General features: G+C 68.0%; 54 protein-coding genes (2 of these 54 running past the window's edge). 30 read left to right on the top strand and 24 right to left on the bottom strand.

All coding sequences use genetic code 11. The features are described 5' to 3' along the window. Nucleotides 1–167: the 3' end of a hotdog fold thioesterase gene (locus tag AC1DBE_RS01035; RefSeq protein WP_476969348.1), read on the top strand. It extends 298 nt beyond the left edge of the window; 167 of the gene's 465 nt are visible here — the last part of the coding sequence; the start codon falls outside the window, past its left edge; its stop codon occupies nt 165–167. A gap of 12 nt (nt 168–179) precedes the next feature. Here AC1DBE_RS01035 and AC1DBE_RS01030 read toward each other — a convergent pair whose 3' ends face one another. The 10 genes from AC1DBE_RS01030 to AC1DBE_RS00985 all read right to left on the bottom strand — a co-directional run bounded on the left by AC1DBE_RS01030 (nt 180) and on the right by AC1DBE_RS00985 (nt 15,251). Continuing rightward, complete coding sequence (locus tag AC1DBE_RS01030) at nt 180–728, bottom strand: dihydrofolate reductase family protein (protein WP_476969347.1); 549 nt, start codon at nt 726–728, stop codon at nt 180–182. Between the two features lie 48 nt (nt 729–776). Next, nucleotides 777–998 (bottom strand): hypothetical protein, encoded by a 222-nt coding sequence (locus AC1DBE_RS01025; protein ID WP_476878368.1) that lies wholly within the window; start codon nt 996–998, stop codon nt 777–779. Next, complete coding sequence (locus AC1DBE_RS01020; RefSeq protein ID WP_476878367.1) at nt 995–2,206, bottom strand: inorganic phosphate transporter; 1,212 nt, start codon at nt 2,204–2,206, stop codon at nt 995–997. The genes AC1DBE_RS01025 and AC1DBE_RS01020 overlap by 4 nt, the downstream gene beginning before the upstream one ends. A gap of 162 nt (nt 2,207–2,368) precedes the next feature. Next, nucleotides 2,369–3,052 carry a hypothetical protein gene (locus AC1DBE_RS01015; protein ID WP_476969346.1) on the bottom strand — a complete coding sequence of 228 codons (684 nt, stop codon included), beginning with the start codon at nt 3,050–3,052 and terminating at the stop codon, nt 2,369–2,371. Between the two features lie 79 nt (nt 3,053–3,131). Continuing rightward, nucleotides 3,132–4,001: a universal stress protein gene (locus AC1DBE_RS01010; RefSeq protein ID WP_476969345.1), complete on the bottom strand. Its 870-nt coding sequence runs from the start codon at nt 3,999–4,001 to the stop codon at nt 3,132–3,134. Between the two features lie 223 nt (nt 4,002–4,224). Next, nucleotides 4,225–5,535, bottom strand: a complete 1,311-nt coding sequence (locus AC1DBE_RS01005) for an erythromycin esterase family protein (protein WP_476969660.1) — start codon at nt 5,533–5,535, stop codon at nt 4,225–4,227. Between the two features lie 2 nt (nt 5,536–5,537). Continuing rightward, the gene (locus AC1DBE_RS01000; RefSeq protein ID WP_476969344.1) at nt 5,538–6,920 is read right to left on the bottom strand and encodes an MBL fold metallo-hydrolase RNA specificity domain-containing protein; all 1,383 of its coding nucleotides are present in this window, start codon (nt 6,918–6,920) and stop codon (nt 5,538–5,540) included. Nucleotides 6,921–7,077: 157 nt separating this feature from the next. Then, nucleotides 7,078–7,974: a hypothetical protein gene (locus AC1DBE_RS00995; RefSeq protein ID WP_476969343.1), complete on the bottom strand. Its 897-nt coding sequence runs from the start codon at nt 7,972–7,974 to the stop codon at nt 7,078–7,080. 1 nt (nt 7,975) lies between these two features. Beyond that, nucleotides 7,976–9,679: a multicopper oxidase family protein gene (locus tag AC1DBE_RS00990; protein WP_476969342.1), complete on the bottom strand. Its 1,704-nt coding sequence runs from the start codon at nt 9,677–9,679 to the stop codon at nt 7,976–7,978. A gap of 112 nt (nt 9,680–9,791) precedes the next feature. Further along, nucleotides 9,792–15,251 (bottom strand): peroxidase family protein, encoded by a 5,460-nt coding sequence (locus AC1DBE_RS00985; protein ID WP_476969341.1) that lies wholly within the window; start codon nt 15,249–15,251, stop codon nt 9,792–9,794. A gap of 353 nt (nt 15,252–15,604) precedes the next feature. On the opposite strand from AC1DBE_RS00985, the gene AC1DBE_RS00980 reads away from it, so the two are divergent. Then, nucleotides 15,605–17,956: an FdhF/YdeP family oxidoreductase gene (locus AC1DBE_RS00980; RefSeq protein WP_476969340.1), complete on the top strand. Its 2,352-nt coding sequence runs from the start codon at nt 15,605–15,607 to the stop codon at nt 17,954–17,956. Between the two features lie 102 nt (nt 17,957–18,058). On the opposite strand, the gene AC1DBE_RS00975 is transcribed toward AC1DBE_RS00980, so the two are convergent. Beyond that, entirely contained in the window at nt 18,059–18,376 is a 318-nt protein-coding gene (locus tag AC1DBE_RS00975; RefSeq protein ID WP_476880613.1) for a DUF6457 domain-containing protein, read from the bottom strand. A 108-nt stretch (nt 18,377–18,484) separates the two neighbouring features. On the opposite strand from AC1DBE_RS00975, the gene AC1DBE_RS00970 reads away from it, so the two are divergent. Continuing rightward, nucleotides 18,485–19,105, top strand: a complete 621-nt coding sequence (locus tag AC1DBE_RS00970; RefSeq protein ID WP_476969339.1) for an L-threonylcarbamoyladenylate synthase — start codon at nt 18,485–18,487, stop codon at nt 19,103–19,105. Between the two features lie 29 nt (nt 19,106–19,134). Here the strand turns inward: AC1DBE_RS00970 and AC1DBE_RS00965 are convergent, their stop codons facing one another. From AC1DBE_RS00965 to AC1DBE_RS00955, 3 genes are all read right to left on the bottom strand, one after another. Continuing rightward, a complete protein-coding gene (locus tag AC1DBE_RS00965; protein ID WP_476969338.1) occupies nt 19,135–20,013 on the bottom strand; it encodes a hypothetical protein in 879 nt (292 codons plus the stop codon). A gap of 89 nt (nt 20,014–20,102) precedes the next feature. Continuing rightward, nucleotides 20,103–20,759: a response regulator gene (locus AC1DBE_RS00960; RefSeq protein WP_476969337.1), complete on the bottom strand. Its 657-nt coding sequence runs from the start codon at nt 20,757–20,759 to the stop codon at nt 20,103–20,105. Next, nucleotides 20,756–22,015 carry a sensor histidine kinase gene (locus tag AC1DBE_RS00955; RefSeq protein WP_476969336.1) on the bottom strand — a complete coding sequence of 420 codons (1,260 nt, stop codon included), beginning with the start codon at nt 22,013–22,015 and terminating at the stop codon, nt 20,756–20,758. The genes AC1DBE_RS00960 and AC1DBE_RS00955 overlap by 4 nt, the downstream gene beginning before the upstream one ends. A gap of 283 nt (nt 22,016–22,298) precedes the next feature. On the opposite strand from AC1DBE_RS00955, the gene AC1DBE_RS00950 reads away from it, so the two are divergent. Next, the gene (locus AC1DBE_RS00950; RefSeq protein ID WP_476880611.1) at nt 22,299–22,730 is read left to right on the top strand and encodes a LexA family protein; all 432 of its coding nucleotides are present in this window, start codon (nt 22,299–22,301) and stop codon (nt 22,728–22,730) included. A 36-nt stretch (nt 22,731–22,766) separates the two neighbouring features. After that, nucleotides 22,767–24,056, top strand: coding sequence for a Y-family DNA polymerase (locus AC1DBE_RS00945; protein WP_476969335.1), 1,290 nt, complete (start codon nt 22,767–22,769; stop codon nt 24,054–24,056). 39 nt (nt 24,057–24,095) lie between these two features. Here AC1DBE_RS00945 and AC1DBE_RS00940 read toward each other — a convergent pair whose 3' ends face one another. Beyond that, entirely contained in the window at nt 24,096–25,028 is a 933-nt protein-coding gene (locus tag AC1DBE_RS00940) for an AfsR/SARP family transcriptional regulator (protein ID WP_476969334.1), read from the bottom strand. A 497-nt stretch (nt 25,029–25,525) separates the two neighbouring features. On the opposite strand from AC1DBE_RS00940, the gene AC1DBE_RS00935 reads away from it, so the two are divergent. The 3 genes from AC1DBE_RS00935 to AC1DBE_RS00925 are packed head-to-tail and all read left to right on the top strand — an operon-like array spanning nt 25,526 to nt 27,234. Then, nucleotides 25,526–25,966, top strand: a complete 441-nt coding sequence (locus AC1DBE_RS00935) for a cupredoxin domain-containing protein (RefSeq protein ID WP_476878670.1) — start codon at nt 25,526–25,528, stop codon at nt 25,964–25,966. Then, entirely contained in the window at nt 25,963–26,424 is a 462-nt protein-coding gene (locus tag AC1DBE_RS00930; RefSeq protein WP_476969333.1) for a hypothetical protein, read from the top strand. Before AC1DBE_RS00935 ends, AC1DBE_RS00930 begins: the two co-directional genes overlap by 4 nt. Before the next feature lie 54 nt (nt 26,425–26,478). After that, nucleotides 26,479–27,234, top strand: coding sequence for a CDP-alcohol phosphatidyltransferase family protein (locus AC1DBE_RS00925; protein WP_476969332.1), 756 nt, complete (start codon nt 26,479–26,481; stop codon nt 27,232–27,234). On the opposite strand, the gene ligD is transcribed toward AC1DBE_RS00925, so the two are convergent. Beyond that, a complete protein-coding gene (gene ligD / locus AC1DBE_RS00920) occupies nt 27,231–28,253 on the bottom strand; it encodes a non-homologous end-joining DNA ligase (RefSeq protein ID WP_476969331.1) in 1,023 nt (340 codons plus the stop codon). The genes AC1DBE_RS00925 and ligD overlap by 4 nt on opposite strands. A gap of 53 nt (nt 28,254–28,306) precedes the next feature. Then, entirely contained in the window at nt 28,307–29,590 is a 1,284-nt protein-coding gene (locus tag AC1DBE_RS00915; protein ID WP_476969330.1) for a class I SAM-dependent methyltransferase, read from the bottom strand. A gap of 149 nt (nt 29,591–29,739) precedes the next feature. Between AC1DBE_RS00915 and AC1DBE_RS00910 the strand changes: the two genes are divergently transcribed. The 5 genes from AC1DBE_RS00910 to AC1DBE_RS00890 are packed head-to-tail and all read left to right on the top strand — an operon-like array spanning nt 29,740 to nt 31,932. After that, nucleotides 29,740–30,090 (top strand): hypothetical protein, encoded by a 351-nt coding sequence (locus tag AC1DBE_RS00910; protein WP_476878675.1) that lies wholly within the window; start codon nt 29,740–29,742, stop codon nt 30,088–30,090. Continuing rightward, nucleotides 30,077–30,802 (top strand): alpha/beta hydrolase family protein, encoded by a 726-nt coding sequence (locus AC1DBE_RS00905; protein WP_476969329.1) that lies wholly within the window; start codon nt 30,077–30,079, stop codon nt 30,800–30,802. The genes AC1DBE_RS00910 and AC1DBE_RS00905 overlap by 14 nt, the downstream gene beginning before the upstream one ends. Beyond that, a complete protein-coding gene (locus AC1DBE_RS00900) occupies nt 30,786–31,007 on the top strand; it encodes a hypothetical protein (RefSeq protein ID WP_476878677.1) in 222 nt (73 codons plus the stop codon). The genes AC1DBE_RS00905 and AC1DBE_RS00900 overlap by 17 nt, the downstream gene beginning before the upstream one ends. Before the next feature lie 10 nt (nt 31,008–31,017). Then, on the top strand, nt 31,018–31,758 hold the full coding sequence (locus AC1DBE_RS00895) for a class I SAM-dependent methyltransferase (RefSeq protein ID WP_476969328.1): 741 nt from the start codon (nt 31,018–31,020) through the stop codon (nt 31,756–31,758). A 36-nt stretch (nt 31,759–31,794) separates the two neighbouring features. Next, nucleotides 31,795–31,932 carry a hypothetical protein gene (locus AC1DBE_RS00890; RefSeq protein ID WP_476969327.1) on the top strand — a complete coding sequence of 46 codons (138 nt, stop codon included), beginning with the start codon at nt 31,795–31,797 and terminating at the stop codon, nt 31,930–31,932. Between the two features lie 31 nt (nt 31,933–31,963). On the opposite strand, the gene hrpB is transcribed toward AC1DBE_RS00890, so the two are convergent. Further along, on the bottom strand, nt 31,964–34,591 hold the full coding sequence (gene hrpB, locus AC1DBE_RS00885; RefSeq protein ID WP_476969326.1) for an ATP-dependent helicase HrpB: 2,628 nt from the start codon (nt 34,589–34,591) through the stop codon (nt 31,964–31,966). Between the two features lie 114 nt (nt 34,592–34,705). Between hrpB and AC1DBE_RS00880 the strand changes: the two genes are divergently transcribed. From AC1DBE_RS00880 to AC1DBE_RS00860, 5 genes are all read left to right on the top strand, one after another. Continuing rightward, a complete protein-coding gene (locus AC1DBE_RS00880; RefSeq protein ID WP_476969325.1) occupies nt 34,706–34,975 on the top strand; it encodes a hypothetical protein in 270 nt (89 codons plus the stop codon). A 381-nt stretch (nt 34,976–35,356) separates the two neighbouring features. Further along, nucleotides 35,357–36,400 (top strand): NAD(P)-dependent alcohol dehydrogenase, encoded by a 1,044-nt coding sequence (locus tag AC1DBE_RS00875; RefSeq protein ID WP_476903419.1) that lies wholly within the window; start codon nt 35,357–35,359, stop codon nt 36,398–36,400. 244 nt (nt 36,401–36,644) lie between these two features. Continuing rightward, nucleotides 36,645–37,145, top strand: coding sequence for an N-acetyltransferase family protein (locus AC1DBE_RS00870; RefSeq protein WP_476878683.1), 501 nt, complete (start codon nt 36,645–36,647; stop codon nt 37,143–37,145). 48 nt (nt 37,146–37,193) lie between these two features. Next, nucleotides 37,194–38,129, top strand: a complete 936-nt coding sequence (locus AC1DBE_RS00865; RefSeq protein ID WP_476878684.1) for a hypothetical protein — start codon at nt 37,194–37,196, stop codon at nt 38,127–38,129. Nucleotides 38,130–38,213: 84 nt separating this feature from the next. Then, a complete protein-coding gene (locus tag AC1DBE_RS00860) occupies nt 38,214–38,390 on the top strand; it encodes a DUF7340 domain-containing protein (protein ID WP_476969324.1) in 177 nt (58 codons plus the stop codon). A gap of 15 nt (nt 38,391–38,405) precedes the next feature. Here AC1DBE_RS00860 and AC1DBE_RS00855 read toward each other — a convergent pair whose 3' ends face one another. Next, entirely contained in the window at nt 38,406–38,780 is a 375-nt protein-coding gene (locus AC1DBE_RS00855; protein ID WP_476878685.1) for a winged helix-turn-helix transcriptional regulator, read from the bottom strand. Nucleotides 38,781–38,881: 101 nt separating this feature from the next. Between AC1DBE_RS00855 and AC1DBE_RS00850 the strand changes: the two genes are divergently transcribed. From AC1DBE_RS00850 to ggt, 3 genes are all read left to right on the top strand, one after another. Beyond that, the gene (locus tag AC1DBE_RS00850) at nt 38,882–39,745 is read left to right on the top strand and encodes an NAD(P)H-binding protein (RefSeq protein WP_476969323.1); all 864 of its coding nucleotides are present in this window, start codon (nt 38,882–38,884) and stop codon (nt 39,743–39,745) included. Nucleotides 39,746–39,853: 108 nt separating this feature from the next. Continuing rightward, nucleotides 39,854–40,339 (top strand): NUDIX hydrolase, encoded by a 486-nt coding sequence (locus tag AC1DBE_RS00845; protein ID WP_476878687.1) that lies wholly within the window; start codon nt 39,854–39,856, stop codon nt 40,337–40,339. 82 nt (nt 40,340–40,421) lie between these two features. Further along, nucleotides 40,422–42,248: a gamma-glutamyltransferase gene (ggt, locus tag AC1DBE_RS00840; RefSeq protein ID WP_476969322.1), complete on the top strand. Its 1,827-nt coding sequence runs from the start codon at nt 40,422–40,424 to the stop codon at nt 42,246–42,248. A gap of 40 nt (nt 42,249–42,288) precedes the next feature. On the opposite strand, the gene AC1DBE_RS00835 is transcribed toward ggt, so the two are convergent. Then, entirely contained in the window at nt 42,289–42,804 is a 516-nt protein-coding gene (locus tag AC1DBE_RS00835) for a mycothiol transferase (RefSeq protein ID WP_476880447.1), read from the bottom strand. 234 nt (nt 42,805–43,038) lie between these two features. Between AC1DBE_RS00835 and AC1DBE_RS00830 the strand changes: the two genes are divergently transcribed. The 3 genes from AC1DBE_RS00830 to AC1DBE_RS00820 are packed head-to-tail and all read left to right on the top strand — an operon-like array spanning nt 43,039 to nt 44,331. Next, nucleotides 43,039–43,458: an arsenate reductase ArsC gene (locus AC1DBE_RS00830; protein WP_476880446.1), complete on the top strand. Its 420-nt coding sequence runs from the start codon at nt 43,039–43,041 to the stop codon at nt 43,456–43,458. A 44-nt stretch (nt 43,459–43,502) separates the two neighbouring features. Beyond that, the gene (locus AC1DBE_RS00825) at nt 43,503–43,859 is read left to right on the top strand and encodes a hypothetical protein (protein WP_476969321.1); all 357 of its coding nucleotides are present in this window, start codon (nt 43,503–43,505) and stop codon (nt 43,857–43,859) included. Nucleotides 43,860–43,896: 37 nt separating this feature from the next. Continuing rightward, entirely contained in the window at nt 43,897–44,331 is a 435-nt protein-coding gene (locus AC1DBE_RS00820; protein ID WP_476969320.1) for an SRPBCC family protein, read from the top strand. A gap of 129 nt (nt 44,332–44,460) precedes the next feature. On the opposite strand, the gene AC1DBE_RS00815 is transcribed toward AC1DBE_RS00820, so the two are convergent. Beyond that, nucleotides 44,461–45,441, bottom strand: coding sequence for a TIGR03086 family metal-binding protein (locus AC1DBE_RS00815; RefSeq protein WP_476969319.1), 981 nt, complete (start codon nt 45,439–45,441; stop codon nt 44,461–44,463). Continuing rightward, the gene (locus AC1DBE_RS00810) at nt 45,431–45,832 is read right to left on the bottom strand and encodes an ArsR/SmtB family transcription factor (protein WP_476969318.1); all 402 of its coding nucleotides are present in this window, start codon (nt 45,830–45,832) and stop codon (nt 45,431–45,433) included. The genes AC1DBE_RS00815 and AC1DBE_RS00810 overlap by 11 nt, the downstream gene beginning before the upstream one ends. Before the next feature lie 226 nt (nt 45,833–46,058). On the opposite strand from AC1DBE_RS00810, the gene AC1DBE_RS00805 reads away from it, so the two are divergent. The 4 genes from AC1DBE_RS00805 to AC1DBE_RS00790 all read left to right on the top strand — a co-directional run bounded on the left by AC1DBE_RS00805 (nt 46,059) and on the right by AC1DBE_RS00790 (nt 51,012). Then, a complete protein-coding gene (locus AC1DBE_RS00805; protein ID WP_476969317.1) occupies nt 46,059–47,702 on the top strand; it encodes a metallophosphoesterase in 1,644 nt (547 codons plus the stop codon). A gap of 134 nt (nt 47,703–47,836) precedes the next feature. Then, a complete protein-coding gene (locus AC1DBE_RS00800) occupies nt 47,837–49,507 on the top strand; it encodes a phosphodiester glycosidase family protein (RefSeq protein WP_476969316.1) in 1,671 nt (556 codons plus the stop codon). 59 nt (nt 49,508–49,566) lie between these two features. Then, nucleotides 49,567–49,992 carry an alternative ribosome rescue aminoacyl-tRNA hydrolase ArfB gene (gene arfB, locus AC1DBE_RS00795; protein ID WP_476969315.1) on the top strand — a complete coding sequence of 142 codons (426 nt, stop codon included), beginning with the start codon at nt 49,567–49,569 and terminating at the stop codon, nt 49,990–49,992. Between the two features lie 99 nt (nt 49,993–50,091). Continuing rightward, entirely contained in the window at nt 50,092–51,012 is a 921-nt protein-coding gene (locus AC1DBE_RS00790; RefSeq protein ID WP_476969314.1) for an NmrA family NAD(P)-binding protein, read from the top strand. Between the two features lie 4 nt (nt 51,013–51,016). On the opposite strand, the gene AC1DBE_RS00785 is transcribed toward AC1DBE_RS00790, so the two are convergent. Together AC1DBE_RS00785 and AC1DBE_RS00780 are read right to left on the bottom strand one after the other, a co-directional pair. After that, a complete protein-coding gene (locus AC1DBE_RS00785; protein ID WP_476969313.1) occupies nt 51,017–51,817 on the bottom strand; it encodes a chitosanase in 801 nt (266 codons plus the stop codon). Between the two features lie 94 nt (nt 51,818–51,911). Continuing rightward, nucleotides 51,912–52,655, bottom strand: coding sequence for an SGNH/GDSL hydrolase family protein (locus AC1DBE_RS00780; protein ID WP_476903425.1), 744 nt, complete (start codon nt 52,653–52,655; stop codon nt 51,912–51,914). 246 nt (nt 52,656–52,901) lie between these two features. Here AC1DBE_RS00780 and AC1DBE_RS00775 point away from each other — a divergent pair, with 246 nt between their 5' ends. Together AC1DBE_RS00775 and AC1DBE_RS00770 are read left to right on the top strand one after the other, a co-directional pair. After that, nucleotides 52,902–53,939, top strand: coding sequence for a LacI family DNA-binding transcriptional regulator (locus AC1DBE_RS00775; protein ID WP_476879283.1), 1,038 nt, complete (start codon nt 52,902–52,904; stop codon nt 53,937–53,939). A 69-nt stretch (nt 53,940–54,008) separates the two neighbouring features. Continuing rightward, nucleotides 54,009–55,140 carry the 5' portion of an ABC transporter substrate-binding protein gene (locus AC1DBE_RS00770; protein WP_476969312.1) on the top strand. The gene runs 170 nt beyond the window's last position, so only the first 1,132 of its 1,302 coding nucleotides appear in the window; it begins with the start codon at nt 54,009–54,011; the stop codon falls past the right edge of the window.

Raw genomic sequence — 55,140 nt, 5'->3', positions numbered from 1 at the left:
GCGCGACCCATCACCGGTCCATCGCGTCCGGGACAGTCACGGGAACGTGCACGGCCATCCACCTCGGCCGGACCCTGACGACGCACGAAATCGTGATGACCGATGAGCAGGGCCGCCGGCTCTCCACTGCACGGATCACGAACCTGCTCCGCGACGTCGACGCCTAGGAACTCCTCCCCTCAGGTACCGGCCGGGAGGCGGTAGCGGAGCTCGACGATGCCGCGGCCCATGGCCCGCGAGGCAGTCAACTCAAGCGGCGCCGTCGGCCGGGCCAGCGGGAGCAGCGGTTTCCCGGCGCCCAGGATCACGGGAATAACGGAGATGATCAGTTCCTGGAGGAGCCCGGCGGCGGCGAACTGGGCGGCCAGGACTCCCCCGCCGACCACCCAGACGTTCTGTCCGGCCGCGGCGTCCGTCAGGTCCTCGGCGAACTCGCCCACCGGTCCGCGGACGAAGGTGATGTTGGCGCCTTTCGGGGCGGCCAGTTCGTGGTGGGTGAAGACCCAGCAGGGTACGCCCGGGTAGGGCCAGTGGTCCGGTTCGTGCTCCTGGAGCCAGCTGTAGGTCCCGCCGCCCATAACGATGCACCCGACGTCGGCCATAAAGGCGTCGTAACTGTCCTGGCCGCCGTCGAATCCGTCGAACTGCAGGAGCCAGTCGAGGTTGTCATCCGTGGTGGCGATGAAGCCGTCCACGGATGTGGCGACGAAGTACTGGAACAGCGGCATGGGCCCAGCGTAGCCAGTCCCGGCCGCTAAGCCCAGTGGGCCGTCAGGCTACTTGCTGAAGTACGGAATGATCAGGTACAGCCCGAAAAGCACGGCCACGCCGCACAGGCCGAAGCAGATGTAGGACAGCGGCCTGATCCAGGCGGGCTGGGTGTTCCGCACGTCCCCGGCGATCGCGGTGAGCCGCACGCCGAGGGCGTACAGGACGACGACGGTCACGGCGGCGACGAGGGTTGCCCCGGCGACCATCACGAGTTCAAGCCATTTCATTTACGGCCACCCTTGGAGTTGTTGGTACGGCTGACCGCAGCCGCCTTCTTCTTCGCGAACCGGATGGCCTGGCCGGCCTCTTCGACCTCGACGGCGTTGTGGTGGCCGACGTGGGACTTCCGGGAGGCGACGAACATGTAGACGACGGCGCCCGTGCCGGCGATGGCGGCAATCACGAATCCGACCGGTCCGGTGTGCACCAGCAGCGCGGTGAGGGCACCGACGATCCCGGCGGCGGGGAGGGTAAAGAGCCAGCCGACAACGATTTTGCCGGCGGTTCCCCAGCGAACGGTGGTGCCGCGGCGGCCCATACCCGAGCCGATGACCGAGCCGGACGCGACGTGGGTGGTGGAGAGCGCGAAGCCGAGGTGGGAGGAGGCGAGGATCGCGGCGGCGGTGCTGGTTTCCGCGGCGAAGCCCTGGGCGGGCTTGACGTCGGTGAGGCCGGAGCCCATGGTGCGGATGATCCGCCAACCGCCGGAGTAGGTGCCGATCGCGATGGCGAGGGCACAGGCCGCGATGACCCAGAACTGCGGGCCGGAGCCCGGGGCCTGGCTGCCGGCCGAGATCAGGACCAGGGTGATGATGCCCATGGTCTTCTGCGCGTCATTGGTGCCGTGGGCCAGGGCGACCAGGCTGGAGGTGAAGATCTGCCCGGTGCGGAACCCGCCGCGCTTCTGGGTGAGCTTGCTGCCGGTCTCCGGGTCGTGCCGGGAGGTCAGTGCGTAGGCGAGCCTGGTGCACACATACGCCACGAGGGCTGCGATGACCGGGGCGAAGACGGCCGGCAGAAGGACCTTCTGCAGCACCGAGGTGAAGTTGACGGAATTCAGGCCGATGCCGGCGATCGCCGCACCGATCAGGCCGCCAAAGAGTGCGTGCGAGGAACTGGAGGGCAGGCCCTTGAGCCAGGTGATCATGTTCCACAGGATCGCGCCCATCAGCCCGGCGAAGATGATGTCCGGGGTGATCTGGACGCCGTCGGACCCTTCCCGGATGATGCCGCCGGAGACCGTCTTGGCCACTTCGGTGGAGAGAAACGCGCCGACGAGGTTCAGCACCGCGGCGAGGGCGACGGCCGTCCGGGGCTTGATGGCACCGGTGGCGATGGGCGTGGCCATCGCGTTGGCGGTGTCGTGAAATCCATTGGTGAAGTCAAAGAACAGAGCCAGCGCTATAACCAGCGCCACCATTATGGTGATTTCCACCTGTTGCCCAATCTGCAGAGTCGACGGTCAGCAGTTTCATTCCCCGTGGCGGCCTTGTTTTCTCATGTTCATCCGCTGGTTGGCGGCATGACGTGTGCGGTTCACCAAAGCTCTCCTGAAACCCTATAGATCGTACGTGCCAATCAGTGCAGGGCAAAACGCCTAGCCGTGCGCCGGCCGCGGTGCCGGTCCGGTATCGAGCATGCCGGCGATTTTCTCCTCCAGCGCCGCCAGCGTCGCTTCGGGCAGGACGATCAGGCCGTCGAGTTCCCGGCGCGCCCGTTTGTATGCCGTCTGCCGCTCGGCCGGTGTGGCTGCGGCGTCGGATGCGATCCTCAGCAGCTTCCGGGCGGTGGCGAGCCGTTCGCGTTCCGGGCCGGTGAAATTGCTGTCCTTGATCCGCCGGGCCTCGCGTTCGGCAACGTCAAAGGCCAGTTCGAAGCCGCGGACGGCGGCCCGGTACTCCGAGAGCCGGGCGGCCGTGCTGATCTGCCCCGGGCTGGCGGGCCGCAACCCGTCGGCTTCGCGTTTGGCCCGCAGGAACGCCACGGTCAGCGGTTCCCGGACATCGGTCATCACGGGGAAGTCAATGAGCTTGCCGATGTTCAGTTCGTAGTCCAGCCAGCGCCGGTTGACGTCGTCATGGGCATCGACCAGGGCCTGCACCTCGCCGACGCCGGCCTTCTCCACCTCGGCCTGGTGGTTCTTGAGCCGGTAGAGCTCCACCTTGCGGCGGTGCCGGCGTTCGGCCGCTTTGCTCCAGGACCGAGCCCAGCTGCCCAGCAGCGCGCTCATGGGGAACACGAGCCACCAGTTATGGCCGATGAAGTTGATAAATGGATCCACGGAATCATCCTCCCACCGGGCCCGGGCAGCGGAAAGCCCCCTGCGGGAGGGGGCTCTCCGCCCAGCGGCGCCGGGGCGCCTAGTCCGTGTGCTTGACCTTGTGGACGCGCGTGACCACGGTGGGGCACGGCACGTTGAGCAGGACTGCGTGGGCCGTGGACCCGAGGACCAGGCGCGAGAAGCCGCCCCGCCCGCGGCTGCCCACCACCAGGAGCCGGGCTTCCCGGGCGAGATCCACCAGCGCTTTGGCCGGTTCGGTGTCCGTTTCCAGCCGCTGGTGGATGACGAGATCGGGGTATTTGTCGCCGAGTCCGGCCACCGATTCGGCCAGGACAATCTGGTCCTCCTCGACGATCGACTCGGCGAGTCCGCTCTCGGGCAGCTGGCGTTCCACCCAGCGGGCCGGGCTCCGGAAGGCCATGACCACGGTCAGCTCGTCACCGCCGCGGTCGGCTTCGGCGGCGGCGAAGGCCACGGCCTGGAGCGACTCTTCGGACCCGTCCACCCCAACCACGACGCCGCGTGCCCCCGCTGCGGGCTCGCGCGGTACAACCGCGACGGGACCATCGGATGCGGTGACGATCTGCAGGGCGCGGTCCGTCAGGGGGCCGCCGTCCATCCAGTGTTTGTCGTGGCCGCCGACCACCACCATGGTGGCTTCCTGGGACGCCTCCCGCAGCGCCGAGCCGGGGCTTCCGTGCCGCAGTTGGACGTCGACGTCGACGTCGGGCGCCTTGCTCTTCGCGGCCGTCTTCGCTTTTTCCAGGAGTTCCAGGCCCGATTCACGAATGAGCTCGTGGTACTGGAAATCCGGTGACATCCACCGGTCGTCCACGGCGTGGACGCAGACCACCGGCAGCTTTTGCCGGGCAGCGCGGTCCAGCGCCCAGGCCAGCGCGGCTTCGCTGCCCGCTGAACCGTTGATGCCGACGACGATTGGTTTACTCATGCTTAATCCTGCTCGTTTCCTGTGCGTGAACGTGTACGTGACCTCCACGGTGGTCCCTGCAGCGCACCATTCTGTGACCACTGCTGGAACCGCGGAAGGGACTGATCCCGGCGGCGGCCGTCAGGCGGCACCGGCGCCGGGGTCCCTGCCGACAATTCAGTGTGCCCCGCCCCCGGGAGCCAAGTTAGGGCCTTAAGCCCCGCCACGCGGCGGCCCGGAGGGCCTAGAAACCTGTCGGCTCCGTCTCGAATTCCGGCTCCCGCGGAGGTCCCTCGTGGTGCACGGGGCGCAGCGCGGCGGAGCCCTCCAGCCAGATGAGGGCGTCGTACCGCTCCCCCATCCGGGTGGGGACATAGTTCCCCTGTTCCCGGTCCGGCCGGTAGACCACGCCGATAGCCCGGTGACCCAGCCAGCGCGAGAGCCACGGACCGCTCCGGTCCGCGCCGAAGTCCAATACCGCCGGGACGCCGAGGGCCTCGTGCAGTAAGTCTTCGTGGCTGCCGGGACGGGCGGCAGGGACGGCCATGATCCGTTCCGTGGTTCCCCAGGAGTCGGCCGCGATCACGGTGCCCCGGTGGGCGGCGAAACCCACCAGGAGCACACCGTCCACGGCATGGCGTTCGCGCAGGAGTTGGCCCACGTTGACCAGGCCGTCCTGCGCCATGTCGGTGGCACGGGCGTCCCCCACATGGGTGTTGTGCTCCCAGATGAGGCCTTTGGAGTCCGGACCCAGGTGCCGGCTCAGGCGGTCGATGGTGTCTGCCATGTGGTGGTCCCGGACGTTCCAGGACTGCCGGTCCCCGCGGACCATGATCCGGTAGTAGTGCTCGGCGTTGGCCGCCACTTCCGCGTTCTGGACGGCGTCGAAGGTTCCTTCGTCCTGCTCCCCCGGGCTGAACGCGCGGTTCCTGACCTCGCTGAGCAGGGCGACGACGTCGGCCTCGCAGGAATTCGGGACCAGCCGTGTACTCCACGCGTACTCGTGCGGATCCTCATGGTGCGGCAGGAAACACTGCCAGGCCCGCATGGCTGCCGGTACCGCGTCGGGCAGGTTTCCCTGGAGCCACGCGATGATCTCGCGCAGGGAGTCCCAGAGCGAGTAGACGTCAAGGCCGTAGAACCCCACCCGGGCCTGAGGCGGCCTGCGGGCGTTCCAGCTGCGCAGCCAATCCAGGAAGCCGGCCACTTCCTCGTTCGCCCACATCCAGGTGGGCCAGCGCTGGAATCCGGAGAGGAGCGCGTGCACGCCCTGGTCCTGTCCGCTGTGGCCGCGGACCCATTGGTTGATCCGCCAGCAGTCGGGCCAGTCGCCTTCAACGCCTATCCACGTGTACTGCTGTTCCTCGATCAGCCGGCGGCTGAGCGTGGCGCGCCAGGAATAGAACTCGTGGGTACCGTGCGAGGCTTCCCCGACGGCGGTAAAACGGCAGTCCGCCGCCCGCCGGACCAGTCCGTCAAGGTCCCGGTCACTGCGGAGCCGCCGCGCGAGTGCATGGATCTCGCCCAGTACAGCTGACCTGGTGGCGCTGTCCATGGTCACCGCGGGTTCCCGATCTCGATCCGCTCCAGGTGTTCGGGCACCCGGCTCCGCCAGCCCAGTTCGTGCTTGATCCGGGCCCGCAGGGCGTCCGAGGAATCGGGCTCGCCGTGGGTGATATAGGTCATCCGTGGCGCCTGCGGGGCGGCCTTCATCCACTCGATGAGTCCATCGGCGTCGGCGTGGGCCGAGAGGTTTTCCATCTGGATGACTTCGGCGCGGACAGTAATGTCCTCGCCGTAGACCCGGATGTCGCGTTGGCCGGCGGCCAGGGCGGCGCCCCGGGTGCCGCCCGCCTGGTAGCCGCTCAGGATGATGGCGTTCTTCGGGTCGGGGCCGTAGGCGGCCAGGTGGTGCAGGATCCTGCCGCCGGTGAGCATGCCGCTGGCGGAAATAATGATCATCGGGCCGCCGCGCAGGTTCAGCAGCTTCGACTCGTCCATGCTGCGGGTGAGTTTGGCGAGGTTGTACATGTTCGCGTATTCGTCCCGCGCCAGCCGGTGTTCCTCCGGGTGCCGCTGGTACATGGCGGACGCGTCTATGGCCATGGGGCTGTTGAGGTACACGGGGATGTCCGGAATGGCATGCTTACGGCGGAGCCTGGAGAGGTACAGCATCAGCGTCTCGGCCCGTCCGACGGCGAACGCGGCGAACATCACCACGCCGCCGCGTTTGGCGACGCGCGTGATAATCTCCCCCAGCTGCTGTTCGGGATCCTGGCTGGAGTGCGTCCGGTTGCCGTAGGTGGATTCGGTGACGAGGACGTCCACGGCGCCCAGCGGCCGCGGCGGAAACATCAGCGGATCATCGGACCGGCCCAGGTCGCCGGTGAAGTGCACCGACTGCGAGCCGAACCGGACATGGACCTGCGCGGCTCCCAGGATGTGTCCGGCGGGCACGAAGGTCAGTTCCATGCCGCCGCCCAGGTCCACCGGGCTGTCGAACTCCCGGATCTTGAAGCTGTTCAACGACTTGACGGCGTCCGCGGCGGTGTAGAGCGGCAGGGCGGGGCTGTGCCGGGAGGAGCCGCGGTGGGTCGCGTACCGTGCCTCTTCCTCCTGCAGGTAGCCGCTGTCCGGCAGGATCAGTTTGCACAGTTCGGTGGTCCCGTCCGTGGCGTAGACCGGACCCGCGAACCCGTCGCGGACCAGCGCCGGGACGTATCCGGTGTGGTCCAGGTGCGCATGAGTAAGGACGACGGCGTCGATGGAGCCGGGCGGGACGGGAAACGGGGTGCGGTTGCGCTCGCGGCTGCGTTTGTACCCCTGGAACAATCCGCAGTCCACGAGGACCCGGCGGCCGCCGGCTTCGAGGAGATAGCGTGATCCGGTGACGGTGTCCGTGGCACCAAAAAACCGGAGGGTCGGCTGCTCGTGTCTCATGGTGCTTCCGTTCCCGAATCCTTAAGCCCACCATCCGCCCTCCCCGGGCCCTCCCCAAGGGCCGAAAGTCACAGCCGCAGGCCCGGCGGAAGGCCGGCAGACAGCAGGCCCGGTGGAACGAATCCCGCCGGGCCCGCCGTTCAATGCCTATCCCCGCCTAATGGTCGGAACCGTCGTCGCCGCCGGTGTTGTGGCCGGTGTTGTGGCCGGAATCCTCCGTTCCCGCGTCGTGGTGGCCGGAATCGTCCTCCCCGGCCTCCGCTGGCGCGGGTGGCGGCTCCTTGGACAGGTCCACACCGGTGCCCGCCGCGGAGCGCGCCCGGAGCTGCACGGCGGCCGGGCGGACACCGGCGCCGCGCGCCATCCCGGCCCGGACGGACTCCACCAGTGCGTCGCTGAGCAGCGGGCCGGTGTAGCCGATGGTGAGGTCCCGGGCCCCGAACGACTCCTGATAATTGCCGAGCGCGTCCGCGAGGATGCCTTCGGTGGCGATGGCGGCCGCGAGCGCCTTCGGGTTGGCCGTCGCGATCCTGAACGCCAGGTCATGCACCAGGACCGACCCGACGTGGACATGTTCCACTCCCGCGAAGGAGCCCTCCTTGCCAAAGGCACGCTCGGCCAGCCGCTCGCCGTCGTCCTTGGTGCGTCCGGCCGGGAGCGCGGCGATGAGTTCGGGAACCAGGTGGTCCAGGACCGCGGCGTCAAGGACTGTCGGGGAGATGCTGGACAGTGCCATCCCGCCCGCCGAGGCCGTCTGGTAGAGCCGCTGCCGGAGCGCCGCGACGTCGGCGTTGGGGGAGGGATGGATGGCGACGACGATCCGGCGCTGCACCATCAGGCCGTCGTGGGTGCTCGCCGGCCGGCCGTTTCCGACGTCGGTTCCGGCTTCCAGGTCCGCGGAGGGCGCAGCGGCCGCGGTCAGGCTCGGTTCGGCGGTGGCAGCGGCCCCGGCGGGGGCGGTGCTGCCCCCGGACGGTTCCTGGCCTCCCCCTGTGCAGGAGCTCAGTGCCAGGACCAGGAGGGCGGTTGCCGAGGCCTGTGCGAGGCGGCCCATCTCAGGTCCCCGGCGGGAGGCCGGGCCGGTAGACCGGCGGGAACGCGTCCGGGGGTGTGGTGTCCAGCACTGGCGGGTCGGTGCTGATGGGATCGTTGGTCCGGTAGTCACCCACCGAGAACTGCACCATCATGTCGTGGTCCTCGTGCACCAGGTTGTGGCAGTGGACCATGTAGCGCCCTCCCTGGGACGCTCCCGTGTCGAACTGCATGAGGGCGGTGACGGACTCGTTCTCGCCTGCGTAGAAGACGTCCTTGGGGCCGGTTTCCCAGGCGAAGGGCTTGCCGCCGTTGGTGTTCCGGCCAATGACCTTGGCATCGATCAGGTGGATATGCACCGGGTGGAACCAGCCGCCGGAGGCGTTGGTGATGGTCCATTGCTCCACGTCGAAGGGTTTGGGATTGCCGAACAGTTTGGAGAACCCGGATTTCTCGACGTCCGCCCAGGTCACCCCGTTGATGGTCCACTGGCCGTTGGCCCGCAGCACCTTGAGCTCACGCTTGGCCACGGCCATCTCCGGCGTGAGCGTCATGGCGGCGATTCCTCCCCGGGATGCGTTCGGCGAGCCGCCGTCCTCCAGCGTCGTGGGGATCGCCGGAATGGACCCGGCCCCGGACCCGGAGTCCGCGACCACCTTGAACCGCATGATCTTGCCGGTGTTCGCGAAGTCGATGTTGTTTTTATTGCCGAGGTTTAAAAGGTCGACGGTTTGCCCCGGCCTGTAGCGGCGGAAGTCAATGAGGACTTCGTAGCGTTCGGCCGTACCCTGCCGCCAGGACTTGAGCGTCTGGACCTTTGGCACCATACCGGCGTCGGTCGCCACGAGGTAGACAGGATCCCCGGTAGAGAGGGTGGGGCGGTACGAGCGGGAGATCGAGGCGATCAGGACCCGGAAGCGGTAAATCCGCGGCTTGACCTGCATGGTGGGCCAAGGAACGCCGTTGACCATAATGATGTCCCCCCACAGCCCCTTGTGTCCGTTGTCGTTGTAGGCCAGGGAGCCGTCGGCGTTGAACATCGCATCCGAAATCATCAGCGGCACGTCGAATTGGCCCTGCGGCAGCTGGGCCCGTTCGTACTGGTCGCTCAGGGGGTAGAAACCGGCGAGGCCGGAGTAGACATTTTGCGCCGTGATGTGGTGTTTGTGGTCGTGGTACCAGAGCGTCCGCGCCGTCTGGAAGTTGGGGTAGTGGTAGTTCTTGACGTTGCCGGGCTGGGTGAAATCGTTGGCGTAGCCGTCGTACTGGGGCAACGACGCGGAGCCGTGCAGGTGGGTGACGGTGTTGAAACCGTCCGGGGTCAGCAGGCCGGTGGCGGGAAGGCCGTTGCGCATCCTCACCTCGATCCTGGTCCCCTGCAGCGCCCGGATCGTGGGGCCGGGGAAGATCCCGTTATAGCCGGCCACGGTGGTGGACAGCCCGGGAACGAAACTGGCCTGGCCAAGCTTCTGGGTGAGGGCGTAGCGGGCAAAGGGACGGGCCGGGTCGCCGTCGTCGAAGCCTGTGTCGAACGGCAGCAGCTCCGGCGGCCGGCGGAATACGCCGGCATAGGGGACGGGCATGTTCTGCGGGGCCAGCAGGCTGGCAACCGGCGGCAGGGTGGTGGTTGTGGTGGGTGGCGGTGCGTCGTCGCTTCCGCCTTTCATGCCGGCCAGGCCGAGCGCGCTGATCGCGCCCAGCTTCAGTACTTCGCGTCGTGTGGTCATGGCCCCTCCAAGGTGGGGAATTGAGCCTAAAAACAAGGTGTGAATGAAGTCCGGAGGCGCCGGCTGGCGGGTCGCTGGGAACCCGCCAGCCGGCAGTCTCATCGTCCTGGCCCTAAAGCCCGGTGCCCGTCGTGAACGTCCACGTGCGGGTGGTCAGCGGGTTGCCGGCGAGATCCCGGACCGCTGTTGTTCCTCCGGTGATGGTGACCCGGTACTGCGTCCGTGCCGCCAGTGAGGTGGTCGGGTTGAGCGTCAAGACCCGGCTGCCCGAGCTGACCCCGACTGTCGACTGGACCACCGCGCCGTTGGACACCCGGGTGATCCGGACCGTGGCCGTGGAGTACCCGGTGATCGCTTCACTGAAGGTCGCCGTCACGTTCCGGTTCCGTCCCACGCCGGTGGCTCCGGAGCCCGGAGTCGTCGAGGTGATCTGCGGGGCCGGGCCGGTTGTGAACGACCAGGTGCTGGTGGCCATCACATTGCCGGCCGCGTCCCTGACCCCCGAGAGGGTCACCGTGTAGACCTGGTCGTTCAGCAGCGTGGCGTTCGGGTTGAGCGTCGCGGTCCGGGTGGCGGCGTTGTACGTCACCACGGCGTTGACTCCCGCGGTCCCGCGCCGCAACACGAAGTTGCTGCCCGTGAACCCCGTGACGGGTTCGCTGAACGTCGCAGTCAGGTTCGCCGTGGTGCTCACCGCGCGGGTATTCGCCGCCGGCGTCCGTGACGTGACGGTGGGGGCGGCCGTGTCAGGGGCTACCGGCGTGGCCGCAGCCGACCTGGCCGAGGTGGCACCGGTTCCCGCGGTGTTGATGGCGGCCACGTCGAACGTGTACGCCGTCCCGTTGGTGAGTCCGGTGATGACCGCCGAGCCGACGTTGCCGGTCACGGCCTGGGTGCGGGCCAGGACGGTTCCGGCGAAGGCCCTGACCGAGTACCCGGTGATCGCCGCTCCGCCGTTGTTGGCCGGCGCGGTCCAGGTCAGCGTCGCCGAGGCGTTGCCGGCCGTTGCGGTACCGATCGTCGGAGCCCCCGGCGCCGTGGCGGCCGGCGGTAGCGCCGGCGTCACAGTGTTGGACGCCGCGGAGAACAGGCTGTCCCCGAGGGCGTTGGACGCCTGGACCTGGAACCGGTAGGAGGATCCGTTGGTCAGGCCGGTGACAACGAGGCTCCGGGCACCTGCGGCAGCGCTGCGGAGCGCTCCCACCTGCACCCCTGCGGGGTCCGTCGTGACGTCCAGGACCTTTACCGAGAAGCTGTCCGCCAGGCCGGTGGCCGGTGCCGTCCAGTTGACCGTGGCCCGGGCATCGCCAGCCGTGGCGGTGCCGATCCCCGGTGCGCTCAGTGCGACGGTGTCGGAGAACTGCAGGAACTCGATGTTGCGGAGCGTGTCCGTTCCGTCGATGCCTGCGCCGTTGTGCGTCACCGTGGTAACGGACCCGGGCGAACCGAGGGTGCCGTCGCCGCCGGTGGTCAGGACCGTGTAGTTGGCCCGCACATCGGAGAAGATCGCGACGTCGCGGTTGCCTGCGGTCTCTGCAGCGGTCGGGGTGATGATTTCCCTAACAGCCACGAGGTTGCCCGGATCGATGGTGCCGGCCGCGACAGCAGCCGCCAGGGTCTGCGGGTTACCCGGCTGGTACGGGCGCTCCATCATGTCGGCCGAACCGATTTCGGTGCCCGCGTTGTCCCGGACGCTGATCCGGATCTTCAGGTACCGGTCACCGTCGATCACGTCGTTGCCGCCGCGTCCTTCGATCTTGTCGCTGCCGAGGCCGCCGATGAGGATGTTACCGTCACCCCAGACCGGACCGGTCAGGGGGCAGACGCCCATCGGGGACAGCGCCGCCACCGGTCCGAGCGGCGTGCTCGGGGCGGGGAGGAGGGCGCCCAGGCCGGCGATCCGGTCGATGCCGGTCTGGTCGAGGACGTCGCAGCCGCTGAAGCCGGCACCGCCTACGGTGCTGGGCACTACGTCGTCACCCCGGATCACGTCGTCAAACTTGGATCCGGAGTTGGCCTCGACTTCCTGCCAGCGGTCGCGGTTGACGATTACGGGCAACGGCAGTCCGACCAGGTTGTTGTTGATCTTCATGTCGTCGTCCGCCGCCACCGTGTCGTGCTGGTGCGTGGCCCAGTCGAAGCCGGCAGCGCCGGCGTACCGGTCGACGGCCGCGTTGCTGGTCATGATGTCGTCGCCGCCTTCGGCGTCGTAGTCGTTTTCACCGACCTGCCCGACGAAGATGTCGTTGCCGGGCTTGGTCTGCGCCGGATCGTCGAAGAACGGGGCGCCGTGGTCGCCGATGAGCAGGTCCTGGCCGGATCCGCCCTGGATCCAGTCGTCGCCGCCGTCACCGAACGTCGCGTCAGCACCGTCACCGGACTGCACGAAGTCGTTGCCGGGGCCGGCGAACGTCTCGTTGTCGTTGGCTCCGCCGTTGATGAAGTCCTGCCCGTCGCCGCCCATGTTGATGTCGTCACCGATGCCGGAGTTCAGGTAGTCATTGCCCGGTCCGCCCTTGAGGACGTCGGCGCCGGACAGGTCAGTGATCCTGTCGTTGCCTTCGCCGCCGAGCGCGATGTCGTCGCCGCCGTTGCCTTCGATGACGTCGGCGCCGGCGTTGCCGAGGAACGTGTCGTTGTCATTGCCGCCCGTGACGCGGTCGGCGTTGGCCGTGCCGTTGTACACGGACTGGCCGTTGATCCCGCTCGGATCGACCGTGTTCTTCTCCATGTACTGGATGGTGCCGTCCGGCTTGCGCAGGAGCAGCAGGTTTTCCTTGCACTCGGTGGTCCCGTCGTCGGCGACCGTGGGCCCCGACGCGGTGTATCCGTCCGCGGTCCCCGCCAGATTGCCCAGCTGGAACTTGCAGTCGGCGGTGCCGAACGCGTCCGCCTTCAGTGAGTGCGCGTTGGTGTTGCGCATGATCATCTCCGCGAACGAGTTACTCTCCAGCTGGGTACGAAGGTTCATGCCCGGGGTGCGCGCCAGGTAATACAGGCGGTCGCCATTCTGGAGGTCGGTGAGCTGGTTCTCGAACACGTAGTTGAACGTGCTGCCGAGCAGGCCGCCAAAGAGGTTGGTCTTCTCGGCGAGGCCGCCCACCCAGAGGTCAACCTTGTTCAGGCCGGTCTCTTTCGCTCCCCACGCCCCTGCACTGTTCATGAAGTCCAGCGCTTCGGCCGAGGGTGAGATGCCGATGCCCGGATCAACGATCGCCTTGGCCGCTGCCCGCTTGCCCGCCAGCGTGGATTCGCTGGTGATCGTCGGGAATGTGCCGTAAGCGGCCACAAAGTTGATCAGGGATTCGGGGTGCTTCAGGTTCTGTCCGAAGTCCGCCCAGCTCGTGTACGGGGTCAGCTGGCCGTCACCGGTGGCGTCGTGGATCTGGGTCCGCAGGACGTTCAGCGGCGGGACACCCTCGGAACGGGCGCGGGTCATGTTGATCGTGGCCAGGTCCAGGGGCAGGCCGAGGAGGTTGTTCCGCAGCGTGCCGGTCACGAACTCGTCGAGCTCGTTGCCGACCTGGTCGCTCATGCCCATCACAATGCTGCCGGCCGCCGATTCTGAACTCAGTTGTCCGGCCGACCCGCCGTTGGCGTATTCGGGCGGGTTCAGGAAGCCGTGCAGCAGCGAGATGGAGTTGTCGCTGCCGTCCGCGTTCGTGCGGGCGATGGTCTCGGTCAGCATGGAGTGGCCGAAGCGGTAGACCGCGTGGGCGAACTCCGCCCGGACGGCCGCGTTGATGTCCGTGTGGTAGACGTGGAAGGGCTGGACCGCGGGCTGGACCTTGCGGGCAAACTCCTCGAACACCAGGTGCTGGTATTCCATCTCCGTGACGAACCGGGCCGCCTGGAACAGGCGCTCGCCGTTCCAGCCGCTGGCACCGTCCGCAAGCTTCCATTCGGCGAGCGCTGCCACACCGGTGAGGGAGGTGTCCTCGGTGAGGGTTTTCTCGATGTCCGCCACAAGACGGTCGTGCTCCGAGTGGAATACCTGGTGGATGGTGGTCAGCCCGATGTTCTCGTTGACCCTGCCGTCACCGGCGCAGAAGTGCGCGTTGAGCATCTCGTCGTCGTAGGTGCCGGCCTGCTGGTTCGCGAAGTCCGCCGACGCGACAGTGTCGTCGTCCGGACGCGGAGCAACCGGCGGGGTTCCCGGGTTGTGGTCGGTGTCCTGAGGCGACGGGTCCGCGTTGTGGGCGATGTCGGTCAGGAACGGGGTGTCGAAGTACAGCACGTCTGCGGGCACCGGAACGGGGCTCGCCGTGTCGCCTTCCACTAGGCCGGAACGGGTGACGTACTGCGGCAATCCTCGGGCGGGGCCCGGGATGAACTTGCCGTACGGGTCAGCCGCCATCATGGGAATGTTGGTGACGTCCTTGTCCTCGAGCTTGAGGCCCAGTAGGCCTGCCGCCTGGGTCTTGACGTCCGCCCAGGTGGCCATGCCGCCGGCGTTGAGTTCGGTGCTTCCACCCAGCAGCTTGCCGGTGGAAACCGGCTTGCCGCCGGTGTTGTTGGCGTATTCGCGCAGGAAGACCTGGTGCGAGGGGTGCGAGGTGTAGGTCTGCGACTGGTCCACATAGGGCGAGTCGGTGTTGGCCGCTTCCTGGATGTCGTCGCCGGTCCCCAGGATGTGGTCCGGGCCGGGCTGGTTCTGCGCCCGGGTCAGGACCATAAAGGCGTTGGGGCTGCCGGGGGCCACTTCGTCCCCGGTTCCCGGCTTGCCGTCCGGGCCGACGGTGATCAGCGGATCATCCCCCTTGAGCGGGACAAATACGGTTCCGCCGCCCTTGACGGTCTGGTCAACGCCGTGGTCGAAGAACTGGCCGAACAGGGTGAACAGGGAGTTGTATGGCGGGGAAAGTCCGACGTCGGTGGTGACGTTGGGGATGAACAGCGTGTCCCCGGTGGGCACGCAGCCTGCCGGGACGCCGGGGGTGCTGCCCACCGGGTCCGTGGTGCAGGGGAAAAGCCCCGGGTTGTTTTGGGTCCGGACCGGGAAGCCGGCGGCGGCGACGGCGGCCGGGTTGGTGGCCGTCTGGTCCACGATCAGGTTGCTGATCTCGCGCGGCTGGGCGTCGAAGACGTTGCCGGACTTCTGTGTGTAGCCGGAGGAACCTGGCTGGCCGAATCCTGCGGGGACGTCATCGGCTTGGCTGAAGACCGGCGTCGTCAACCGCGGGAACAGCTGGTCGGCTGCGCCGTAGCCCTCGCGGTCCTTGATCAGGTTGTTGCACGAGCCATCGACGGTGCGGAGGCCGTACGAGGTCAGCGGGTCGGGGATCTGGTTCGCCCCCTTCCCGACCAGGGCACCGCAGGGGCCCGTTGCCGACGTCGTATTGGCCACGTGATATTCGGCGATCTTGATCTGCTTGAGGATAAACGCCAGATCCGACGGAGTGACCGTGAACCCGGCCCCGACGGGGGCCGGCGCCGCACTGGCGCCGACCGCCGTCGTGGTGATTCCGAGGAAGCCGAGCAGCGCCATCGCTGTCCCGGCCGCTACCACCCGGGTCGGTTTGCCAAAGATGAATCTTTGGCCGCCGCCCTTCGTACCTGCGAACACATTCATTGCGCACCTGCCTGTGGGAGTGAGTGATGGAGCAAGAGTGCAGGGTGCGTCTTGGGAAAATCTTGGGCCCGCTGGCCGCGCACCGAGGGCAGCGGTACTCAGCCGATACTGGGTTTTCGGGGCTTTTTTAGGTGCCGTGTACGCAGTACTTACGCGGTTGCCGCCTGGAGCCTGCACCGCCCCGCCGGGCCCGGAACGCCCGTGGAGGGCCGCCGTTGCCGCGGCACGGCGCGGGTTTGCTTGCGGCGCTCCGGAAACGCTGATAGGCCTGTATTGGGCCTGCGGGTAGGGTGCGTAGTGGTACCTGTGCCCGCCGTCGGCGAGCCGCTGGTGTTTGCAGAAGGGAAGTTCACGTGACGCAGAAAAACCCTCGGGTCGAGGAAACGGACGAGAAAGACATCGAGGTGGCCGACCATCCGAAGAGCTGGGCCGCTGGTGTCCCGGGCGTCTACCATTCCATGAAGCCGGCCATCGAGCAGATGGGCCTCAACCGGACGCGCAAGACGGTCATGAAGATGAACCAGAAGGACGGTTTCGACTGCCCCAGCTGCGCCTGGCCGGACCCGCACCACCGCAAGGCCTTTGAATTCTGCGAGAACGGCGCCAAGGCCGTCACGTGGGAGGCCACGCCGGTGGTTATCGACTCCGGTTTCTGGTCCCAGCATTCCGTAACGGAACTCCGCGGCCGCTCCGACTACTGGCTGGGCATGCAGGGCCGGCTCACCGAGCCCGTCTACAAACCGGCCGGCGAGGACCACTACAAGCCGATCAGCTGGCCCGAGGCGATCGCCGTGATCACGGAGAAGCTCAAGAGCCTCGACTCCCCCGACGAGGCCGCCTTCTACACCAGCGGCAGGACCTCCAACGAGGCAGCCTTCCTCTACCAGCTGCTGGTCCGCGGCTACGGAACCAACAACCTGCCGGACTGCTCCAACATGTGCCATGAGTCGTCCGGCTGGGCCATGGGCCAGACCATTGGCATCGGGAAAGCGACCGTCAACTTCGACGACTACGCCGACGCCGACCTGATCATCATCATGGGGCAGAACCCGGGTACCAACCACCCGCGGATGCTCACCGAGCTGGAGAACTGCAAGCACAACGGCGGCGAAATCGTGGCCGTGAACCCGCTCCCGGAAGCCGGGCTGCGCCGCTACAAGAACCCGCAGAAGGTCAAGGGCATCATCGGCCACGGCACCGAAATCGCGGACCAGTTCCTGCACATCCGGATCGGCGGGGACATGGCCCTGCTGCAGGCCGTCTCCAAGCGCGTACTGGACGCCGAGGCGAAGAACCCCGGGACCGTCCTGGACCACGCATTCCTCGCCGAGCACTGCGAGGGGCTCGAGGAACTCAAGGAACACCTGGCGCTGCTGGACGAGCAGGCCGTCCTGGAGGCCACCGGGCTGCGCACCGAGGAGATCGACGAGCTCGCCGCCCGATACCTGAAAGCCGAGAAGGTCATCATCACCTGGGCCATGGGGATCACGCAGCAGAAGAAGGGCGTGGCCACCATCAAGGAGATCATCAACCTGCTCCTGCTGCGCGGCAACATGGGCAAGCCCGGCGCCGGCGCCTCGCCGATCCGCGGGCACAGCAACGTGCAGGGCGACCGGACCATGGGCATCTGGGAACAGATGCCGCAGTCCTTTATGGAGGCCCTCGGCGAGGAATTCGGCTTCGAACCGCCCCGGGAGCACGGTGTGGACGCCGTCGAGACCATCAACCGGATGCAGGAAGGTGCCATCAAGGTCTTTATGGCCATGGGCGGCAACTTCGTCGGTGCCATCGCGGACACCAACGCGGCCGAGGCTGCCGTGGCCGGGACGGACATGTCCATCCAGGTCTCCACCAAGCTCAACCGCTCACACGTGGTCACAGGCGCCGAAGCCCTGATCCTGCCGACCATGGGCCGCACCGAGATCGACATCCAGGAGTCCGGGGAGCAGTTCGTCTCGGTCGAGGACACCGTCTGCGCCGTGCACCCGTCCTGGGGCAGTGTGGAGCCGGTATCGCACCACCTGTTGTCCGAACCGGCAATCCTGAGCCGGCTGGGCAAGGCACTGGTGGGCGACAAAATCAAGGCCGACTGGGACGGGTACGAGAAGAACTACGACCTCATCCGGGACCATATCTCCCGGGTGGTGGGCGGCTGCGAGGACTACAACACCCGGATCCGGCAGGAGGGCGGCTTTATCCTGGCCAACGGTCCGCGGGATTCCCGCACGTTCCCGACGCCGACCGGCAAGGCGGTGCTCACCGTCAACGAGCTCGAGCACGTGGAACGGCCGGAGGGCACCCTGATCCTGCAGACCATGCGCTCGCACGACCAGTTCAACACCACCATTTACGGCCACAACGACCGCTACCGTGGCATCAAGAAGGGCCGCCACGTGGTCTTCGTGAACCCGGCGGACATCAACGACCTCGGCCTGGCCGACGGCCTGTTCGTGGACATCCACGGGGAGTACCACGACGGCGTCGAACGTGTGCTGCGGAAGTTCCGTGTGGTCTCCTACCCCACGGCCCCCGGGTGCGCCGCCGCGTACTACCCCGAGGCCAACGTCCTGGTGCCGCTGAACCACACCGCCGAGGGCAGCAACACCCCGGTCTCGAAGGCCGTCATCGTCCGCCTTGAACCCAGCCTGGACCAGACACCCGACAGCCCGGACCGGCTGCACACCGCCGCCAACGCATCGGCCTAGCCGGCAACAGACTGGCCGCGCCCCCTGGTGGGGGCGCGGCCTGTCTGTCGTTTGCTGCTGTTGCCTCAGCCAGCGGGCGCTGCCGCGCGCCAGACGGCGCCGCTACTGGGCCCGCTTGGCCCAGCCCTTCTCGTCCGGGCCGCCGGACTCGCCATGCTCGCACAGTTCGATGACTTTGTTGGATGCGGCGTGCACGGCCTCCTGGGTGCTCTTCCGGCCGTTGGTGGACGCGGTTCCTGCGGCGTAGCCGACGATGAAGGCGCTGATGGCGTCCGCGTGCGGGCCGACCGCCTTTACTGACTCCTCGGCGACTTCCACAATCTTCTCGTGGTCCACTTCCAAATCCAGGATCTGCAAGGCCTGGATCAGCCGGGCGCTCCAGTGCCGCAGTGCACTGTCTTCATCTCGGGGCAAAGTCATCTGCAACTCCTCATCGTCGGTGCTCGGGCGGTTCGGTTGTCCCTCAAGGGTTAGCACCGATCCCGGCGAATGCGCAATGCGCCCCCTCCCCGGGCGTAAGCTCATGCCATGGCGAGATACTTCGATGTGCACCCCGAGGACCCCCAGCCGCGCTCCATCACCCAGGTGGTGGACATGGTGAAGTCCGGCGGCCTCATCGCCTACCCCACCGACTCCTGCTACGCCCTCGGAGCCCAGGTGGGCAACCGGGACGCCCTGGACCGCATCCGCGCCATCCGGCACCTGGATAACAAGCACCACTTCACCCTGGTGTGCAAAGATTTCGCCCAGCTCGGCCAGTTTGTCCAGATCGACAATGATGTGTTCCGCACGATCAAGGCCGTGACCCCGGGGAGCTACACCTTCATCCTTCCGGCCACCAAGGAAGTACCCAAGCGGCTGCTGCACCCGAAGAAGAAGACCGTCGGTGTGCGCATCCCGGACAACCGGGTGGTCCAGGCGCTGCTGGCCGAACTCGGTGAGCCCCTCCTCTCCAGCACCCTGCTGCTGCCGGATGAGGAAGAGCCGCTGACCCAGGGCTGGGAAATCAAGGAGAGGCTGGACCACGTGGTGGACGCCGTCATTGATTCCGGCGACTGCGGGGCGGAGCCGACGACGGTCATCGACTTCTCGAGCGGCGTGGCCGAGGTTGTCCGCCGCGGTATGGGCGACCCGTCCCGTTTCGAGTAGCCGCCGCATAGATCACGCGCGTTTGTCAGTCAGCGGGCGCTTGGGATGACGAGTTTCGCCGCGTTGGCGTCCGCGGTGCGGCGAATCTCTTTGACTTTCGCGATTTGCGGGGCCAGTTCCTGCATGCGGGTTGTGAGGTACTTGTCGAGGACTTTGTCCAGCGCGGCATGGAATCCCGTCTTGTCCCGGCAGACGGCGTCGGTCATGGCAATTCTGAACTCTTCCTGCCCTCCCGCGGCCGTTCCTTCCTCTGCGGCCTGCTGGGGGTCTGCAAAGGATGCGTAGGGAGTTTCTTTCATGCAGGCCGCCCAGTCGCTGATGGCTTTGGTGATTCCGGAGTCGCCGGAGGCGGACAAGCTGGCAGGAAGGACTGAGTTGTACGCGATGCCCGTGGCGAGCATGTAGTTTTCCGCGCTGCCGTAGATCTTTGTCATGGCTTCGCCACGGCATCCGGCGGCAGAGGTTCCGGTGGTGCCCACCCTGACCATTGAAGCTGAGTCCGCCGGACCGGTGAGTGCTTTGTTGAAGGCCGGATCTGCGAAGAGCTTGCCGTCCGCTGTGCCGGGAACCGGTTCGCGGGGTCCCTGGGGCAGGGTGCCGGCGTAACCGCTTGCCTTGGCGGCGTCGACCGTGAGCCGTTTGAATCCGATGGCTCCGTTGAGGTCCATCGTCATCGCGGCGCTGGGGGGCGTGTACGAGAAGCCGGCCTTGGCCATGCAGAGCTCGACGGCCTTCTGCACGCCCGTTTCGGCTATCGGATCTGTTGAGGCATAGGCCTCTGCCTGACGGATGATCCCCGGGATGGGCTCCGGTGATGCAGTGACCGACGCTGCAGGGGTGGCGGCCGCAGCCAGGGCGGCACCGGTGCCGAGTATCAGCACAGCAGCGCCGAAGACCTTTTTCTTCATGGTGGCTCCTTCGATTGTTTTGGGTAAAGCGGTGGCTACCTTCCCGGGATCGGGAAGACCGAATTGGGTGGACGATGCTGCTGCGCGGGCTAGTTGAGAACGTTGTTTTCGTACGCGAAGGCGACGAGCTGGATGCGGCTCTTCAGCTTGAGTTTTGCCAGGATGCTGCCGACGTGGGATTTTACGGTGGCTTCGCTGAGCACCAGTGCCGCCGCGATTTCCGCGTTGCTCAACCCCTTGGCAGCGTGGAGGAACACGTCGCGTTCCCTGCCGGAGAGGCCTGCCAGTGCCGCGTCGGTTCCTGTCGAAGGCGTGGTGTAGTCGCGCAAGAGCTCGTTGGTGAGGGCCGGCGCGATGACCGAGTGGCCCGAGTGGACCGTTCGGATGGCGGCCAGCAGGAAATCGGGCGTGGTGTCTTTCGTCAGGAACCCGGCGGCACCGGCCTGGATGGCCCGCACCACGGCTTCGTCGTGCTGGATGGTGGTGAGCACGATGATCTTCGGGGCATGGCCGCCCGGCGTTCCCAGTATGGTTCTGGTGGCTGTGATTCCGTCCATGACGGGCATCCGGATGTCCATAAGGAGCACATCCGGGCGTGCCGCCTGCGCGAGTTCGACCGCCGCTTCCCCGTTGGCGGCTTCGCCGACGAGGTCCATGTCCGGCTGACTGCGCAAGATCATCCTGAGTCCGGCGCTGAACAGTGGCTGGTCATCGGCCAGCGCAATCGTGATCGGTGCGGCCGTCATGGCTGGGCTCCTTCCAGGGAGCGGAGGCGGGACTTGCTGGTGGTGGTTTCCGGATGCTGGCTGGGTACTGCAACGGGGAGGGAAGCCAGCACCTCAAAGGTGTCCTCGCCCCGGACCGTTTCCACCCGTCCGCCAACGGTCGCTGCACGTGCCTTCATTCCTGCTATCCCGCGGCCGACGGGGGTCGACGTCGTCGTGCCTGGCTGATTGGTCCCAAAAAATGAGCGGACACGCAGCTCCAGGTTCGTCGCCGTCCAGAGCAGGTGCAGGTGCGCGCCCTGGCTACGGTCGCCATATTTGAAGGCGTTGGTGAGGCTCTCCTGCGCCAGCCGGTAGACGGTCAGTTGCTGGGCCGGGGTCATGTCCCGCGGCTGGCCCGTGGTTTCGGTGGTGACGGGCATTCCACTGGAACCCAAACGGTCGGCAAGATCGGCCAGGTCCTCAATCCTGTGCGTGGGTTGAGTGCCGAGGTCCGTCGAGAAGCCTTCGATGAGCCTCCGCGTTTCCACGAGCGCGGTCCTCGCTGATTCGGCGATGACTTGGGAGGCTTCTGCCACGGAGTCCGGTTCCGTGTGGTGGATGTATCGGATGCCGTCCGCCTGGGCCACGATCACCGTGAGTGAATGGGCCAGAACATCGTGCAATTCCCTGGCGATCCTGTTGCGTTCCTGTTCGACGGCAAGTTCGGTCGCCGTTTCCCGGAGCCGGCGTTCCGCCGCCAGCTGCGCCCGCCGGCTTCTTGAAACGTTGTTGACCGCGACGCCGACGGCCCACGCGGCGAGGTTCAGTGCGGCGAAGGCCCCGAAGATCAGGAAGGCGTAGGTGAGGGTGCGCAGCACTCCCCTGTCGTACAGCTGGTTGCCGAAGATGAAATTGATCCAGGTCTGGTCGGTGAACCAGTTGGCGGTGATGACGGCGGCGAACAAGACAGACGTTAGCGGGAGGACCCAGCGGTTCCTGCTCTTCCAGCCAACCACCGCGAAGAAGATCACCACCGGAACGACGGCATAACTCAGCACGCCGGACAGGAGGACCAGCGGCAGGATCTTGACACTCTGCAGGAGCAGCGCCCCCAGGACCAGCCCGAGGGCGGCGGCCGGCAAAATCTCCGCCACTGCAACGCCCGTGAGGAACGCCAACAGGAGGGCGCTTTTCTGGTCGAAATGGCGCTCCTCCAGGATGAAAAGCGCCCCCGCAAGAAGGACAGCCGCGGCAGGCGCCGCGAGAGGCCTCAGGGACCGGATCATTGTGAACATGCCTTCACCCTAAGCGGGCTCTTCCAGCGCCGGGCCCAACTGCGGGCGAGTTCCAACCGGATGATGAGCAAGTTCCACCTCACGGATGACTCATCAACTCCGCGGACGCCGCTGGCGGTTTCCCGGCGGCGCGATCGGGGGGGGTGGGGGGGACCTCGACGGACTTCGGCGCGTCGTGCCCCTGGTTCGCCGGGACCCGCGATTCCGATTCCGCAGGGCCGGTCAAATGTCGGCGCCCGGGGCTACACTTTATTCGAAGATATATTCGAATAAAGGGTGTGTTGTGAGCGTTGTTGTTGGTCCCCGCGTGATAGATGCGGGCGCGTCCTTGCTGTCGGTCCTGATCTCGCCGGTCGCTGTTGCGGCCGGATACCCGTCGCCGGCTCAGGACTACTTCGACGGCCGGATCGACCTCAATGARCACCTGATCAAGGACATCACCAGTACGTACGTCGTCCGGGTGTCGGGGGACTCGATGGAGGGGGCCGGAATCAGCGACGGCGATGAGTTGATCGTGAACCGGGCGCTGGCACCGCGTGACGGATGCGTCGTCGTCGCCGTCCTCGACGGCGAGCTCACGGTCAAGCGCCTCCGCATCACCGCCTCCGGCGTGGTGCTGCAGGCAGACAACCCGCGCTACCCGGACATCCGGGTCCCGGCCCTGTCCGACCTCGTCGTCTGGGGCGTCGCCACACGCTGCCTGCACCATGTCTGAACCTGAACGGGTGCCCGAGCAGGAAGGTTTGGTGTGATGATTGAACCCCGACCCAGCGGCAGCATCGCCCTCGTGGACGTGAACTGTTTTTATGCCAGCGCCGAACGCGCCTTCGACCCCTCCCTGGAGGGCCGGCCCGTCGTCGTCCTGTCCAACAACGACGGCTGCGCCGTCACCCGCTCCCCCGAAGCGAAGGCACTCGGCATCCCGCTGGGCGAACCGTGGTTTAAGCTCGCTCCGCGCGCCAAGGAGTGGGGGCTGGTGGCCAAGTCCAGCAACTATGAGCTCTACGGCGACATTAGCGCCCGGGTCATGGAACTCCTGGGGCGGTATTCGGCCTGGCTGGAGGTCTACAGCATCGATGAGGCATTCTTGGGAGTCACCGGCGGCCCCGCCGAGCTGCAACGCCTGGGGCAAGCGATGAAGACTGCCGTCCGCCGCAACGTCGGCGTCCCGGTCTGCGTCGGCATCGCCGGCACCAAGACGCTGGCCAAGCTGGCCAACAAGTGGGCCAAGCACAACCCGGCGTTCGACGGCGTCTGCCACTGGGAGGCCGTCCCGGCCGAGCGCCAGGCGCAGCTCATGGCGGACCTGTCCGTGATCGAGCTCTGGGGTGTGTCGACCCGCCTGACCAAACGCCTGAATGCGATGGGGATCCGGTCCGTTCTGGACCTGGCCCGGGCCGACCCCGTGACCATCAGGGACCGCTTCTCGGTGGTCCTCATGCGTACCGTCCTCGAGCTGCAGGGCACCCGGTGCATCCCGCTGGAGGAGGAGCGCGTCGGCCGCGACCAACTGATCTTCAGCCGATCGTTTGCCACCCCCGTAGGAAACCAGGCGGGAATGCGCCAGGTCCTGGGCCTCTACGCCCAGCAAGCCAGCGCCCGGCTCGCCAAGCACGGGTTGCAGGCAAAGCTGCTCACCGCTTTCGCCGCTACGTCCTACTACAACCCGCGGGACAGCTCCTATCCGTCGGTATGCGTCCCGCTCCCCATGCCCACGGCTGACCCGGTACTGCTGGCACGCGCGGCCTACGCCCTGCTCCCCCGGATCGGCGACGACATCAAGTACGCGCGGGCCGGGATCATGGTCACCGACCTGCGCCCCACTGCCAACCAGGCCCCGCTGGCCCTGTTCGAGAACCCGCACGAGGAACGCGGCATCGGACCCCTGGTGGAGGAGATCAGCCGCAGATACGGCCGGGGATCCATCGGCCTGGGTCACGGGGGCATCCGCGGCGGCCCCGACTGGACCATGAAGCGCGACATGTTGTCACCGCGCTACACAACGCACTGGGATGAACTCCCCGTGGTCCGGGCGGCCTGACGGTGGGTGCCGGCACCCGGACCCCGGCCACCGGCCACGTCACACCGCGGTCCGGACCCGCTGGAGGAAGGAATCCAGGATTCGTCCGGCGTTCTGGTGCAGCCGGTCATCGGTCCCCGCACCCTGCGACCCCGGGTTGTGCAGCCAGCCGCCAAGGAACAGCAGGGCCGACAGCACCTCGGAGAGCTCCGAATCGGCCTCGGCGTGCTGCCGCAAGAGCCGCAGATGCGCGGCCTGGAGGGCCGGTCCCGGCGGGCAGGCGAGGTCTCGGTCGAAGAGGCGGCGGCAGCGGTCGTAGGCGGAGAGACCCTCGGCGGGCAGGCCGGCGAGTTCGTAGGCCTCCACCAGCACCATCCAGGCCCGTTCGTTCAGGGGCTCGGACCGGATGGCCGCTTGTGCCCAGTTGATCGCCTCGTGGGGGCGCCTTAGCGCCGTTGCCGCCTCGGCAGCGGCGAGCATCGCGGCAACCCGTTCGGCATGCTGCCGCGCGCGGGCCTCGTCCGCCCAGTCAGCGACGAGCTCGAACCCCAGCAGTGGCTCGGCCGAGAGCGCCAGCGCCTCGACCAGCACCGGGTAGGCGTCTTCCGGGGCGGCCGTCGCCGCGGCATTGAGCAGGCAGCGGAAACGCATGAGGTCAAGGTCCACCAGGTGCGGATCCAGCAGATACCCGCTGTTGGCGGTCCGGAGCGGACCGGACTTGGTCTGCCCGGGCTGGATCGCCCGGCGGAGCCCGCTGATGTAGCTCTCCAGCGTCGCTACGGCCCCGTCGCTGGCGCTGGGTCCCCACAGGATCTCGATCAACTGCGTCTTTGAGACCGGGGTGCCGAGGTTCAGCAAGAGAATTTCGAGGATGTGGCGTGGTTTGCAGCCGCCGAGGTCCGCGGCTGTCAGCGCGACGCCGTCGCGCCGGATTTCCAGTGCTCCGAACAGCCGGACCGTTATGGCTGTATCTGCTCCCGGCAAGGTCTGCACGATGTTCTCCGATTCCCCAGGCAACGATTCAGAACGCGGCTCCACAAGTGTCGAGCTGAGGCCGAGAGAAACACCCCGGTGACCTTCAGTGCGGACTGAAACCCCACCAGCTTTCCGGCCTCTGCCAGCCACCGTGGCACGCGGACCAAGCGCCCAACAAGGCGGGGCAACTACCCGACTTTCGGGATGCCGAAAGTTGGGTACGGGCGGCAAACCAGTGAGTAAGCGCCCGCGAACACGGGCAGGTAATTTCTTTTTTGGCCCAAGTAGGGCCCGGCCCGAAGTGAGTCCCGGCCAGTACCCGGCCAACCTCACCTGCAACTTGCGCGAACACGCCAACCACGTAGTCCACGGCCTCCTGCAGCGCAGGATGGGAGCACGCTGAACACCGCCTGCAGGGCAGCTGGAAACTCCGCGCCGCCCGGGCCAAACGGGAGCAGAATGGGAGCAGCCGGTCAACTTCTGCGGCCAGCAGATCCATGGTTTAGGGGTGCCCCATGAACACCAGAAATGTGCGCGCCACGCTAGTCCTGGCGGCGGTCCTGGTGGCCGCCCCGGGATGCTCGTCCGGGGGAAGCGGGGCATCACCGGCCGCCACGTCCGCGGGCGGCCCCTCGGCGACGGCCAGTATGCCCATGGGTTCGGGAAGTGCTCCGGGTACAGCCGCGCCGGGCAGTGCGACGGCAGGCCCGTCGGCCATCACGATCAAGGACTTTGCCTACGGCACCCCCCTGGTGGTCGCCGCAGGCACGCCGGTGACCATCACCAACATGGACAGCGCCGAACACACGGTGACCGCCGACGACGGCGCGGCGTTCGACGTCGACGTCAAGGGCAGCGGTGGTACAGCGAGCTTCACGGCGCCCTCCAAGCCGGGCACGTATACCTATCACTGCACCTTCCACCCCGGCATGCACGGAACGTTGACAGTCCAATGAGCGCTTCAGTCCGCGGCGGGGCGCCGGCCCGGAGGCGGGGACGCGGCGTTGGCCTGCGGTTACTGACAGCGGCGGCCCTCCTCGTCGACGCAGTGGTGCACATCCACTTGGCCCCCGGCTACCAGGCGGGGTCGCCGCAGGGCATTGGCCAGGGCACACTTTTCCTGCTCGAATCCGGTGCGGCGGTGCTGGCCGCACTGGCCGTCTTAGTGCGCGGCAGCCGGGCTGCCTACGCCTTCGCTTTCCTCGTGGCGCTCAGCGCGTTCGCCGCCGTCGTGGTTTACCGCTACGTCGATCTGCCGGCGTTCGGCCCGTTCCCGGCCATGTACGAGCCCGTCTGGTACTTCGAGAAGTCGCTGAGCGCCGTCGCCGAGGGGGCGGCCACCGTGTTCGCCGGCCTCGGCGTCGCCCGGGCCGGCAGCGTGGCCCGCGCACAGGGCCCGCGGCCGGTGCCCTGACCGGCTGCAGGACCCAACCGGACGCCGCGTTGTTAGCATGGTGCCGAGGTGACCATGCCAAGCAGAATTTCCCGCCGCGCCGAGGCCGATGTGACCGTGGCCGCAGCCGCCTACCTTGCGTCGGCCGGCTGGCTCGCCGCGCTGGCCTCGCCCGCGGTTCCCGCCGGGACGCTGGCCGTGGCGGCCGGCGCCGCGGGGCTGGCGCGAATCGCCGGCATCGTCCTGCTGCGCGAACCCCGCGTGTGCACCCCGGCCGACCGTGTCACCCTGATCCGTGCAGTCCTCGTGGCCTGCTGTGCGGCGCAGGCTGTGCTGGACGTCGCCGGCGGCCACGCCCCGGGTTGGCTTCTTGTGGTGCTCGGCGCCTGCGCCTTCGCGCTGGACGCCGTCGACGGCCCCGTGGCACGGCGCACCAGGACGGCGTCGCCGGCGGGCGCTCGGCTGGACACCGAGACCGATGCGGCCCTGACCCTGGTACTCTCCTGCGCCGCCGCGGCGGTCTTGGGCGGTTGGGCGTTGGTGACCGGGCTCCTCTACTACGGGTTTACCGCCGCTGGCGCCGTCCGGCCGGCCTTGAGAGGGGTCCTTCCGGTGTCACCCCTGCGGAAGGTGATCGGCGCGCTCCAGCCGCTAACCCTGCTGCTGGCGTTGACCCCCGGCGTGCCGCCCGGGCCCGGCACCTCGGCACTCCTGGTGGCTTTGGGGCTCTTGCTGTTCTCCTTCGGCCGTGACGTGGCCGCACTGGAGCGGATGCACCGTGCCCGTCCCGTTCCCGGCCGCCCCGTTAGCGCCCGCGGGGGCCGACGCTAGGCTTTGGTCCGGGCACGGCTGGGCTGCACGCGCGGCGGTTCACCGGGCATCTTCGGGAAGTCCGGCGGGAAGGGAAGCTCGCCGAGGCCCGCGGAGAGGTCACGCTCCCACCACCCCAGCAGGGTGTCGATGGTGCCGGGGTTCGTGTGCATGTCCGCCCAGGGATCCCCGGCGGATTTGAGCCGGGCGGGGACGGTGGCCACGGTGAAGTCCTGTGGGTCGGCGCTGTCCAGTTCCTCCCACTCCAGCGGACAGGACACGGTGGCGGCCGGCAGTGCCCGGGGGCTGTACGCGCCGGCCATGGTCCGGTCGCGGTTGGCCTGGTTGAAGTCCACGAAGATCCGGCTCCCGCGTTCCTCCTTCCACCAGGCGGTGGTGACCTGCTCCGGCATCCGGCGCTCAAGTTCGCGGGCTGCGGCGATCACGGCGTGCCGGACCTCAAGGAACTCATGCGCCGGTTCAATCGGGGCAAAGACGTGCAGGCCCCGGTTCCCCGAGGTCTTGATAAAAGCGGTCAGCCCGGCCTCGGCCAGGACGGCTTTCAGCTCACGTGCGGCGGGGACGGCGTCCCGGAAGCTGGTACCCGGCTGCGGGTCAAGGTCGATCCGCAGCTGGTCTGGGTTATCCGGGATCCCCGCCCGGGAGGCCCACGGATGAAAGACGACAGTGTTCATCTGCACCGCCCAGACGGCGGCGGCAACCTCCTCGAACACCAGCTGCGGGTGGGACCGGCCGCTCGGGTAGACCACATCCACGGCGCCGACATAGTCGGGGGCGCCCTTGGGCGGGTTCTTTGAAAAGAACTGTTCGCCGTCGATGTCCCCGGAGAACCGCTGCAGCGTGATGGGGCGGCTGCCGTTGGCGGCCAGGAACGCCTCTCCCACGGCCATCATGTAGTGGGCGAGATCCAGCTTGGTCAGCCCGGCCCCGGGCCACAGCAGCCTGCTGGGACTGGAGATCCGGACGTCCCGGCTGCCGTGTGGTCCGTCGATGCTGACCGTGGTTTCTTCCCTTGCCATGAGGACAAACTACCCCCGGGCACGGCACAACAAAAGACTGGCCGCTGGGGTCTTCAGAGCCAGGCCGACCGGCGCAGCGGTGGTTCGGTGCCTCCGGCGCGCCGCACCAGGACCTGGTTGACGCCGGTGGTCCCGGCCTCGAAACCCAGCGCGCTCGCGGCCATGTAGAGGCGCCAGACCCGGGCCCGCCCAAGGCTGCCGGTCCGCACCGCCTCGTCCCAATGGCTTTCAAGGTTCTGCACCCACGCCCGGAGGGTCAGCGCATAGTGCGGGCGCAGCGCCTCGACGTCGAGCACCTCGAAGCCGCCGCCCTCCAGGGCGCCCACCATCTCGGCCAGGCTGAGCATCTCCCCGTCCGGGAAAACGTAGCGCGGGATAAACGAATCCGGATCCTCAGCGGTGGGGCCTGCGTTCCAGGAGATGGCATGGTTCAGCAGCCGGCCGCCCGGCCGCAGCAGCCCGTGCAGCCGGGAGACGTAGTGGCCCATCTGTTCGCGGCCGACGTGCTCCGACATGCCGATGGAGCTGATCGCGTCGTAAGGGCCGTCGTCCACGTCGCGGTAGTCCTGGATCCGGATGTCGACGCGGTCGGTGAGGCCCGCCTCCGCGACCCGTTTCCGTGCCAGCTCGGCCTGTTCCGCGGAGAGGGTGACCCCGACGACGTCGGCCCCGTAGCGTTCGGCGGCGTGTATGGCGAAACTGCCCCAGCCGCAACCGACGTCGAGCACCCGCATGCCCGGGCCCAGCCCCAGTTTCCGGCAGACGAGGTCGAGTTTGGCTTCCTGGGCCGCGTCCAGGCCGGTGGCGGGGTCGTCCCACACGGCGCAGGAGTACACCAGCGACGGACCCAGGACAAGCGCGTAGAAGTCGTTGCCGACGTCGTAGTGGTGTGAAATGGCGGCAGCATCACGCTTCCGGGAGTGGCGCCGGCCCTTCCGTGCCACCCGGGCTTCTTCGGGGGGCGGGGCCGGGTTCGGTCCCAGCGCGCCGAGCCGCACCGCCGTGGCGGCCAGCGCTCCGAGTTCACGCAGGGTGGGGCGGCGGAAGGGCCCCGGCTGGGCGAACTTCCCTGCAGAGCTGAGCGCGGTGAAACTCGAGAAGATGTCCCCGGGCGCCTCGATGTCACCGGCGACGTACGCACGGCTGAGGCCCAGCTGGCCGGGTGCATACAGGATGCGCCGGAGCGCCCGCCGGGAGTGGAACACCAGCAGCGGGGCGCCGTCGGGTCCGGCCTCCGAGCCATCCCAGGCGCGCAGCCTGAGCGGGATATCCCTGGTTCCGAGCACGATGGCCAGTGCCCCGGCCAGCCGGCTTGCGGCCCCTCCTGGAGTCGACATGGTTCGTTCCTCTCACCAGACGGCGTTTCCACCCCAATCTATTGGCCGCCCGCGCCGCGGAACAGGGGCCGGACGTCCCGTGTGCGCGGGCCCGGCGTCCCGGGTGCCCGCTCTGGTGCCGGGTCTCCGCCGTCGTTAGGCTGGCTCCTATGGCTGAGGCATTTACATCCCTGGTGGACACGTTCCGGAATGTGGGGGTCTCCCGCGCCTACGGGGCTCCCGTGCAACTTGGCGGCGAAGAACTGGTACCCGTGGCCCTGGTGTCGTTCGGCTTTGGCGGCGGCAGCGCGCCCGCCTCCGACGACGCCCCGGCCGGGGCAGGCGGGGGTGGCGGCGGCTTCGTACTCCCCCTCGGGGTCTACGCCGCCGGGCCCGGCGGAGGCGTGGGGTTCCGGCCCAACCCGGTGGCCCTGCTGCTCGCACTGGCGCCGGTGGTCTGCGCGGTGGGGCTCTCCGTCCGGGGGCTGGCACGGCGCGGGATCCTGCATGGCCGCCACTGAGGAGCAGCTGAGCATCGACGTCGACGGGTCCGCCGTGACGGGCATATACGCCCGGCAGGCCCGGGCCGTCGCGACGCTGGTGGTGGCGCACGGGGCGGGTGCCGGCATGGAGCACCCCTTCCTGCGCGGCTTCACCGCAGCCTTGAACGACGCCGGCATCGCCACGCTGCGCTTCAACTTCCCGTACCGCGAGGCGGGCCGGAAATTCCCCGACCGACCACCGGCAGCCGTTGCTGCCTGGCGGGCGGCGATGGACGCCGCCGCCGCCCGGTCAGAGGGCGAACCCCTGTGGGCCGCCGGCAAATCGTTCGGCGGCAGGATGGCCTCGATGGCGGTCGCCGAGGGCATGCCCGCGGCGGGACTCATTTACCTGGGCTATCCGCTGCATCCGCCGGGGAAACCGGAAAAGCTCCGCGATGAGCACCTCTACGGCATCACCGTGCCGATGCTGTTCCTCCAGGGCACCCGGGACACGTTCGCGACCCCTGTACTGCTGGAGTCTGTGGTGGCGCGCATCGGTTTCGGCGCGGTCCTGCAGTGGGTGGAAGGCGGCGATCATTCTTTCGCCGTGGCCGGCAGAAAGCAGTCGGCGGAGGAAACCGGGGCCGGTCTGGCACCGGCGGCGGCGGGCTTCATCGCCCGGCACAACGCGGCAGCGGTTCCCAGAACGGCTCTTAGGCTGAAAGATGGTGTCCATGAGCAAACCACATGAAGCGTCGCGCCGCGTTGAATCCGACAGCCCCGAGGCCGTTACCACCGCCGTCCGTGAGGCCACCCGCGAACTGCGGGATGAGCTTCAACGCGACGGCATCGAGGTCAGCTTCCAGGACCTGGCCCTGCTGGGCCACTCCGAGTCCTGGGACGGGGAAGGCCAGCGCTGGGTCCACGTCGCGTGGGACGGCGCCGAGGCCGGGTAGCCCCTGACCCGTGACCGACTATGACCCGCGCCTGGTGCAGCTGTACGACGACGACAACCCGGACGGCCCCGACCACGACTACTTCCGGGCCCTCGCGGACGAACTCGAAGCACGCACCGTCGTGGACCTGGGCTGCGGCACGGGGATCCTGACCGTCACGTTCGCCCAGGCCGGCCGCTCCGTGGTCGGCATCGACCCCTCCGTGAACATGCTTGCCTTTGCCCGCTCCCGGCCCGGCGCGGACCTGGTGACGTGGCGGCTGGGCACTTCCGGCGCCATCGGCAAGGCTGAGGCGGACCTTGTGGTGATGAGCGGAAACGTCGCCCAACACCTCACCGGCGCCGTCTGGCACGAGGCCCTGCGCGATATCTGCCCGGGGCTCCGCCCGGGAGGGGTGCTGGCCTTCGAGAGCCGCAATCCGGGCGCCCGCGCCTGGGAGGCCTGGACCCGGGAGGAGACTTTCCGTTCCCGTACCACCCCGCTGGGCCACCTGGCGGAATGGTACGAAGTCACCTCGGCCACGGACTCCGGCGAGGTGACGTTCAGCAGCCACACCCTCCTGACCGTCCCGGGCGCATCCGCCCCGGAGCCCATCACGGAGGAGTCCACCATCACGTTCCGCAGCCGGGACACCGTCCTGGCCGACCTCGCCGCCGCCGGGTTCGCCACAGCACAGCCCTGGGGCGGGTGGCGGCGCCAGCCGCTGCAAGCAACCAGCCCGCTGATGGTGTTCGAGGCGAGACGGCCGTAGGTATCCGGCGGCGGGCCGCCTGATTAAGATGCTGGCATGGCCGCCAAACTTTTCGCCACCGGCATCATCGAACCCGAAAGCACGGCCTGGGGTGCCCGGCGGGCGAGGGTGCTGGACCCGCAGGGTCAGGAGTGGAGTGCAGGGACGTACGAACCCGGGGTGGCCCGGACCTGACCGGCCCGGCGGCCGCCTCTCCGCCGGCACCTCACATCCGGCTTTTGACCTTCGCGGTGGCGGGGGCAGTCCAGGGATCCTCCGGCCACGGATGCTTGGGATAACGGCCGCGCATCTCCGCACGGACCTGGGCGTACGGGCCGGACCAGAAGGAGGCCAGGTCATCGGTGACGGCGAGCGGCCGCCGCGCCGGAGAGAGCAGGTGGAACAGCACCGGAACTCTGCCCTCCACCAGCCGCGGGGTCCGTTCCCAGCCGAACACTTCCTGCAACTTCACAGCGACGACGGGCCTGCCGCCGTCGTCGTCGGCTTCGGGGTAGTCGATCCGGATCCGCGAACCGCTAGGGACCTCCAGCGTCTCCGGCACCAGGTCAGCCAGCCGGGCGGCCTCCGGCCAGGGCAACAGCCGCCGCAGCGGGTCTGCCAGGCTGATGCTGCTGGTCGCCGCACCGCCGGCCAGGGCCTCAGTCTCCGGTGCCAGCCAGTCGTCCAGCCGCGCCAGCAGCGCGGGCTCGGAGACATCTGGCCAGGGCGCCCCGAGCTCACGGTGCAGCAGGGCCAGCCGCCGGCGCAACGCCTCAGCGGCCGCTGACCAGCCGATGGTCCGGAGCCCGGTGCGGGCCAGGGCCCGTGCCACGGCGGTGCGGCCTTCCGCTGCGGACGGCCGCACCGGCGTCGAGGAGAGCACGATGGCGCCCAGGCGCCGTTCCCGGCGTGCGGTGACCCTGCCGTCGCCGAAGCCGGCTTCCACGACGTCGGTCAGGAGGTGCCGGGCGGCCGTCTCCGCGGCCTCGACCGTCAGCGGGGCAGCCGACCGGATGACGGCGCCGGTGCCGGCGGCCTCGTGTCCGTCCGCTCGCGAGACCTCGGCAATGGCCAGCCATTCGTGGCCGGCGAGGCGGCTCCCGCCCGGTAGCGCCGCCCGGGTACCGGAGGAGAGCAGATACCGCTCCCCCGGCCCAGGCACTTTCCGGGCCACCCGGTCCGGGAAGGCCAGGGCCACTACGAATCCGACGCTTTCCGGACCGACGCCGGACACGCCGGGTGCTGTCCCCGTGGCGGGCGCCGCCTGCCGCCCCAGGGTTTCCATCCGCCGCACATCATCTGCCCAGCGGGCCGAGCCCGCGGCTTTGCCGGACCGCAGGGTGGAGATCAGGCCGGGCAGGTCGGCCCCCGGCGCCCGTTCGGCGCCGGAAACGGCGGCGACGGTCTCGGCAGCGGTGCGGGAACCCACTCCGGTTGTGCCGTCGAGCAGCGCCCGGGCGAGCCGCGGGTCTGCCGGGACCCGCGCCAGAGTCTTGCCGAGCTCCGTCGCGTGTCCGTCGGGCCCGACGGCGCCGAGTTCGGTGAGCACCTCGACTGCTTCGTCCATCGCGGCCGCGGGCGGGGCATCCGGGAGCGCCAGCCCGCGTCCGCCGGGCGATCCCCAGCAGGCCAGGACCAGGGCTGCGCCGGTGAGGTCGGTAACGGCGATTTCGGGGGTCTGGTGGGCCGGAGCCGCGCCGTAACTCTTCTGGTCGTAGCAGCGCACCACCCGGCCCGGCCCCAGCCGGGCCGCCCTGCCGGCGCGCTGGTCGGCCGAGGCGCGCGAGCAGGACACGGTTACCAGCCCGGTCATGCCGCGTCCGGCGTCCCGCCGTGGTTCGCGGGCCAGCCCCGAGTCCACCACCAGGCGCACACCGGGCACCGTCAGCGAGGATTCGGCGAGGGCGGTGGAGACGATGATGCGGGCAGGTTCGCCGGGGCGGCGGCCCGAAACGGCCCGGTCCTGCATGGCAGCACCCACCTGCCCGTGGAGTTCCAGCACTTCCGCCGCGGACCGGCCACGGAGCCGGGCTGCGACGTGGGAGACCTCACGGGCGCCCGGAACGAACACCAGGGCATCGATGTCCTCCCCTCCGGCCTGAGCGGCGGCGTGGGCGTCGGCCGCCGTGTCCGCGACGTGGTCCAGGAAGGCCCGCGTCACACCGCGGGGGTCCAGGCGGGGACCCGGCGGCGGTGCCCACCGGACCTCGAGGGGGTACAACGCGGACGGACACCCGACCACCGGGGCTGCGCTGCCGGCGTCGTCGGCCAGCAGCGCTGCAAACCGCGGAGCGTCCAGCGTCGCGGACATGGCGACCACCGTGAGGTCTCCGCGTAACTGGCGCACCTCGGCGAGCATCCCGAGGAGCAGGTCCGTCTCCAGCCCCCGCTCATGGACCTCGTCGAGCACCACCGCGCCCGTGCCTTCGAGCCCCGGGTCGGCCAGCAGGCGGCGCAACAGAATCCCGGGCGTGACAAACTCAACCCAGGTCTGCGGTCCGGCCTGCCGGTCACCGCGGACCGTGTATCCGACGCGCCCGCCCAGCGGGCCACCGTCGAGCGCCGCCAGCCGCCGCGCCGCGGACCGCGCAGCGACCCGGCGGGGCTGCGTGACCACCACGCGCGGGACGATTCCGTCTCCGGGCTGCAGGGCCAGGTTGGCGAGCAGCGGCGGCACGAGCGTGGTTTTGCCCGTGCCAGGTGGCGCCTCAACCACAGCGGCATTGCCCGCGGCGTGGTCCCCCAGCGCGGCCGCCAGCTGGCCGAGGGAGCCGGCGAAAGCCAGGCCGGACCCGATCGCGTCCAGGTCGAAGGGCCGTTGCGCCGGGATACGGCCGGTAGGTGCGGGAGTCACGCCTCCATTGTCCCCTGCCCCGACCGCCCGCACCCCCGGACCGCACCGCCGAGGCCACGGCAGCACGGAAACTACGGAAGACTGGAAGTTCCCAATCATGAAGGTGGAAACGCAATGATCAATCTCCAGCAGGATGCCGAGGGGTTCGTCCGGATGAACCGGCACTTCCCGGCCAGCAGCCCCGTCACCATCACCTTCGCCGACGGGTCCTCCGAGGAATTCACCGGACGCCAGCTGAACGCGGCCTATGACCAGGCGCTCGAGGAGTTCCGGGCGCAAAACCACCTGGACGCCAAGGGTTTCTCCCGGGCGCCGAAGAAGCGGGTCGACTCCGGCAACAAGATCGAGTTCGTCCGGGTCCGCCCCGGCCTGGCGGAGCAGTAACGGCTGCGGAGCAGTAACGCCCGGCTCAGCAGACGTCCGGCCCCGGCAGTAGCTCCAGTCAGGTCCAGGGGTGCCCTGCCGGTACATGCATCAGCAGTGACTCCCACACTGCGTTGCAATGCGGTTGGCTTGAAGCATGGGCATCCACGCGACCAACTTTTCCCGCCACCGGGCACCGACCTGAAATTAGCCCAGCCTGGAAAAGTGGTCGCTCCCGGCGGAACAAACCGGCTCCGCGGGGTGTTGGCCACTACTGTGGCGGCGGACGATCCGCGACCCGGCCGCCCGGCGGCGGGTCGCAGGGGCACCCGAGGTGCCCGTCCGCCCCGACCATCCCTCTCCCCCACGACCCCAACTCTCAACGACTCATACTGGAGAAAAATGCTTACCGTAAACTCTTACGCTGCCCCGTCCGCCACTGAGGACCTCGTCCCCACCAAAATCCAGCGCCGGGACGTCGGCCCGAACGACGTCCTGATCGAGATCAAGTTCGCGGGCATCTGCCACTCAGACATCCACACGGTCCGCGGCGACTGGGGACCGCAGTCCTACCCGCTGGCTCCCGGCCACGAGATCGCCGGCATTGTGACCGAAGTCGGCTCCGCCGTCACCAAGCACGCCGTGGGCGACCGCGTCGGCGTCGGCTGCATGGTGAACTCCTGCGGCGAGTGCGTCAACTGCCAGGCCGGCGAGGAGCAGTACTGCCTCAAGGGCAACACCGGCACCTATGGCGCCGTGGACCGCGACGGCACCATCACCCAGGGCGGTTACTCCACCCACGTCGTCGTAACCGAAGACTTCGTCGTCAGGATCCCGGAGGGCATCGAGCTCGACGTCGCAGCGCCCCTGCTGTGCGCCGGCATCACCACCTACTCGCCGCTGCGCCACTGGAACGCCGGCCCCGGCAAGAAGGTCGCGGTTGTCGGCCTGGGCGGCCTCGGACACATGGCCGTCAAGATCGCCCACGCCATGGGCGCCGAGGTCACCGTGCTCTCGCAGTCCCTGAAGAAGCAGGAGGACGGCCTGAAGCTGGGCGCGGACCACTACTACGCCACCAGCGACGAGAACACCTTCAGCGAGCTCGCCGGCAGCTTCGACCTCATCATCAACACGGTCAGCGCCTCGATCGACATCAGCTCCTACCTCCAGCTGCTGAGTCTGGACGGCACCCTGGTCAACGTGGGCGCCCCGGCCGAGCCGCTGCCGGTCAACGCGTTCGCCCTGATCGGCGGCCGGCGTTCCTTCGCCGGCTCAATGATCGGCGGCATCCGCCAGACCCAGGAGATGCTGGACTTCTGCGCCGAGCACCACCTCGGCGCCGAGATCGAGGTCATCCCGGCCGAGAAGATTAACGAGGCCTACGAGCGCGTCCTTGCCTCGGATGTGCGCTACCGCTTCGTCATTGACACCGCGACCCTCGTCTAGCCGGTACTCCCGGCGTGGACTGAGATCGCACCTAAGGCCCGGTGCCGCGGATTCGCCGCGGCACCGGGCTTTTGTGTGCCCGGCGCCCCCGCCGGGAACCCCACATGGCCAGCAACCGTTAACCCTTTCACTGGCTTTCCCGACGCCTGAATATCACCGTCCGGAAACGCTGCCGCAACACAACGGGAGCACGCTGGAAGGGACGCCCCGTGGCGTCGTCGTTGCAAGAGAGAGCAGGGCCGCCGTGAATCCCTTGATCATCCTGACCGCAGCCACCGGACCCAGCGACGGCGGGCGCCCCGGGACGGCCATCCGCCCGATCCGCGCCTCCGACCTCCCGGAGCTGGCCGAAATGTACAAAGACTCCTACGCGGACAGCCTGCCGCAGCCGGCGGACCGGGCGGTCGGCTGGATCGATGCGCTGCTCGGCGGGGCGCAGGGCCGTCACGTTGCGGAGGCCTCCGCCGTCAAAGCCGGACCCGACGGCCAGCTCGCGGCCGCCATTATCGTGACAGAGCCCGCGCCCGGGACGGCAGGCGACTGGGACACCGTCATCGCCGAGCTCTTCACCCACCCGGACCACCGCCGCCAGGGCCTTGCCGAGGAATTGCTGGGCCATTGCCTGTACACGCTCCACAGCCTGGGCCGGGAGCGGGTCGCGGTCACGGTGGACAGCGGCAACTCGGCGGCGCTGGCCCTTTATCTCTCCCGGGACTTCCGCCGGACGGCCGACGACGACGGTTAGGTCCGGCGCCCCCTGCCCGCCTGCCGACGCCGGTGCTAGCTTGGCCGGATGGACGTCCTAGACTGGCTGCTCGATTCCGACCCCGCCCTCCGCTGGCAGGTCCAGCGCGACCTGGCCGCCGCCCCGGAGGAGGTCTACTCCGCCGAGCGCGCCCGGATCCACGCTGAGGGCTGGGGTGCCCGCCTGCTCGCCCTGCAGGGCGCGGACGGGCAATGGGACGGCGGCACGTACTTTCCGGACCCGTACGACAATTCCGAACCAGGCCAGCCCTGGACCGCCACCACGTACAGTCTTTTGCTGCTTCGGGACTTCGGGCTCGACCCTTCGAGCGGGCCTGCCCGTGCCGCCGTCGGCCGCGTCCACAGGCTCAGTCGCTGGGAGGAAGCTGGGCAGCCCTTCTTCGATGGCGAAGTTGAGCCGTGCATCAACGGCATGGCGGTAGCTTTGGGGTCCTACTTCGGCCACGACGTCGACGGCATCGTGGCCCGGCTCCTCGATGAGCAGCTCGACGACGGGGGCTGGAACTGTGAGGCGGAACGGGGCTCCGTCCGTTCCTCGTTCGACACCACCATCAACGTCCTGGAGGGGTTGCTCGAGTACACCAAGGCCGGCGGAGGTGCCCCCGGGGTGGCGGCGGCCCGGCAGCGCGGGGAGGAGTACCTGCTCGAACGCGGCCTGCTGCGCCGCAAAAGCACCGGCGCGCTGATCAATCCGGCATGGCTGCAGTTCTCCTACCCGACCCGCTGGCGCTACGACGCCTTGCGCGGCCTGGATTACTTCCGGGCCGCGGGCCGGGTCCCGGACAGCCGGATGGCGGAAGCCCTCGACGCGGTCCGGTCGAAACGGCAACCCGACGGCACCTGGCCCCTGGAGAACACCCATCCGGGACGAACCCACTTCCCCCTGGACGCGGGCGACGGCCGTGCGAGCCGCTGGAACACGCTGCGGGCGCTGCGGGTGCTGGGCTGGGCCGGACTGTCCTAGGCATTTTCACTCGTCCGGTATTTGTAACTTCGATGGAAATATGGCTAGATTTGGAGGACTGTTTCGACGTTCTTGGGGGGACATATGAACAAGGCGCAACGCCGCGCGCACATGGAGCCGCCGTGTCCGGACTGCGGTGCGAGGGTGGTGCCGACATGGAGGGACGACCGCGTGTCCACCGCCGGCCAGCCCGACTGGCAGGTTGATGCCCGGCAGTGCAGCAGCCAGGCCTGCGGGAAGTATGACCCCCGGAACTGGTGACAGCCGGGCTTGGGGCTACCTGCCGCCGATGATCTCCTCGGCGTTCTCCTGCACCCAGCCAAAGAGGGGCATCAGGTGGCCGGTGAGTTCCCGGCCCCGTGGCGTCAGGCTGTAGTCCACCCGCGGCGGTATGGTCGGCCGGGCTTCGCGGTGCACCAGTCCGTCGCGTTCCAGGGTTTTGAGCGTCTGGGCCAGCATCTTTTCACTGACGCCCTCGGCCCTGCGGCGCAGCTCGCTCCAGCGCTGCTGGCCGTCCGCGAGTGCCACCAGGATCAGGACGCCCCACTTGCTGGTCACGTGGTCCAGGAGGGTCCGGCTGGGGCAGTTGGCGGGGAAGACCGCCCCGCCGGCGGCCGCAGGGGCCTGCGGGGAGTCAAAACTTACGGTCACGTTGGTGCCTTACTTTAAAGTGCGTACTCTCTGTTGGGAAGTTTAGCGCAGGCAGGGTGGTTGTGCATTCCGGAAGATCAACCACGTGAAAGGACCTCCCCATGAGCATCGTCGTTACCGGCGCCACCGGACAGCTGGGCCGCCTCGTCATCGAATCCCTGCTGGAGCGCGGCGTCCCCGCCGGACAGATTGTCGCCGCCGGCCGCGCTACCGAGCGGCTGGCCGACCTCGCCGGCCGCGGCGTCCAGGTCAAAACCATGGACTACGACGACGCCGCCACGGTCGCCGAGGCGCTGAAGGGCGCCACGAAGGTGCTGCTGATTTCCGGCAGCGCCGTCGGCCAGCGCGTGGAGCAGCACCGCGCTGTGATCGACGCCGCGGCAGCCGAGGGCGTCGAACTCCTTGCCTACACCAGCATCGCCAACGCCGACACCACGGGCATGAAGCTGGCCGCCGAACACCAGGCCACCGAGGAACTGCTGGCAGCCTCCGGACTCCCCTACGTCCTCCTGCGCAACGGCTGGTACCTGGAGAACTACACCGAGCAGCTTCAGGGCACCCTCGCACAGGGCGCCTTTGCCGGCAGCGCCGGGGAGGGCACGGTCAGCGCCGCGGCCCGCGCGGACTATGCCGAGGCGGCCGCCGCCGCGCTCCTGGCAGACGGCCAGGCCGGAAAGGTCTACGAACTCGGCGGCGACTCGGCCTTCTCCATGGCCGAACTGGCCGCCGAGATCGCAGCGGCGAGCGGGCAGCCCGTCACGTACAACAACCTGCCCGCGGACGACTACGCTGCCCTGCTTGCCGGATTCGGCGTGCCGTCGGACTTCGCCGGAATCCTCGCGGATTCGGACCTGGGCATTGCCCGCGGTGATCTCCACGTCAGCAGCACGGCCCTGAGCCAGCTGATCGGCCGGCCAACCACCGCCATGCCTGCGGCCGTCGGCGCGGCCGTCTCGGCCCTGTAGGCCTCCGGGAGGGGTGCCGGCCCGGCACCCCTCCGTCGCCGGCTCGGCTTGCCATCGCGCGGTTGGCGGCCGACGATGGTCCGGAGCGGGCCGCGGAAGGGAGGCGCCATGAGCGTTCAAAGCGCAGGGCTGCTGCTGTACCGCCGTGCTCCCGGCTCCCCGCTGGAAGTCTGGATCGCCCATATGGGCGGACCCTTCTGGGCCCGCAAGGACGCCGCTGCCTGGTCCATTCCGAAGGGCATCTTCACTGCGGACGAAGACGCACTGGCGGCCGCCCGGCGGGAGTTCACCGAGGAAATCGGCACGCCGCCGCCCGACGCGGAGTATTTCCCGCTGGGCAGCTTCCGTCAGGCCTCCGGAAAAGTCGTTACGGTCTTCGCGGCAGAGACCGATTTCCACCCGGCGCGGATTGCCAGTAACACCTTCCCGCTGGAGTGGCCCAAGGGATCAGGGAACGTGCGCAGCTTCCCGGAAATCGACGACGCCGCCTGGTTCAGCGTGCCGGAAGCGAGGATCAAGCTGGTCCGGGGACAACAGCCGCTTCTGGATGCACTCCTGCGGCACTTGGAGATCACGGGATCCCCGCCTTTGTGACAGCGTTCCATTGAAGTGTCACAAGGCGCCCAAGTAGTGTGACAGACATTGTCAGCTCACATGACCGACCCCGGGAGCACCCATGCAACATGTTGGACGCCGATTGTCCGCCCTCACAACCGCACTGGCACTGGGGGTGGCCGGCGGCGCCGTCGCGGGTCCCGCGTCGGCGTCGCCCCGCGAAACCGGGAAGACCGCCACGGCCACGGGGTACGGTGGCGCCGTGAGCACCGTGGATCCCGAGGCGTCGGCCGCGGCCATCGAGGTGCTCCGCAAGGGCGGCAACGCCGCAGACGCCGCCGTGGCCGCGGCGGCCACCCTTGGGGTGACCGAGCCCTACAGCGCCGGGATCGGCGGGGGCGGCTACTTCGTCTACTACGACGCGAAAACCGGCAAGGTCGGCACCGTTGACGGACGTGAAACGGCACCGACCGCAATGCCCCACGACGCCTTCATCTACCCCGCCACAGGCCAGCCCTACCGGTTCACCCCGGAACTGGTCACCAGCGGCGTCGCCGTCGGAGTGCCCGGGACGCCCGCCACCTGGGAGCGGGTCCTCGGCCGCTGGGGAAGCCTCAGCCTGGGTGATGCGCTGCGCCCAGCGATCAAGGTAGCCACCCGCGGATTCGTCGTCGACAAGACCTTCCGGCAGCAGACCCTCGACAACAAGGCCCGCTTCGCCGCTTTCCCCGCGACCCGCGCCCTTTTCCTCCCCGGCGGGGACGCTCCCGCCGTCGGCAGCGTGTTCCAGAACCATGACCTTGCCGCCACGTACCGGCTGCTCGCAAAGCAGGGAACGCCCGGGTTCTACCGCGGATCCCTCGCCGCCGACATTGCGGCCACCGTGCAGTCACCGAAGAAATCCCGGGACACCACGCTTCCCGTTCCGCCCGGATACATAACGACGGCGGACCTCGCGGCCTACCGCGCGCTGGACCAGGATCCGACGCACGTGAACTACCGCGGACTGGACGTCTTTGGCATGGCGCCGTCCAGCAGCGGCGGCACCACTGTCGGCGAGGCGCTGAACATCCTGAATCCGTCCAACCTCGGCGGGATGACCCAGGCCGGAGCCCTCCACCACTACCTCGAGGCAAGCGCCTTGGCGTTCGCCGACCGCGGCAAGTACGTGGGTGACCCCGCGAAGGTGAAGGTCCCGACGGCGGCCCTCACCGATCCGGTGTTCGGCAAGGAGCGGGCGTGCCGGATTGACCCGAGGCACGCCGCCGACAAGCCCGTGGCCCCGGGCGATGTGAGCGCGTACGACGGCGTGTGCCCGGCGACGAGCGTCCCGGCCGCGGACGAGAAGGACACCGAAAACATTTCGACCACCAACCTGACCGTGGCGGACAAGTGGGGCAACGTGGCCGAGTACACCCTCACCATCGAACAGACCGGCGGTTCCGGCATGGTGGTGCCCGGCCGCGGGTTCCTGCTCAACAACGAAATGACTGACTTCTCCACCGTCTACGACGCGAAGGATCCGAACCGGATCGAACCCGGGAAGCGGCCCCGCTCCTCGATGGCGCCCACCATCATCCTCAAGGACGGGGATCCGTTCCTGGCGCTCGGCTCGCCCGGCGGATCAACGATCATCACCACGGTCCTGCAGACCATCCTCAACCGGGTAGACCTGGGCATGACCATTTCGGAGGCCATCGCGGCTCCTCGCGCCGCTCAGCGGAACACCACCAAGGTCACCGCCGAGCCCGGCTTCATCTCCGCCTACGGCGGCGAGCTGACCCCGTACGGGCACCAGTTCACCCCGTCCGGGGACGCCTTTACGTCGGCCGCCGAGATTGGCGCGGCAACGGCCATCGAGTTCGGGCCCGGCGGCCGCCTGGTCGCCGCGGCCGAGCCGGTGCGGCGCGGCGGCGGTTCGGCAATGGTCCTTAGCCAGTCGCGCTAGGGCCGGACCGCCATCGGGCCGGGGCGTCCACGCCCCGGCCCTAGCCGCGGGAGGCGGCGGGGCCCAGGCCCTTGACATACATGGCCTGCCCGGCGTGCTGGAGGCAGTCGGCGAGCATACTGACCAGGCGCACGCCAAGGGTCACCGGAGGGTTCCAGCGCTTATCGATGACGCGGTCCAGGTCTTCCTCGCCGAGATCCTTCAGGAAGTCAGCGGTCTGACGGTGGACGGCGTCGTAATACTCGCCCAAGAGCCCTGGATCGGCCCGGACGCTGTCCACCTCCCCGGAGGTGTGCCCGTAGCCGGTGTCACCCGAGGACAGCGGCAGGTCGAATCGTTCAGCGAACCCTTGGGACGTCCACACCTGCTCAAGCCCGGCCGCGGCGGCGAGCTGCGCGTCCTCACCCCGGCTCAGGTGCCACACGAGCCAGACAATCGGGTTCCCGGTCCCGGCCGGCCGCCGGACCAGAGTGTCGGCGTCGATCCCGTCCAGCGTTGCCCTCACTACCTCGTGGACCCGGCCGAACCCGTCCAGCAGCACTTCGTTGGCTTTCATTGCGTCCCCTCCGGTGCGTTCATGGCGCTGGTTCTGTCGCTGAACCCATGCTTGCACGCAGCCCGACCGACGGAAAGGTATCTGGGCCAGCGCCGCACCGCCGTCGTGCGCCACAGTTTTGTGGCCGCAGCCTGGATGGCCCGGAACGGTGGCACCCCGGGTGCGGTACGGTTGGTTGGCCCGGCGTCAGTGGCAATCCACCCGCCGGCATCCCCAGCTTTTCGAGGAGATCCCATGGCTAGTGACGCCAGCCCGAAACCGTCGGTCCTGTTCGTCTGCGTGCACAACGCCGGGCGGTCGCAGATGGCCGCCGCGTTCCTCGCCGCCCTCTCCGATGGGGCGATCGAGGTCCGCTCCGCAGGCTCACAGCCCGCGGACCAGGTCAATCCAGCCGCCGTCGAAGCCATGGCTGAGGTTGGCATCGACATGTCCGCCGAGACCCCCAAGATCCTCACTACCGACGCCGTGAGGGAATCCGACGTCGTGATCACCATGGGCTGCGGCGACACCTGCCCGATCTTCCCGGGAAAACGCTACGAGGATTGGGAGCTGGCCGACCCGGCGGGCCAGGGCGTCGACGCCGTCCGGCCCATCCGAGATGACATCAGGGAGCGCGTTCAGGCCCTCATCCTGTCCCTCGTCCCCGGCAACTAGCTGCCGCTGGGAGGCGCGCGGGAACCCGGGACCATAATGGACGTATGAAGGCTGAGCTGCTGACGATTCCGGGTTGCCCGCATGGAGAAACGGCGCGGGCCGTGTTCAGCCGTGCGCTCGAGCTGGAAGGCGTCGGCTCCGCCGGGCTGGCCACCACGGAGATCACGTCGGATGCAGCCGCCGCGGCGGCGTCCTTTCACGGGTCTCCGTCGTTCCTCCTCGACGGAACGGATCTCTTTCCGTCGACGACGCCGCCCGCCATGGCGTGCCGGGTGTATACCACCGCGGGCGGCCTCGCAGGGCAGCCCGACCTGGAGTCCCTGCGGCTGGCCATTCGCCGCGCATGGCAGGCCGGGCCGGCCAACGGGGCGCACACCGGGCCGGAGGCCGGCGCGGGGTAGTCTCTCATCAGGTCACCGCGCCCATTGAGAGGAACCCATGGCACACGCGGAGAATGAAATCACCATCGACCGTCCCGCAGCAGAGGTTTACGCGTACCTGGCGGACGGGCTGAACAATCCGGCATGGCGGGACGGCGTGCAGAGCATCGCGCTCCAAAACGGCGCCCCTGGCGAGCCCGGCAGCGTCTACAGCCAGACCCTCACCGGTCCCCGCGGAAAGGCCATCCAGGGCGACTATCAGATCACCAGCGCCGAGCCGGGACGCCTGCTGGAGTTCAAGGTCATCGCCGGCCCGGCCCGCCCCACCGGCCAGTACGTGCTGAGCGAATCCGGCGGCCGCACCACCGTCCGCTTCATCCTGGATCTGAAGCCCTCCGGACTGATGAAGGTCCTGGACGGGCTGATCACCAAGACGATGCAGGCCGAAGTCAGCCAGCTGCAGAACCTGAAAGCGGTCATCGAGGAGGGCTAACGCGGCCGCCCGGCATGGCAGCGGCACTCCCGGCCATGAAGAAGAGGCCGTGTCCGCCGGCCCCGAGGGTCGGCGGACACGGCCTCTCCCGGGGGGCGTTGTCACATCCCGGGAACGTGCTGAAGGAGGTCAGGCGGCGACCGAGCGCCCGGTGAACGCGATGAGGCGCTCCAGGCTGCCGGCCGTTTCCGCCACCGGCTGCGCCGTCGCGAAACTTCCGCTGGCGCGGACCTGTTCGGAGATGGTCAGCAGCGCAAGTTGTTCAACGTAGTCAGTGACAACGTCGGAGACGACCAGATTCTGGCCGGTGGCCTTCGCGAAATCCCACGCGTGCACCAGCAGTTCGAGGTTGACGATGCCGGCAACCACCGTCGCCGGGAGTTCAGCGAACCCCATATCGATGGTCCCTTCCACGCCCCGCCGGGTGAATGCCTCGAGCACGGGCTGGGCGAGGGCCGCGATGCGCACCTCGGGCGCCGTTTGGACGTCCTCGCCCAGACGGGCGCCGAGGGCACCACCGATCTGCTTCAGGGACCCCGCAAGGTGTTCCAGCAGCTCGTGGGTGTTGAAGTCCTCGCACGGCGTGGGCTTTTCCCGATCCGCCGGAGTCAGCTTCCGCAGGACCCCCAACAGGACGGCCAGGGAAGCCTCGGCCGAGGTCAGCGGGTTGATGCCTTCCGGCGCTGCGGACCACTCGTCGGGCCCGGCACCCGCAGGCGACGACGTTTCGGCGATCAGGCGGTCCAGGTAGTGGTTCCAGCCCTCGGCGTGGGCCGCTGCCTGGTCGGGGGTGAGGCCCTCATGGACCAAACGCAGCGACGTGCCGTCGGCGTCGGGCTCCATGGTGATCGTTACCGTGGAGGCGCCCGGCGCCAGGTCCATGCCGGCCTCCCAGCCCCAGGTGAAGACGACGCGCTTGCCGGGTTCAATTTCAGTGAACGTCCCGGATGCATGGTTGCCGGGGGTGACGGTCCAGCGGTACTCGCCGCCCACCCGCAGGTCAACGCGGGCGGCGACGGTCTGCCAACGCCGGAGGCGTTCCGGATCGGTAATGAGGGCAAATGCTTCGTCGACGTCGACGGGCAGGTGGATGGTCTTGTCAAAGGTCATGGGAGGGTCCTTCGTCGATTAGGGAGACGTGGGTGGGGGTGGGATGGGCAGGTGCGGGCCCGGTGGTCCGTTGCGCCGCGAGGGCGGCAGCATCTGACGCCAGCAGATCGAGCTCGTGGGTCCAGAAGCCCTCGACCAGGATCCGCAGCCGTGCCATGCCCTCGGAGTCGAGCCGGTAGTACCTGTTCCGCCCTTCTTTTCGTGCGGCCACGAGGCCCGCCTGCTGCAGCAACAGCAGGTGCTGCGACACCGCAGAACGGCTCACCGTGAATTCCGCGGCCAACTGGCTCACCGACTGTTCCTGGCGCGCCAGAAGATGCAACAGACGGCGCCGGTTGGGTTCCGCGGCGATTTCCAGGGCATCTAGCACGGTCAATACGTTAGCGGTCACTAACGCATTGAGCAAGCCGCTGACGCTCACCGACCGTGAGGTACCGGGCCCGGGGGCAGAGAGACCCCCCATCCGCTCCCCCCTCGTAGTCCGAAGGACCGAATTCCGGTGTAAGCCAGCAGGGCATTGGGACTTTCCTCTCCCGCTACAACCAGGCGCGAAAGTTGCATTTCTATATCTTTTTCTGCGAGCACGTGGTCTAATGTGAGGAATTGGAAGAATAGGGATGACAATGGTCGCCAGAAGCTACAGATTCCGATTTTTCATATTGTTCGCCGCGGTAGCCGCGTTGATAGCCCCGGCGTCAATTTCATTCATCCAGACTTCGGTGGCCCTGGACGAAAACTCATTTACGTTTGTGCAAGTACCGGATACGCAGATGGAAGTCCTGTCGGATACTAATCCATTGCTGCCGGACAGGTACCAGTGGATAGCGAATAACGCCGCCAGCCTCAACATCAAGTTCGTCCAGCACACCGGCGACCTTGTGAATTGGGGCGTCGTGGACCCGGTTCAATTCACCCGCGCCGACCGCGCCACCCGAATCTTGGATTCTTCGGGCATCCCGTATGGCTACTCCATCGGAAACCACGACGGCGCCGCCGTCATGGCCGGAGGCTCAGCGGCGCCCGGTGACACGCGAACAAACTTGCGCGACACGAGAGTTTTCAATCAGATTTTCCCATTGAGCCGTTTCAGAAATGTTGGCGGAGTGTTTGAGCCCGGCAAAATTGACAATATGTACCAGACATTCACCGCCGCTGGTTCGGATTGGCTGGTTCTATCACTTGAAATGTGGCCACGCCAAACGGCATTGGACTGGGCAAAAGCTGTGGTGACCACCCATCCGCAACACAATGTTGTCATCAGCACCCACGCCTACATTGACCAAACGGGCGCCAGACCCACGTCCGGCAATTACGGTGACGCCAATGCGGTGACAATGTGGAATCAGCTCATTTCACAATATGACAACATCAGATTCGTTGTCAGCGGCCATTATGGAGCCTCCCCCAGCAGCTACTACTCCGAGGCCACCGGAGTGCACGGCAATAAGATCGCCCAGATTATGACGGCATATCACAGCAACTACCAGGACCAGGTTCGGCTGCTGAAAATAGATGTTGCTGCCGGGACCATATCAAGCTCGATTTATGCCCCAACGTCAATCAACGCGTCCTACCCCTCAGGCTTCCTCACCGATCAGTACTCGAACGCATCGTCCGCAGGCATGAACTGGGTTCCGTCAACAACGGCTCCCCCCACAAGCACGGCGACGCCCACCGTGACGGCCACGCCGACTGCAACGGTGACACCCACGCCGACTCCAACGGTTACCCCCACGCCGACTCCAACGGTGACGCCGACGCCTACCCCCACGCCAACACCTGCCGCGAATTTGCTCAGCAACGGCGGCTTCGAAAACACGCTCGCCCCGTTGGCGGCCTACAACAACACGTACTCCTCACTGACGTACACGCCGAACCCGGTCCGTGGGGGCACGTCCGCCGGCCAGGTTACGAGCAAGGCCTCCACACCCGGGTCGGCAGGCTTCAATTTCGGGTTGGTCAAGAATATTGCCGCCTCCACGCTGCTCAGCGGCCAGTGCTACGTGACGGCCAATGTCGCGGCCAAGTACAAAGCGCGTCTGCGCATCACGGAGCTGACGCCCACCGGCTCGGTGATACCCCAGAATGTCAGCGAGACAGTGACTGCTTCGGGCGTCAGCTCGGGCTCCTGGCAGCTTCTGTCGGTCACATACCGCAAGCAGCAGAGCGCCAACCAAGTCATTCTTTCCGCCTATTCAAATGATCTGACATCCACCAACGGCGGGCGTCTGGTGTTCGACGATTGCCAGCTGACGCAGTAGCCGTCCGGCCCGCGGAGTCCGCGCCGCCGGTCGTCGGGGCCCGGCACCGGCTGTCCGTGAACAGTCGGTGAACGTCGCCCAAACGGGCCCATATCCGGGCGCCCGGCGCCCCGGGCCGACTGTAGCGTCGAAGCATGATGACTCCCCCTCACCGTCTGCGCAAGGCTGCGCTGGCCGCCGTCGCCATTGGACTTCCGGCCGCCCTGCTTGCCCCGACCGGTCCCACGTTTGCGGCCGCCAACCCACCGGCCGCCCCGGCAGAGACCAGCCGTGCGGCCCGGACGTTGGACCTCGGCGCCCGGGATCTCCCCGAGGCCCGCACCGTCACCACCCTGGCTCCGGGCCTGACGCGGACCGCCATCACCCGTGGAGCTCCGGACGCGGCCCTGTTCTGGACCGCGGAAATCGCTATCCCGTCCACGTCCCCGGACCCCGATGCGCCGGCCAGCGCACTCTCCGATGGGGCCGCGGCCCGTGCGGTTGCCCGGAGACTCCAGGATGCCGGGCTCCAGCCGCGGGTTGAGCATGTCCAGTCCCCCCGCCTCGCCGATGCCGGTGGAGACCTCGGCTACCGTGTCCGCGTAGGCTCGTTTGCGTCCAAAACCGACGGCGCGGCAACCGTCGACCGGATTAAGGCCGCAGGTTTTGCCGCCTCGGTGCTTTACACCGGGTGGGACGGGGACACCGACGACCTCCATGCCACGCGCGGCCAGTGGAAGCTGAACGTCCTGACCATCGATCCGAAGACCTTCAAGGGCGAGCTCGCCTCCGGCGTCGGCCCGGACCTCGAAGGCAGGGAAACAACAAGCCAGCTCGCCGCGGCGCAAGGCGCCCTCGCCGCGGTCAACGGCGGATACTTCGTGATGGACCCCAAGGCCGGCGCCCCGGGAGACCCGGCCGGGACCGCCGTCGTCGGCGGCAAGCTGCTCAGCGAACCGGTTGGTGACCGGCCCTCGTTTGTCCTCGACGGGACTACCAACAGAGCTTCAATCCAGCGGCTGACCTGGCGGGGCCAGGTATCGTCCCAGGCAGACGGCTCCAAGCTGGCTTTGGACGGCCTGGACCGGGTGCCCGGACTTATCCGCAATTGCGGCGGCACCGGCGACTCACCCACCAACCTGCCGCTCCACGACGTCACCTGCACCGACGCGGACGAGACGGTCGCGTTCACCGAAGAGTTCGGGGCCGCCACCCCGTCCGGTCCGGGACTGGAAGTGGTCCTGGACAAACACGGGGCGGTCACCGCCGTCCACAGTTCGCGCGGTACGGCCGTCCCGGCCGGCGGCCGGACGGTACAGGCCACGGGTTCGGACGTCCCCGCCCTCAAGGCTATGGCGGTCATCGGTCAGCGGCTCGACGTCGGGACCACGCTGATCGACGCCGCAGGCAAAAGCGTGCGCACCCACCGCGACACTTCCATCGTGAACGGCGGACCGGTCCTGGTCTCCGGGGGTACGGAGAACATCACCGCCCGGCGTGACGGCATGGTCCACAGCGGTGACAGCAACAGCTTCTATTACGGCTGGGTCCACAAGCGGAATCCCCGCACCATCGTGGGCGTCGACGCGCAGGGGCGCACCCTGATTGTCACCGCCGACGGACGCCAGACGGCGTCGCTCGGGCTCAGCATCAAGGAGGCAGCCGACGTCGCCCGGTCACTGGGCATGGTCGAGGCCATTAACCTCGACGGCGGCGGCTCCACCACCATGGTGGCGGGCGGCGGCGTGGTCAACACCCCGTCGGACGCCGCCGGTGAACGCGCCGTCGGCGATGCACTGCTGGTTCTTCCCCGCCGCCGGGACTGATCAGTACCGACTGAGCCGAACCGACTGGGACAAAGCGGCTGATATGCGAGGCTGGGTGCATGGACCTGGAAGTTTTTCCCGCACTCACGATTCCCGCAGCTGAACTTCGCTGGCGGTTCTCGCGCTCGTCCGGGCCGGGCGGCCAGCACGTCAACACCTCGGACAGCCGCGTCGAACTCTCCTGGAACGCGGCCCGTTCGGCGGCGCTTTCGGACGAGCAGCGGCTGGTGTTGCTCGCCGGGATCGGACGACGTCGACTCATCGGCGGCGTCCTCACGGTCACCGCTTCGGAACAACGGTCCCAGTTGCGCAACCGGGAGACCGCCCTCGCCAAGCTCTCGGAACTGGTCACCGAGGCCCTCGCCCCCCGCGCGGCTCCCCGAACGCCCACCAAACCCACCAAGGGCTCGAACCGGCGCCGGCTGGCGGCCAAGGAACAACGCTCGGCGACCAAGCTCCAGCGGCGACGGCCCGTTGCCGAATAGTCCGGCCGGCCACAGGACCGCCACGGAACGGGCAGCGCCGGGGCGTTGGTACTGTGGAGCCGACCCGCTCGCGCACTGACTAGCACCAAGGTAGGAACAATGACCGCCACACCACCCCCTTCCGGCGTCGTCCTCCTGGCCGGTGCCACCGGCGACCTTGGCGGCCGGATTCTGGCGAACCTAGTCGGCCTGGGGGCCACCGTCCGGGTCCTCACCCGCCCCGGTACGGACGCAACCCGGATCGCGCAGGTGGAAGCCGCCGGTGCGCAGGTGGTCCAGGCCCGCTATGACGATCCGGATGCCCTGCAGCAGGCATGCGCGGGCGTCGATTGCGTGGTCTCCGCGATCAACGGTCCGGACGACGTGATCGTCGGCGCCCAGTCCAAGTTGCTGGCCGCCGCGGCCGCCGCGGGGGTGCCGCGTTTTATCCCCTCGGACTACTCCATTGACTACCGGCGCATCAGCCCGCGGAGCAACCGGAACCTGGAACTCCGCCGGGACTTCGCACAGCAGCTGGACGCCACCGAGATCCGTGCCACGTCGATCCTCAACGGCGCCTTCACGGACATGCTCACCGGGCAAGCCCCAATGATCCTCTTTGCCCGGCACCGTGTGCTCTTCTGGTCCGACGCCGACCAGGCGCTGGATTTCACCACCAAGGACGACACCGCGGCCTACACCGCCGCCGCAGCCCTCGACGAACGCGCGCCCCGCGTCCTGCAGATTGCCGGCGACACAGTGACCGCGCGGACCCTGGCGGCGACCATGTCCGAGCTGACAGGGACCCCGTTCAAGCCGATGTTCGCGGGGACTGTCGGTTCACTGTCGGCCATGAGCCGGGCCATGAAGGCGTTCACGCCGACGTCGGACGACCCGTTCCCGCCATGGCAGGGTATGCAGTACTTTGCCAGCATGTTTAGTGGCGACGCGGTGCTGCACCACGTCGCCAACAACCGGTACGGTGACCGGACGTGGACCACGGCACGGGATGTCCTCGCGCAGCATCTGCAGGCCGGCTGAGCACCTACCGTACCTGGGGGTATGACCCAAGCTGATACGGGTCCCCATAGACGGACCAGCTGATCGGCGGGACGAGCCCCAGGTTGCCGGAGCCCAGCAGGCCCTCGTGGATGTCCTGGCGGCCGTGCTTCTGGAAGTCGCCCCACTTCTTGAGGATCTTCACCCGGGCGTCCACGACGCCGGCCAGATACCTGGTCTCGTCGCCGCCCTGCGCCGGCGGCGGGTTGTCTTTCCGGGCCTTGGCCAGGATGCCGCCGAACGACTCTTTGTCATCCCCGGGGCCGTGGTTGACGGAAACGTCGTAATAGATCGCGAGCCCCAGCGGTCCGACGCCGTCACGGGCTGCCTCATCGAAGGCCGGCTGCCAGTACACCCTGTCGCGTTCCTGCTGCTGGGCGCGCTGGAAAGCCGGGTCGTTTCCGGCCGCTTTCCAGGCCGCGGGGAAATCCGGATCCAGGAGCCGGTGGCTCAGCGATGGGCGCTCCTTGTCGGGCGCATCCATGATCTGCTTCAGCTGCGGCACGTAGCCCTCCAGGGGATTCCCCGGCGCCGCTGCGGCGTAGGCTTCCACTAGGTCGAGCATGTCGCCGGTGCCGCTGCACCAGCCCACCAGGCCGCCCGTGTACCCGCGCCCGTCGTCGATGTCCTCGATGTAACCGTAGGACGTGGTCCAGTCGGGCGTGGAGTTCTCGGCAGTGGAGGTCAGTTGAAGTGCAATCTCCTTGTAGACGGGGCTGGCGATATCAACTCCGGTTTGCCCGCCCCCCGCCTGCTCTCCCGGCGGAATCCATAGTTGACCCGGCATCTGACCTCCCGAACTAGTCGTGACGCCGAGACTAACAGCCGGCGGAACCGTGAAACAGGGCCCGGCGACCGTGGACAGAAGTGATTCGGGTGGTTCAGCCGGGGAGGTTGCCGGTGATGATCTTTTCCATGTTGGCCTGCAGGTAGTGCTGGCCCGCCACGCTGGGGTGGTCCCCGTCCGGCCCGATCAGCTGATCGGCCTGCCCCATGATCCATTGGTCCTGGATGGGGTCGATGAAGACAGCGCCGGCCTCGTTTGCGGCGGCCCGGTCCTCGTCGCGCACTTCGAGCCGGGACGCCTCGGGATTGTCGGTGTAGGACGGCGGCCCCACCACCACAATCTTGGCGTCGGGTGCCTTGGCGTTGATTTCTGCCAGGGTCTTGGCTGCGGCCTGTTTCAACTGGGTGGCGTCGGAGCCCATGTCGTTCTCGGAGCCGAAAATGAGTACCAGCTGGGTGGTTTTTTGAACGCTCTCATCGACCTGGGACAGGAAAGTGGAGCCGCCGTCGCCGGTACTGACGTAACCGCTGCCGTTGGCCGAGGCGTTAACGATGGAGAGCGGGTGCTGCCCTCCCCGGGTGTCACCCTGGACCAGGTTCGGCCACGCCAGGTCCGGACTCGTTCCGTGTCCGGTGCTCAGCGAGTCTCCGATGATGACCACTTGGGTGGCAGGTGCCGAGCCGGCACCCTGCGTCGCCCGTACCGGCAACGCCGGCCCCGAGGACTGCCCCCAAAATTGGGGTGCGTTCGGGGCAACGACGGCGGCCGCTCCGGTCAGTGCGGCGACCGCGACGGGCACCGCGAACAGGAGTGTTTTGCGTCGTGCGGATGGTTTCAAGAGGCTGATCCTGCAGGTGGAAGGCGGATGTAAGCGTGAACTCCAGCCTAACAGGACCCCCCGTCGCGGCTGCCTGACGCGGCCTCCCGAAACGCCGCGGGTGAGCCCGAGCTGGCCGCCCCGTGCACCGGCCTGCGACTGGACCGCCTCTACCCCCCCGGCCTTGACACGAGAGAAGTGAACCGGTTAAGTAGTCACAAACAAAACCGGTTCAGTGATGTGGATCACGACAGCAATGAGGCTCAGATGACAGTGACGATCAACGACGTGGCCCAGGCGGCCGGCGTCAGTAAAGGCGCTGTGTCCTACGCCCTCAACGGGCAGCCCGGCGTCAGCAAGGACACCAGGGACCGGATCCTCCGGGTCGCCAAGGAACTCGGCTGGACTCCGAACCTCCGCGCCAAGGGCCTGTCCTCGGCCAAGGCCTACGCGCTGGGCCTGGTGGTCGCCCGGGATCCCTCGCTTCTCGGATCCGACCCCTTCTTCCCGGCGTTCATCGCCGGCATCGAAGCGGCCCTGGCAGAACACGAGTACGCCCTGGTCCTCAGCGTCGCCACGGAGCCGGGCGCCGAGGAACGCTGCTACCGGAAACTTGTCGACAACGGCCGGGTCGACGGCGTCATCCTCACCGACGTCCGCCAGGACGATTCCCGCATCGCCCTGATGCTCGAACTGAAGCTTCCCGCCGTGACGCTCAACCGGCCGGACGCGGCGTCGCCGTATCCAGCGGTATCAGTCGACGAATCCGCCGGCATCGCTGCCGCCGTGGAACACCTGGTGGGACTCGGCCACACGCGCATCGCCCACGTCGGCGGCGGCCAGGAATACATCCACGCCCGCAGCCGCCGCAAGGCATGGGAAGACGCACTGGCCGCCGCGGGCCTGCTCCCGGACCTGTTTTCTGCGGCCGACTTCACGGCAGCCGGCGGGGTCGCCGCCACCGCAGACCTGCTCGGCCGCACCGACCGTCCCACGGCCATTGTCTATGCCAACGACCTGATGGCGACGGCGGGCCAGTCCTACGCCCAGTCCCTGGGCCTCAGCATCCCGGGCGACCTGTCCATCACCGGCTACGACAACGCCGAGTTCACGCAGTACCTGAACCCGCCGCTAACCACCCTTGCCACGGACCCCATGCTCTGGGGGCGGGTGTCGGCCCAGGTTTTGCTGGACCAGCTTGCCGGCGCGCACCGGGTTGAAGACACCACCCTCCCGGCCCCCCGCCTGGTGGCCCGGGCCTCCACCGGCCCGGCCCCAGCCCGGACCGCCGGCGCCTTCCCCTAGCCACTTCCTCTTTTATTTCTCGCACATCCTCAATACCAAACCCCTTTCCACCCCTTCCAAGGAGTCGCAATGAAGCGCTTTACCACTGCCACGCGCGTACTGTCCGTGGCCGCCCTGACGATCATGGGCGCCGGCCTTGCAGCCTGCGGCGGCGGTGCCGGCGGCAGCTCGGCGTCGTCAGCCACCACCGCCAAGGGCCCGATCAAGATCTGGTACTCGAACAACGAGTTCGAGGTTAAGTGGGGTAAGGACATGGTGGCGTCCTGGAACGCCGCCCACCCGGACCAGAAGATCGACGCCCAGGAGATCCCGGCGGGCAAGAGTTCCGAGGAAGTCATCGGAGCCGCCATCACCGCCGGGAACGCTCCCTGCCTGGTCTTCAACACCGCCCCCGTGGCCGTGCCCCAGTTCCAGAAGCAGGGCGGCCTGGTCGCCCTGGACTCGTTCCCTGACGGCGCCCAGTACATCAAGGACCGCACCGGCGACCTCGCCGGCCAGTACAAGTCCGCGGACGGCAAGACCTACCAGATGCCGTGGAAGTCCAACCCCGTGGTCCTCTTCTACAACAAGGACCTCTTCAAGAAGGCCGGCCTGGATCCGGAGAAGCCCAAGCTGGCCACCCAGGACGAGTTCCTGGACGCCGCCCGCACCATCGTGAAGTCCGGCGCCGCAGCCAAGGCCGTGTGGCCTTCCCCGGCCAGCGATTTCTTCCAGTCCTGGTTCGACTTCTACCCCTTCTACGCAGCCAACTCGCAGGGCACCCCGCTGGTCAAGGACGGCAAGGCCACCTTCGACAGCGACCAGGGCAAACAGGTCGCCACCATGTTCCAGACCCTTTACAAGGAGAACCTGGCCTCCAAGGAGGTCTACCAGGGCGATTCGTTCGCCGAGGGCAAGGCCGCGATGTCGCTGGCCGGCCTGTGGGCCATCGCCGCGTACAAGGACAAGGTCAACTGGGGCGCGGTCCCGGTTCCGGCAGCGCAGCCGCAGACTGACGGGGCCACGTTCTCCGACGCCAAGAACATCGGCATGTACTCCGCCTGCAAGAACCAGGGAACGGCCTGGGACGTCCTGAAGTTTGCCACCAGCAAGGAAGAGGACGCCAAGCTCCTCTCCGGAACCGGCCAGATGCCCATGCGCAAGGACCTGACCAGCGTCTACGCGGACTACTTCGCCAAGAACCCGCTGTACAAGCAGTTCG

Source organism: Arthrobacter sp. 10T416 (genome assembly GCF_056394165.1).
This window is presented reverse-complemented; position numbering and strand designations above follow the sequence as displayed.

What these genes read in the sequence shown, in the direction of transcription:
- AC1DBE_RS01030 (WP_476969347.1), bottom strand. Translation starts at nt 728, where the DNA reads ATGCCGCTGTTCCAGTACTTCGTCGCCACATCCGTGGACGGCTTCATC.
- AC1DBE_RS01025 (WP_476878368.1), bottom strand. Translation starts at nt 998, where the DNA reads ATGAAATGGCTTGAACTCGTGATGGTCGCCGGGGCAACCCTCGTCGCC.
- AC1DBE_RS01010 (WP_476969345.1), bottom strand. Translation starts at nt 4,001, where the DNA reads ATGAGTAAACCAATCGTCGTCGGCATCAACGGTTCAGCGGGCAGCGAA.
- AC1DBE_RS01005 (WP_476969660.1), bottom strand. Translation starts at nt 5,535, where the DNA reads ATGGACAGCGCCACCAGGTCAGCTGTACTGGGCGAGATCCATGCACTC.
- AC1DBE_RS01000 (WP_476969344.1), bottom strand. Translation starts at nt 6,920, where the DNA reads ATGAGACACGAGCAGCCGACCCTCCGGTTTTTTGGTGCCACGGACACC.
- AC1DBE_RS00995 (WP_476969343.1), bottom strand. Translation starts at nt 7,974, where the DNA reads ATGGGCCGCCTCGCACAGGCCTCGGCAACCGCCCTCCTGGTCCTGGCA.
- AC1DBE_RS00990 (WP_476969342.1), bottom strand. Translation starts at nt 9,679, where the DNA reads ATGACCACACGACGCGAAGTACTGAAGCTGGGCGCGATCAGCGCGCTC.
- AC1DBE_RS00985 (WP_476969341.1), bottom strand. Translation starts at nt 15,251, where the DNA reads ATGAATGTGTTCGCAGGTACGAAGGGCGGCGGCCAAAGATTCATCTTT.
- AC1DBE_RS00975 (WP_476880613.1), bottom strand. Translation starts at nt 18,376, where the DNA reads ATGACTTTGCCCCGAGATGAAGACAGTGCACTGCGGCACTGGAGCGCC.
- AC1DBE_RS00970 (WP_476969339.1), top strand. Translation starts at nt 18,485, where the DNA reads ATGGCGAGATACTTCGATGTGCACCCCGAGGACCCCCAGCCGCGCTCC.
- AC1DBE_RS00965 (WP_476969338.1), bottom strand. Translation starts at nt 20,013, where the DNA reads ATGAAGAAAAAGGTCTTCGGCGCTGCTGTGCTGATACTCGGCACCGGT.
- AC1DBE_RS00960 (WP_476969337.1), bottom strand. Translation starts at nt 20,759, where the DNA reads ATGACGGCCGCACCGATCACGATTGCGCTGGCCGATGACCAGCCACTG.
- AC1DBE_RS00955 (WP_476969336.1), bottom strand. Translation starts at nt 22,015, where the DNA reads ATGTTCACAATGATCCGGTCCCTGAGGCCTCTCGCGGCGCCTGCCGCG.
- AC1DBE_RS00945 (WP_476969335.1), top strand. Translation starts at nt 22,767, where the DNA reads ATGATTGAACCCCGACCCAGCGGCAGCATCGCCCTCGTGGACGTGAAC.
- AC1DBE_RS00935 (WP_476878670.1), top strand. Translation starts at nt 25,526, where the DNA reads ATGAACACCAGAAATGTGCGCGCCACGCTAGTCCTGGCGGCGGTCCTG.
- AC1DBE_RS00930 (WP_476969333.1), top strand. Translation starts at nt 25,963, where the DNA reads ATGAGCGCTTCAGTCCGCGGCGGGGCGCCGGCCCGGAGGCGGGGACGC.
- AC1DBE_RS00925 (WP_476969332.1), top strand. Translation starts at nt 26,479, where the DNA reads ATGCCAAGCAGAATTTCCCGCCGCGCCGAGGCCGATGTGACCGTGGCC.
- ligD (WP_476969331.1), bottom strand. Translation starts at nt 28,253, where the DNA reads ATGGCAAGGGAAGAAACCACGGTCAGCATCGACGGACCACACGGCAGC.
- AC1DBE_RS00915 (WP_476969330.1), bottom strand. Translation starts at nt 29,590, where the DNA reads ATGTCGACTCCAGGAGGGGCCGCAAGCCGGCTGGCCGGGGCACTGGCC.
- AC1DBE_RS00910 (WP_476878675.1), top strand. Translation starts at nt 29,740, where the DNA reads ATGGCTGAGGCATTTACATCCCTGGTGGACACGTTCCGGAATGTGGGG.
- AC1DBE_RS00905 (WP_476969329.1), top strand. Translation starts at nt 30,077, where the DNA reads ATGGCCGCCACTGAGGAGCAGCTGAGCATCGACGTCGACGGGTCCGCC.
- AC1DBE_RS00900 (WP_476878677.1), top strand. Translation starts at nt 30,786, where the DNA reads ATGAGCAAACCACATGAAGCGTCGCGCCGCGTTGAATCCGACAGCCCC.
- AC1DBE_RS00890 (WP_476969327.1), top strand. Translation starts at nt 31,795, where the DNA reads ATGGCCGCCAAACTTTTCGCCACCGGCATCATCGAACCCGAAAGCACG.
- AC1DBE_RS00880 (WP_476969325.1), top strand. Translation starts at nt 34,706, where the DNA reads ATGATCAATCTCCAGCAGGATGCCGAGGGGTTCGTCCGGATGAACCGG.
- AC1DBE_RS00875 (WP_476903419.1), top strand. Translation starts at nt 35,357, where the DNA reads ATGCTTACCGTAAACTCTTACGCTGCCCCGTCCGCCACTGAGGACCTC.
- AC1DBE_RS00865 (WP_476878684.1), top strand. Translation starts at nt 37,194, where the DNA reads ATGGACGTCCTAGACTGGCTGCTCGATTCCGACCCCGCCCTCCGCTGG.
- AC1DBE_RS00860 (WP_476969324.1), top strand. Translation starts at nt 38,214, where the DNA reads ATGAACAAGGCGCAACGCCGCGCGCACATGGAGCCGCCGTGTCCGGAC.
- AC1DBE_RS00850 (WP_476969323.1), top strand. Translation starts at nt 38,882, where the DNA reads ATGAGCATCGTCGTTACCGGCGCCACCGGACAGCTGGGCCGCCTCGTC.
- AC1DBE_RS00845 (WP_476878687.1), top strand. Translation starts at nt 39,854, where the DNA reads ATGAGCGTTCAAAGCGCAGGGCTGCTGCTGTACCGCCGTGCTCCCGGC.
- ggt (WP_476969322.1), top strand. Translation starts at nt 40,422, where the DNA reads ATGCAACATGTTGGACGCCGATTGTCCGCCCTCACAACCGCACTGGCA.
- AC1DBE_RS00835 (WP_476880447.1), bottom strand. Translation starts at nt 42,804, where the DNA reads ATGAAAGCCAACGAAGTGCTGCTGGACGGGTTCGGCCGGGTCCACGAG.
- AC1DBE_RS00830 (WP_476880446.1), top strand. Translation starts at nt 43,039, where the DNA reads ATGGCTAGTGACGCCAGCCCGAAACCGTCGGTCCTGTTCGTCTGCGTG.
- AC1DBE_RS00825 (WP_476969321.1), top strand. Translation starts at nt 43,503, where the DNA reads ATGAAGGCTGAGCTGCTGACGATTCCGGGTTGCCCGCATGGAGAAACG.
- AC1DBE_RS00820 (WP_476969320.1), top strand. Translation starts at nt 43,897, where the DNA reads ATGGCACACGCGGAGAATGAAATCACCATCGACCGTCCCGCAGCAGAG.
- AC1DBE_RS00815 (WP_476969319.1), bottom strand. Translation starts at nt 45,441, where the DNA reads ATGACCTTTGACAAGACCATCCACCTGCCCGTCGACGTCGACGAAGCA.
- AC1DBE_RS00805 (WP_476969317.1), top strand. Translation starts at nt 46,059, where the DNA reads ATGACAATGGTCGCCAGAAGCTACAGATTCCGATTTTTCATATTGTTC.
- AC1DBE_RS00800 (WP_476969316.1), top strand. Translation starts at nt 47,837, where the DNA reads ATGATGACTCCCCCTCACCGTCTGCGCAAGGCTGCGCTGGCCGCCGTC.
- arfB (WP_476969315.1), top strand. Translation starts at nt 49,567, where the DNA reads ATGGACCTGGAAGTTTTTCCCGCACTCACGATTCCCGCAGCTGAACTT.
- AC1DBE_RS00790 (WP_476969314.1), top strand. Translation starts at nt 50,092, where the DNA reads ATGACCGCCACACCACCCCCTTCCGGCGTCGTCCTCCTGGCCGGTGCC.
- AC1DBE_RS00785 (WP_476969313.1), bottom strand. Translation starts at nt 51,817, where the DNA reads ATGCCGGGTCAACTATGGATTCCGCCGGGAGAGCAGGCGGGGGGCGGG.
- AC1DBE_RS00775 (WP_476879283.1), top strand. Translation starts at nt 52,902, where the DNA reads ATGACAGTGACGATCAACGACGTGGCCCAGGCGGCCGGCGTCAGTAAA.